The following is a 57,671-nucleotide window of genomic DNA, read 5'->3' on the forward strand; positions in this document are numbered from 1 at the left end:
GTAGTGGTAATCAACGTCGCTTTAGGACATTCAATGTCATCGATGACTTTAATCGTGAGGCGCTAGGCATTGATATTGCGGTAAGCTTACCGGCAGGGAGAGTTACCCGTTACTTAGATAAACTGGCTGAATATCATGGGTATCCATTAAAAATACGGGTCGATAATGGACCAGAATTTACAGGAAAAACCTTTATAAACTGGGCAAAGTTACATGGTATAAACATTGATTATATCCAGCCCGGTAGTCCTTATCAAAATGGTTATATTGAACGATTTAATCGTACCTATCGTACTGAAGTACTCGATTTATATCTTTTTAACAACTTAGCACAAGCAAGGAGAATAACCGAAGAATGGTTAACGATTTATAATACTGAAAGACCGCATGAGGCGTTAAATAACATGACACCGATTGAGTATAAAACACTAAAACAAGCAGCATGATTTTCTACGTGAGTTGTGTACTAGGTTTGGGGTATTTACAAATCCTGAATTATTTTTACAAAATAACCGCCCACAATTAACGTCGGAGGGGGCATTATTATCGGGTGAAAAGGTCACGGTGCTGGCGGAGAATGAGTTTGACGGTCGAAGAATAAAGATAGGTAATGCGCATTTGAATATTAATAATTAAAAATAAAAATAATATTAAAATCATTTGGTTACATTGATGATGATCCAACTATATATATTCCCGAAGAAAATGATAATTTTTGTATCACATTAAATCTATCTATAGGTTTAGCCGATAGTAATGAGGCTGATTATTTTGATGTAATGGTTTGTACACCAAAATGGTTATTAACAAAAATTTCGGAACCTGAACTCTTGCGCTATACATTATCAGCGGAAAATTGTAATTTTTTAGTATTTTTAAAATAAAGCTCATTAAGTTTCCAAGTTCACCGCTGTGTAGGTGATTTAGAAATTGCGATATTTGTCAATATATAGCATTTAACGCTTTATTGTTATTTATATAAGATAAAGCAAATCAAAGTTTTTTTTGACAGCGTTGGCTGTTTTGCTGTGGTTAGATTTGAGGCTGTTGGGGATATGATGACCAGCTCATAATATTCCATAACGATCAAAACCAACCACTCTAAAATTAATAATCTTTTAATAACCCCACAATATCTTCAATATCATTAGGTGTTGTTTGGCAGCAGCCACCAATTAATTTAGCGCCCAATTTAACCCAAGTTGGCAGTTGATTGCTGTAAGTGCAATTATGTTGATAATTTTTGTGCCACTGTTTGGTGGTTGGATCATATTGTTCACCTGAATTTGGATAAACAATTAGCGGTTTGGTGGTAAGTTTATTTAGTACCTGTAACGCTGGTGTTACGCTTTCTAATGCAATGCAGTTAACACCAATGCTCACAATTTGTTCGATATTATTTAAATAATCGATAACTTGTGATAATGCCGTGCCATCGCTAAGATGCTGGGCATCTTTTAACGTTAACGAAAACCAAGCGTTGATTATTGGAAACTGCTGTATCAATTTAACTAATGCTTTGATTTCGGAAAATGAAGGCAGGGTTTCGCAAGCAAGGATATCTACCTTAGCGTCAATCAAAGCTTCAATGCGATCACGATGAAAAGCAATAAATTCAGCTTCGGTAAGTTGATAGTTACCCGTATATTCTGAACCATTAGCAAGATATGCTCCATAAGGACCGACTGAACCAGCAATTAGTAATATTTTATTTGGGTTTGTTTCATTTAAATACTGCTGCTTAGCTTGCTTTGCAAGTTCAACACTAGTTTTAATTAATTTGATTGATTCATCAAATGTAATTCCTTTTTGTTCAAACCCTAATGGTGTGGCTTGATAACTAGCGGTAATCGCACAATCAGCACCAGCTTTAAAATAGTCATAATGGACTTGGCGGATCAGTTCTGGTCTTTCGATTAACACTTTTGCTGACCATAAACTGTCGTTAAGATCACAGCCACGACGTTGTAACTCGCTGGCTAGTGCGCCATCAATAATGATGTATTTTTTTTGCTTTAATAGTGTACTAATTGGATTATTATTTTTCATTTTTTGCCACTCGCTTTTGATGGGCTTGGGTAAAGTGGTGGGCAATAAAGCAGACAACCACAAAAGGAATGCCACAATAAAGTGCAATACGTTGTTCTGGATCGAATGCGAGTCCAATACAAGCAATTAAACATAAAATAAAGCCTAAAATAGGTACAAGTGGGTAAAATGGGGCTTTATATTTTAGATTGTTTTGCTCCTCACGAGTTAAACTTTTTCTAAAAAAGAAGTGTGAAGCGCAAATACTTAGCCAAACGGCCACCACGGCAAATCCTGAAATAGCTGTCAAGGCAACAAAAACCGTGTTAGGCGCAATAATGCTTGTGAGTAATGCCAATAAGCCACCTAACATACTGATGGAAATAGCAAAGGCTGGAACGCCTGTCTGATTAAGTTTACTGAAGCATTTTGGTAATGTACCTTGGTTGGAAAGCGACCACAACATGCGTCCAGAAGCATAAAGTCCCGAATTTGCAGCTGACAAAATGGCGGTTAAAATTACAAAATTAAGACAATCGGCAGCATAAGGTAAGCCGATATTTTCAAAAACGGTAACAAAGGGACTTTCGATAACGCCAGCTTGATCCATTGGCAATAAGGCTGCTAAGACAAAAACGGTGCCAATAAAGAAGATGATAAGTCTTAGAATTGTGGTTTTTATTGCTAACGGAATGGTCTTTTCTGGCTCTTTTGTTTCACCAGCGGCAATACCAATAAGTTCCGTGCCTGAAAAGGCAAAATTAACCGATACCATCGTCATAATAATCGGGGTAATGCCATTCGGGAACCAACCATTATCGGTAATATTGTGTAAAAAGGGCGCAGGGATGTCATTTTTCATAGGGACAAAGCCAAAAATAGCTGCTGCACCAGCAATAATAAAGATAATAATGGTGATCACTTTGATAATCGAAAACCAAAATTCACTCTCAGCGAAAAATTGTGCGGTAACGATGTTTAATGCCAAAATCACGGTGCAGAAAGTAGAACACCAGACCCAAATAGGTGTATTTGGAAACCAATGCTTCATACAAAATCCTGCTGCGGTAATGCTTGAGCCGAGTGCGACAGTCCAAGTTAACCAATATAACCAAGCAACAGTATAACCCGTTGCAGGGCTAATGAACCGCGAGGCATAAGTATGAAAGGCACCTGTTTCTGGTATGGCGACAGCGAGTTCTCCAAGGCATAACATGACTAGGTAGACCACTAATGCACCAATTAGATATGCGATAATTGTGCCAATTGCACCTGCGGTAGCAATAATGTAGCCAGTGTTAAAAAAGAGACCCGTACCAATAACGCCACCAAGTGATAGCATAATAAGATGCCGAGTTTTCATGGTGCGTTTGAATTGATTTTCGGTTATAGATGATGAATTTATATTCATAAGTATACTTTTTGTTTTAGTTATAAAATAAAATTCCGCCTGAATAATAGGCGGAATAGGTTAGTTTGATAAAGCAATTGGCTAGCTATAAGTGATCAAAGAATTCTTCTTTTGTCATTGTTTTGCCATTTACGCTAACTTCGTTACTATCTTTGGTTAGGCTAACATCAGAATAGATACCTTGAGTTTTGTCATTGCTTAAAGTTAAGAATTTAGCGTTACCGACTAAAAATGCCGACATAAATTGTAGATTTTGTTTTGCTTTAGCAACTTGTTCTGGCGTTACCTCGCTAGCGTTAGCGTTTTCAATTTGCGCTGACAAATGAGCTAACACATCAAATGGTGCTTCCAGCTTTAATTTAAGGGAGTTGATTTTTTCGTAATCAGCTTTATCAATGGCTGAGCTATCAACATCAGAAATATCAAACTTTAGGTTAGCATTAAGATCGCCAGCAGCATTATGCCAATTGAATTTATTCAACGAAAATTGGATATTGTGTTTTTTGTTAGTATCGCCTGAGTCAGGATAATCCATTCCCAATTGATTGCTAAATAGTTGTTTATCAAGGCCTTTAAAGTCAAAATCTAATGAACCATTACCCAAATTTTGTTGACCAAAAATAATTGAATCAACGCGGCTAAAAAACGAACCATCAACGGTGTTGGTGGCGTTATTTAAGACATTTTTTTGGTCCATAACAAATTTATTAATAACAATCGAAACAGGATTTGATCTTAATGATATAGGATAGGTTAATGAGATTTTATCGATTTCCACTTTAGTTGAAATATCAGAGCCCGAGGTATAGCTACTAATGGTGTAATTACCTTTTCCAATTTCAAATGCACCATCAATGACTGGGATTTCGTTTTGAGTGGTTTTAATCGCTTTGCTTGCTAATTTAACGGTGATATATTCACCATAACTTATACCCGCATGCCCAGTAATAAACGGCTGGTTACCCGCTAGTTTCCAAAGTGTTGGATTGGCTTGCTCGGCCATTTCGTATTCTAACCAAGCCATCTGTGGGGCAAAGGTTCCTTTGGCTAGGGCTGCAACAGGGAAGGGACCATGATGGATAGTGACATCATCATCAAATAGGGTTTCCGGTTGAGCATCTTCTCCTGTAGCATTTTGCAGTGATGCTGTAACGGTTAAATGTAATTTAGTTGAAAAGATATGCTTTTCATAATTACTTTTTATCACGGACACTACAAAATCGTCTTGACTCTGGTTAAATTTGTTTGTGATTTGTGCCAACTGGTTGTCGATATGATTTTCGATCATGTTTCCGGTGTACCATGCAGTGCCTACGTAAGCAATCCCTAATACAGCAATTATTCCTATAGCAAGTGTGGTTTTTTTCATTATAGTTCTCTTAGTTATTCATTATATTTTAAATTATCATTTTTGATGAGTTGCAAAATCAGCCAACAAATTTTTAATATATTCAATACGATCGATTTGAGGTGATTCTGATTTTTATAATTCTAATCGATTTGAGCTTTCTAGGCGATAGTTTTTTGACTTTTTGTAAAACGCATTTAACACAAGTTTAAATTGATACCTTACTGTATTATGATGAATACATTATTAACCATTAAGCTTGAGTTTAAAATAATCGCCAAGTTAACCAAAATAACTGAAACAATTTATAACTATATGAGTGTTACAAAAACAAATTATAAATTTTTAAAAAAATCTTTTTTATCTAGTAATTGCCCATTTACATTTACGTTTTGACTGCCTTTTGTGTACTGCACATCAGAATAGAAACCTTCTGTTTGATCTTTATTAAAGGTAAAAAATGGTGATTGACTAAAAAGCTTTTTTGAATTGGTTTTTATTACAAAGTTTTCTTTTGCAATTTGTTCTGCTGTAACATGGCTAGCGTTAGGGTTTTCGATTTGTGCTGATAAACGAGCTAACACGTCAAATGGTGCTTCGAGCTTGAATTTAAATGTGTTGATTTTGTCGTAATCTTTTTCATTAATACTTGCGTTATTAATATCTGATATATTAAACAAAAAGTTAACATTGATATCGCCGCCAGCATTGTGCCAATTGAATTTATTTAACGAAAATTCGATATTATGTTTGTCGTTCTCACTTATGTCAGGAGCATGTGTTTTAAATTGATAATTGAAAAATTGTTTATCAACCCCCTTGAAGTTAATATCAAGCGATCCATTGCCCAGATTTTGTTGACCATAAATAATCGAACCAATACTACTTACAAGCGAACCCTCAATCGTATTGTTGGTGTCATTTAAGACATTTTTTTGACTCATCACGATTTTATTAATAATCACCGACTCAATTTTTGGGGTGGATGATTTCATATTTAATGTAATTTTATCAATACTGCTTTGCTCATCAATATTTTGATTTTTGTAGTTAACCCGACCTTTGGATTTGAAATTGTTGACATCAAAATTTCCTTTTGAGATAAAACTATCAAAACTGTATTTAATATTGCCAATATTAAATTCATAATCGATGTCTTCAGTGGTACTGAGTGGCTTTAATGACAAATTAAAGTCATCAAAGTTAAAATGGGTATCGTCAGAAAGAAAAACTAATTTATCCAGTTTGATTTCAGTCTTGATGTCAGAACCATTGGTATAGCTACTAAAGGTATAACTGCCGTTACTGATATCTAAGATACCATCATGAATGGCCGGGATTTCGTTCTGTGAGGCTTTTATCGCTTTGCTTGCAAGTTTAACGGTGATATATTCGCCATAACTCATACCTGTATGCCCACTAATAAACGGCCGATTGCCGGCTAGTTTCCAAAGCGTTGGATTAGCTTGTTGGCTCATTTCATATTCTAACCAAGCCATTTGTGGGGCAAAAGTCCCTTTGGCAAGCGCAGCAATAGGGAAAGGGCCATGATGGATAGTGACATCGTCATCAAATAAGATTTTTGGAGTAGCATCTTGGATAATAGATTTATTTGGTGACGCTGTCACAGTTAGATGTACTTTAGTTGAAAAGATACCCTTTTCATAACGACTTTTCGTAACGGAAAATGTGAAAACGTTTTGAATCTGATTAACTTTGTTTGTGACTTGGGCTAATTGGTTGTCGATATGATTTTCAATCATGTTACCGGTGTACCATGATGTACCTACATAAGCCATACCCAATACAGCAATTATTCCTATAGCAAGTGTGTGTTTTTTCATTATAGTTCTCTTAATTATTCATGATATTTTAAATTATTATTCTTGATGTTCTGCAAAATCAATCAATAAATTTTTAATATATTCAATGCGATCGATGCGTTGTAATTCTGATTTTTGTAATTTCAATCTATTTGAACTTTCTAGGCGATAATTTTTTGGTTCTTTTTGAATTATTTCAATTAAATAATCGACTGATACCTTATTGTCACTCCCAAATTCAATATAACCGCCTTTTTCGCCAAATTCGATTTTGGTAATGCCTAATTGGATTGCCTGATAACGGATTTTGGTGGTTTCTAATAAAAACAGCACGGCATCGGGTAATTGACCAAAGCGATCTCGCATTTCGACTTGAATGTCAGTGAGTTCGGCAAGATCGGTGATGCTTGCAATGCGTTTATATAGCGATAAGCGTGTATTGACATCGGGAATAAAGTCATCAGGAATTAATGTTGGCAATCTTAACTCTACTTCGGTTTGTTGGCTATTAAGTAATGATTCCAGTGTGGGTTCTTTGCCTTCTTTTAGTGATTTGACTGCATCATCAAGCAGTTCAATATAAAGGTTAAAGCCAATGGTTTCAATTTGCCCACTTTGATCACTACCCAATAGCTCGCCTGCCCCCCGAATTTCAAGATCGTGCGTAGCTAAGGCAAAACCTGCACCTAAATCTTCTAGGGATGCGATCGCCTCTAAGCGCTTTTTAGCATCTTTAGTGAGCAATTTAGGGTGTGGCGTTAATAAATAAGCATAGGCTTGATGGTAAGAACGTCCAACTCGCCCCCTGAGTTGATGTAACTGAGCTAAACCAAATTTATCGGCACGATCAATAATAATAGTATTGGCGTTAGGAATGTCGATACCGGTTTCAACAATGGTAGTACAAACAAGTATGTTAAAGCGTTGATGATGAAAGTCATTCATCACACGTTCTAAATCGCGTTCATGCATTTGCCCATGTCCAATGGTGATGCGTGCTTCGGGCACTAGTTCTGCCAGTTTTTCGCTGACTTTTTCGATATCAGAGATGTCATTGTGTAAATAATAAATCTGACCACCACGTAAAATTTCACGTAAAATGGCTTCTCTAATCACAAGATCATCATATTCTCGAACAAAGGTTTTTACCGCCAGTCGTCGAGCAGGTGGTGTTGCGATAATCGAAAGATCTCGCATACCACTCATTGCCATGTTTAGCGTTCGTGGAATTGGGGTTGCTGTTAGCGTTAAAATATCGATATTTGCTCGCATTGCTTTAATGCGTTCTTTTTGACGAACGCCAAAGCGGTGTTCTTCATCAACAATTAGTAAACCTAAATCTTTCCATTTGATATCTTCTTGTAGCAATTTATGCGTACCAATCACAATATCAATTTTGCCTTCGCCAAGAGCTTCTATAATGGCTTTTTGTTGTTTGGCTGTTTTGAAGCGAGACAGACTCTCTATACGGATAGGCCAATTGGCGAAACGGTCGCAAAAGCTTTCGTAGTGTTGTTCTGCAAGCAGGGTTGTTGGCACTAAAACAGCTGTTTGTTTATGATTAATCACGGCTAAAAACGCAGCACGAATAGCAACTTCGGTTTTACCAAACCCCACATCACCACAGACTAATCGGTCCATGGCATAAGGCGAGCACATGTCGCTAATTACTGCACCAATAGCATTTTGTTGATCATCAGTTTCTTGATAAGGGAATCCTTGGCAAAATAGTTCATATTGCTCACGGTCTTGTTGGAATTGAAACCCAGGTTTGCTTTCACGTTCAGCATAGATATCGAGTAACTCCGCTGCGACATCACGCACTTTTTCGGCCGCTTTTTGCCGAGCCTTACTCCAAGCATCAGTGCCTAATTTATTCAGTGGGGCGTTTTCTTCATCGCCACCTGAGTAACGACTTATTAAGTTTAATGACGAAACTGGCACATAAAGTTTGGTTTCATTAGCATATAACAAAATGAGATATTCTGCTGTAATACCGCCCGTTTCTAATGTGGTGAGCCCCGCATAGCGGCCAACGCCATGTTCTAAATGAACAACGGGTTTACCTGGTGTGAGTTCAGCTAAACTTCGAATAAGTGAATCGGTATTGATGGCTTGTTTACTTTCTTTTTTACGACGAATAACACGTCGACCTAGTAACTCATTTTCGGTAATAAACGCAAAATTATCTTGCTGATTAATAAAACCTTGCTCGCTAGCACCAACGATTAAATAAAATCGGCTATTCGCATTGTTGGGTTCATCGAGCTGCTTGATGGTAGTTGGATGAATACGAATTCTGCCAAGAATTTCTTGTAAAGCTTCTTTGCGTCCTTCTGATTCAACCGAAAAGATGATTTTTCCTGAAAAATCATCAACAAATTTTTGAAATTGCAAATAAGGATCTTTTTGTTGGATCTCAATAGCAATGTTAGGCAATGTTGCATAAGGTAAATTAATATTTTTACTTGATTCAGTTGTTGCCACATGCGATACAATCATTCTTGGATAGTTTTTAAAATTGGCAAAAATTTCGTCAGTTTTAGACCAAATAACACTTGGTGCAAGTAATGGTCGCATAGGATCGACTTTGCGACTTTCATAACGCTGAGTAATGTCTTGCCAATACTTATTAGCATATTGCTCAATATTAACAGTATTGATAATTAAGGTATTAGCTAAAAAATAAGAAAATAGTGGTGTTAACGGTTCGTTAAAAAACAGTGCTTGCCAATATTCAATACCCGTTGGCAAAATATTTTTGCTCACTTGTTGATAGATACTTTCTGCATCTAATCTGACTTCAAATTGTTCTCGCCATTGACTACGAAACAGTTCGATAGCTGTTTTATCAAAAGGAAATTCGTGCGCTGGTAGCAATTGTATTTCAGCGATTTCATCAAAGGTGCGCTGCGTTTCAACATCAAAAGTGCGAATGCTGTCGATCTCATCATCAAAAAAATCGATACGATAGGGTTTATCACTACCCATAGGGTAAATATCAAACAAAGCACCACGAGTGGCATATTCGCCATGCTCCATTACTTGGCTGACTGAGCGATAGCCAGCATTTTCAAGTTGAAGACGTAAATGTTCACGGCTAATTTGTAAGCCTTTTTTCATCATAAACACATGTCCACCCAAATAGCTTTGTGGGCAAACTTTTTGCATTAGGGTATTAATGGGCAAAATTAATGCCCCTTTGGTTAAATGTCCAAGATGATAAAGGCAAGACAGACGTTCTGATACGATATCTTGATGGGGAGAGAAGCTATCATAAGGCAATGTTTCCCAGTCAGGAAAGATAATAGAAGGAAATGGTGAAAATTGTTTAAGTTCTTCGTGAATACGCGAGGTTTGTTGCATATCATCAGTCACAATCACAACTAAACCTTCATGTGCGTCTATTGCTTTTGCACAAAATTGTGATAAGGATGAGCCAACAAGCTGCCCAATTTGCTTTACTTCACCTGATTTTTGGGGAATTATGTTTGAAATATTAACTGTTTTAGGCATGATGAATTTGTTGATATCGTTGAAAAATTATCACCAGATTATAACGTAATTACGTGGTTGTTTTCTATAACTGTTTAATCCTGTATGATAAGCACCTTGCATTTAACTAGCAAAACTTTGTCAAAAAGTTTCAGGTAATATATACGTTTATGTCAAAAATATTTCGTCCATTAGTATTTTATATTGGTTTGCGTTATGTCTATGGTCAAAAAACGGATGGCTTTGGTCGCTTTGTATCATGGCTGTCGATGATTGGCATTATGTTGGGTTCTATTGGTCTAATTGTTGTGTTATCTGTAATGAATGGATTAGAAGACCAGATGCAAAACAGTATTCTAAGATTCTTTCCTCAGGCGCAAATCACTTCTATTAAAGGTAGACTTGATCCAAGTGCTAACCCTAGTTCATCATTTGAAAAGATTAAGGGCGTTAATCGTATCACGCCTTTAGTCACTAGCGATGTGGTATTGCAAAGTGAACAAAGTATCACTGTGAGTACGTTGATGGGAATTACACCAGAAGATAATGATCCTATCAATGATTATATCTATAGCGGATCGGTATTTGATCTACAAGCGGGGCAGTATAATGTCATTATTGGGCAAACATTAGCCAATCAATTAGGCGTAACCGTTGGCGACAAAATTCGCTTAATGGTAACAGATGCTAGTCAAATCACCCCAGTTGGTCGCATACCGTCGCAGCGTTTATTTAACATTGTAGGGTTGTTTTCTGTTAACCATGACATCAATCAAGCGCTTATTTATGTCAATCAATCTGACGCTAAAAATCTATTACGTTATCCAGCCAATATGATTAGCAGTTGGCGTCTGTTTCTAGATAAACCGCTTGATATTGCATTAGTAACGAATACTCAATTACCTGAAGGCTTAGTGTTTAACGATTGGCGAGCAAAACGTGGTGAATTATTCCAAGCCATTAAAATGGAAAAAAACGTCATGGGGTTACTTATTAGCCTGATTGTAATTGTAGCCGCTTTTAATATTATTACTTCGTTAAGCTTACTGGTGATGGAAAAGCAAGGTGAAGTGGCTATTTTAAAAACTCAAGGGCTATCGCGATTTAAAATTATGTTAATTTTTATTATTCAAGGCGCAAGTTCGGGTGTAATCGGTACACTATTAGGTAGTGCCGTAGGATTGCTACTTGCTGTTAACTTAAATGAAATCATGCAAGTGTTAGGTTTATCTTTAGCTGGGATTTTGCTACCTTCACTGGTTGAACCAACGCAAATTATTTTTATTATTATCGGATTGCTTATGTTATCGTTAATTTCAACTCTTTATCCTGCATATCGCGCCGCCAATATCCAACCTGCCGAGGCTTTACGTTATGAATAATACAGAAAAATTGCTTTCAGCTAAAAATCTTTATAAAACTTATAAAGAAGGCAAAATGGTGACCGAGGTATTAAAAAATGTCTCGTTTGATATTTATCCAAAATCATTACTCGCCATTATTGGGAGTTCCGGTTCAGGTAAAAGTACCTTATTGCATTTACTCGGTGGACTTGATAAACCAACTTCAGGCGAAATTATTTTTAATTCTCATCAGCTAAGTCAATTATCTGAACAAGAAAAGGCACGTCTACGCAATCAAGAAATCGGTTTCGTCTATCAATTTCACCATTTATTGCCTGATTTTACGGCACTTGAAAATGTGACAATGCCATTGTTAATTGGTGGTATGTCGCCAAATGAAGCTAAAAAACGGGCTATGGCAATGCTAGAGTCAGTTAACTTAGTCAAACGAGCTCATCATCGACCTTCTGAACTTTCTGGAGGGGAACGTCAACGCGTGGCAATAGGGCGTGCATTAATTAATAACCCAGCTTTAGTGATGGCTGATGAGCCAACGGGTAACCTTGACAAATCAACGGCAGATTCTATTTTTGAACTGTTGATTAAATTAAACCGTGAACACGGTACTGCGTTTTTGGTTGTTACACATGATCTTGAATTAGCCAATAAACTTGATAAACAATGGGTAATGAGAGACGGGCAACTTTCTGATAGCACATTATCAGATAATCAATTAATGGATAATTAATATGAATTTATCTTTAATTACCGCTCTCAAATTTCGGAAAGGACGTCGCAAAAGTGGTATGGTGTCGTTAATTTCGATTATTTCAACACTTAGTATTGCTATTGGTATTGCTGCATTAATTATTGGGTTAAGTGCTATGAATGGCTTTGAGCGGGAGCTACATAATCGAGTTTTATCGGTCGTACCACATGGTCAATTATATCCAGAATATGGCAATTTAGATAATTGGCGTCATGTGCAAAAAGAGCTTACAAACAGTAACAATATTGTATCGGCAGCACCCTTTGTAAGTTTTACTGGGCTTATTGAAAATGGTAGTAAACTCGGTGCTGTTGAAGTACAAGGGATTGATCCTGAACAAGAAAAGCAAATCAGTGCACTGCCTAATTATGTGCTGAATAATAAATGGCAAGATTTCAAACCTGATAGCCAACGCATCATTATTGGTGCGGGAATTGCTAAAAGCTTGTCGGTGAGTGAAGGGGGATGGGTTTCTTTATTAATTCCTGCTTCGAGCACTCCAAACCAACTTAAGCCACCGAAAAGGGTTCGTTTGCAGGTGGTAGGTATATTAGAGTTAAGCGGTAGTTTAAGCAATAATGTTGTCTTACTACCCTTAACCGATGCGCAAAAGTTACTTAATATAGGTGACAGTGTCACAGGTATCATGATTAATGTAAATAATGTTTACCAAGCTAATCAGATTATTGGACAAGCTTCGTTAAATCTAGAAGAAAACCTATCATTTACTAGTTGGGAAAACTCATTTGGCTTTATGTATCGTGATATTCAAATGATCAGGCAAATCATGTATCTGGCCATGATTGTGGTTATTGGCGTTGCTTGTTTTAATATTGTGTCAACTTTAGTGATTGCCGTAAAAGATAAACAGCGCGATATTGCTATATTAAAAACGCTAGGTGCAACCAACCAACTAATTAAACATATTTTTATTTGGTATGGGGTGATTTCTGGATTAATTGGTAGCTTAATCGGGGTAATTTGGGGCGTGGTATTGTCTTGGCAACTGTCGAATATTATGGGAGTTGTTGAGTCATTAATGGGGCATAAAATCTTGAATAGTAATATCTATTTTATCGATTTTTTACCCTCGGAAATTCATCTATTTGATGTGTTGGTAGTGTTTATAACTTCCATGTTACTTAGCTTAATTGCTAGCTATTATCCCGCTAGGCGTGCTTGTAAAGTCGAACCAGCTCGAATCTTAAATAGTTTCTAGAATTGAGCTACATAAAAAGGCGCTGTTTGATTGTTTATCATCAGTGCCTTTTTGTTTTTAATTGTAAATATAATAATCACTGGGTAAAGCATAGTGCATATAGACTATATATAACCCTAATGCCGTAACAGTAAATAGTAAACTAATAATAAGTAAGGTTAACTTGCTTGGATATTTGAACGTTTTAATACATAACGAAATCAGCCCACCAAGCACAAACCCAGCGCAAGCGCCACCGATATGTGCCATATTATCGATCGAAGGTAATAAGCCTAATCCTGCCGTCAAAATTAAACTGATCAGCATCGCTTTGACTGGCATTTCTTGTATATTAGCCTTACACACTAAGCAATAAGCTAATAAGGCGGTAATAATGCCTAAAATAGCACCCGAAGCACCACAGCTGATTATATTTTGATTAATGGTGGCTATATCACTTGATAAGCTTCCCACTAGACCTGAAAAAAGATAAATACCCAAAAAAGCTATGGCGGGAATGCGCTTTTCTAAAATTGGTCCAATGCTCCATAATGCCAGCATATTCATAGCTAAATGGGTAAAACCGACATGCATAAATAAATTGGTGAACATACGCCAATATTGGCCAGAAAAGGTCAATCCTGCAACATCGGCACCCCAATCAATCAGAAAGTGATTTTCATAAAGTGTCGAAAAACCACGACTATCAAGTAACCGGAAGACAAAAAAGCAAAGGATATTTATTACCACTAAAGTCGAGGTGATTTTAGATTGACTAGCGTAATATTTAATATCATTTAAGGTACTCATTAAAAAACCTTTTGAATAGTTGAATTTTATTGATAATAGGTGGGTTAATCTAACCGTTTACCCCATATCATTAAATCACGCTGAATATTATCCAATTCTGCAATTTTTGGAAGAAGCCCCCATTGTTGATATTGCATTTTTTTTAAATAAATTAACACTAGGTAAATTATGCCGAAACACATAGCTAAAAATTGCCTCAATTCCTACTTGTTTAGCGAATTGTTCAATTTTATCCACCATAAATTGACCAATTTTTTTACCCCGAAAATTTTGATGAAGATATAAGCTAATCTCAACCGTTTTATAAAAAGCAGGGCGACCATAAAACGAAGACAAGCTAATCCAACCACAAGGCTGGTCTTGATATTTTATTAACCAAAGCGGACGATTTTGAGGGTTATGTTGGTAAAACCATTCTAATCGACTTTCAACAGAAACAGGCACCGTATCAGCAGTCACTTGGCGACCAGCAATTGTTGAATTATAAACATCGACAATAAATGGTAAATCTTCTAATGTAGCATCGTGGTAAGTGATCATGTTTTTTTGCTGTAAGTGGTTTAAAGAAAAATTATTGTAATTTTATTATTGATTATAGGCAATAAGGGATATTTTTATCTTGAGGGAAATACAACGTATCAATAGTTTATGGGAAAATAAAAAACAAATAAAATCAAATTTCTATCTAACTGTTAGTTTTATAATAATATTTGCTCATTGTCAAAAAATGAAAACTTTATCTAACCCTTTTTTTTATCAATAAATAAAAGCAAATAAAAACAAATAATTAAATATTGCTGATAAAAAAGGGTTTTTAAAAATAAAAATCTTATTTGCCTTTTGCCAAACAAGCTTTATAGTATATTGGCTTCTAGTTCACCGCCGTATAGGCGGTTTAGAAATGATAATCGTTGATGTTCAACAACACCGCTTGGTTCACCGCCGTATAGGCGGTTTAGAAAAACCGTGTAATCTTTTAGCGCCAGTTGCGTTAGTTCACCGCCGTATAGGCGGTTTAGAAAATTGTTCTATTTAGCATTTTACCGGTCAGTCCGTTCACCGCCGTATAGGCGGTTTAGAAAAAATAATTTATATACTATGTGTAGGAATTATTCGCATTGTTTACAGTAATTAGAAAAACTACGGTATAGTACTAACAAAAAATAACTTTCATCTTATCTCACTCATACTTCGTATCTTTAAATAATACACTAAATCGACCACTTCCCAACAACGCCAAACTAAAGGCGCTTAGTGCCATAAAAGCAGGATACTCCCAACCGCCACCGGCATTACTAAATGACCAGCCATTTACTGAATGAATGAAACTAATGACAATCATTTGAATAACAGCGAGTGAGCTGATCATACGAGTTAGCACCCCTAACAGTAATAACACGCCACCACCAATTTCAAAAGCAATTGTTAAATAACCGACAAATCCTGGCAAGCCCAGTGATTCAAAATATTGAGCTGTGCCATTAGGGGTAAAAACAAGGAGTTTAGTTAATCCATGCGCCAAAAACATAGCGCCTAACGCTATACGTAATAAAAGTGATGCAATATCAGTTTGATATGGTTTGATATTATTGTTCCTATAAGTAAATAAATTAACATTGTTCGATAGTTATGTATTTATATTAATGGTTATTTATTTATGTATAAATAGGGTAATATGTGACTTATTGTCTCATAAAATGGAATAATAGGGTGGAGTTAGATGAATAGGTCAAATAAATTATTAGAAATGACAGTATTTGTAACCGTTGTTGATTGTAATAGCTTTGTTGAGGCTGCAAATAAATTGAATATGTCTAAGCAGGCTGTGTCGCGTTATATTCAATCGTTAGAAGATCGTTTGCAAGTGCGATTGTTGCAACGAACTACCCGGAAAATGGTCATTACTTACGAAGGACAAACGTTTTACTTGCAAGCAAAAGCTATTATTAATGCAACCATAGAGGCAGAAAACGCAATAAGCATGAATAAAGTAAGTCCCCAAGGTATGCTTCGCATTAATGTACCTGTTAGTTTTGGTATTTTATATTTAGCGCCTTTATGGCAAAAATTTATCGATAAATACCCCAATATAGAGTTGGATATTACACTGTCTGATCGTGTGGTTGACTTACTTGAAGAGGAGTATGACCTTGCTGTTCGAATTAGTCGATTAGAAAACTCATCACTAATTAGTCGAAAACTGGCAACCACACAAATTATCGCAGCAGCTTCACCAGATTATGTTGCCAAATATGGCATGCCCAATCATCCTGATGAATTATTAAATCATAAAATTATTATGTATAGCCAATGGGCTAAAAAAGAACAATGGCATTTTTACAAAGATAATACTTATGACTCAGTTAATTTAAAAGCGAATATTTATTGTAATAATGGCGATACTTGTCGCCAAATTATGTTACAAAATGGCGGTATTTCACTACAACCCGATTTTATTATTGGTCAAGATATTAAAATGAAGAGGTTGGTTCGTGTTTTGCTAGATTATAATGTCGAGGATTTGAATATTTATGCTATTTACCCAAGCCGTAAATTGTTACCACTTAGAACACGTTGTTTAATCGATTTTTTAATCGGTGAACTTAAAGATTACCGAAGGTTAGTTTGTTGAGAAATGGATTACGTATTGTTTGAAATACTTTGTAATATACATATAATGTATCAAAAACTGCATTAAATAGCCTTTTATTATTTTGGTAATAAATTGGGATAATAAATTTAAAAAAATAAATTTAATAAGGAATATAAAATGAGTCTATTTTCCCGTCTATTTAGTCGTTGGGATAATAAAATTCGGCAATCGGATGACATTTTAGTTGCAAATTCTTCTATTGAAAATCCTCTATCTTTGGTAGTGCTATTCAATGACAATCTCTCTTTTAATCGACATAAATTATTAAAAACATTACGCAAAGTCGATTCGTCAATGAAAAACATCCGATTACCATCATCCATTGAACAAATAACTGATGGCGCTGATACCCTTGTGGCATGGGGGCAGCATATTATCAAAATTGTTGGTTTTAATGCCCCTTGTCCTTCCGAAATTTTACAGCCGTGTATTGAAAATAGTCAAAACACGCGAGAGCTTAAGCAACAAGTTTCTCATCACCAAAGCCATGTAATTTTATACTATGTTGGATTTGAAGAGGATTTAGTTGAGCAATATGTTGCTTTAACACAGTTTGCTGTTGGATTTGAATATTGCGATATGAGCGCGCTTATTAATGCAAAGGCTCATCAAATTTTAGCAACACATGTTGCTAGCGCACTGGCAAATGAACAACAAGGTGTCTATTTGTTACGTAATTGTTTACCACTATTTTTTATTGGATTTGTGGAATTTAATGTTGGCCATTTTGATGGCGTATGGATGCGTACTTATGGTGCAGACGCTTTTGGTTTGCCCGATTTGGCTATATTAGCCAATAGTTATGAAGATAGCGAGAAGTATATGAACATGTTCAATAATTTATTGCTTTATTTGCGGGATAGTGGGGCAGCGATACAAGCAGGTCATACTACAGAAGATACCGAAGGCAAAAAAATGTTATTACGTAGCCCATCAGCACAAGAATCTTTTTTACAAATTGGTGGAATGGTGTTGGTGATGGAATACCTTGTTGAGTAATCTTCAGCAATAAATCAGATTTATTTATATAACGATTAACATCCTCTTGATAATCATCGATTTTAGAAAAATTTAATATTAAGGAAGAATAAATGAATATTTTTTCACGTCTATTTGGTAAAAAGTCACAGCCACAACAAGCTAGCGGGGCACTAGTTGAAAACCCAGATATTAAGGAAGCATTAGCATTAGGTGTTGTGTTTAAAGGGCAATTTTGTTTTGAGGAAGATAATTTATTAAATAAATTACGCAATATAGATTCATCAATGAAAGACATTCAATGTCAACAGCCATTTGGACAGTTAGATGATGGATGTTATATCTTAGTTGGTTGGGGAAAACATGTGATTAAGCTATTTGGAATCAATGCCCCATATCCTGCTGAGGTTTTAGAAACTTGTGTAGCATCTGCACATTATAATCAGGATATCAAAGCGCAAATTCGCAATAATGATAGCCATTTAATTTTATATTATGTTGGGTATGAGCAAGATGTGCTTGAGCAATACCTAGCTTTAACCCGTTTAGCTGCTGGTTTGGAGGAGTTTAACGCTTTGGCTGTGATTAACGGAAATGGGCATTCTTCGCTACCAATAAATACTATTCGTGGATTGGTTACAGATAAAGGTGGAATTGATAGTTTATGCCATTGCTTACCCTCGTTCTTTTGCGGATTTGTGAAATATGAAGTTGAAGGTGTTAAAGGGGTATGGATGCGTACTTATGGTGCGGATGTTTTTGGCTTACCTGATTTTGCTGTATTAGCCAATAACCATGATGAGGGGGAATATTATTTTGAAATGTTTGGTAATATCCTAGAGTATCTACGTGATAGTGGTGCAACAATGAGTCCAGGCGATACCATGGATGTGGGCGATAATAAAATGATGTCATTACGCGCTCCACAAGATGATGAATACTTTTTGAAAGATCAAGGTCATGTTTTGGTAGTTGAAATAAATAGCAATAATGCAACTGCATAAATACTTAACTTGCCAGCAAAATTAATCTAATAAAATAAACGTCTATTTTTAAATAGTGCGTTTATTTTTTTATATTCATTTTATCACTTAATTTATTGCTTAATTTACTTATCGATAGTGCTAACCCATTATCAAAAATTTATTTTTTCATTGTGAGTACAATATCGCCAGAATTCAGCCTTACCTTTTCGCCATTATATTGGTACTCAGACCACAGGGAAGGGTTATCCGATTCACAGTCATTAATGATTCGATATTCACTATAACCTGTATTACTGCCCAAGATAGGTATAATTTCACCAACAGATCTTTCAATATCATGTTCAGACAAGTAGATAATTAATTTTTTGACTAATGCTAGTTTGTGTTTTAACTCTGGATTATCTTTATATGATGATTCAATAAAATCAATAATATCTAACATTTATAACCTTTATAAAAATGTAAAACCAAAAAAATGATTTGGGTCAAAAAGTAAATTACCACAGTCTTGACCATTGAAGTAAGTTATACTCATTGAGGAAAAGGGTATTGATGAGTATGTTATATCGGTGATACTTACGGCCTGCTCGGTTTTGAATAATTGTGAATAAATTGACATTAATGAAAAATGGTCATCATCATCTAAAGAAAACCATGCTTTAATTTCTGTTAATTCATTATATTGTATAATACCTGCTTCATTTAAATATAACTCAAAAATAACTTTATCAATAATAAAATATAATCTATCATAAAGCGGGTGAAAAATCGGTTGAGTAGCATAATCAATATAGCCAGCGATCATTACATCCTTTAGTTCACCAAGCATTAATCTATCAAAAAATCCCTGCATGATTAATCCTTTTTTACTTTGTACAATTAACTCAAAAAACGAGTCTGTTGTAATCAGTATATCAAGAAAGTTTTTCATATTAAAATCAACATTTACGCCATTCATTTTTTCACCTATACTTATTTAAGCATGTATGGGTAGCTTCTGCCAAAGCCTCAAACCCCACGTACAGCGCCCCCTCAATCTTGGCGGTGATTGGGTTTTGTTTTCCTATATCTTATCGTTTAAATACTTGAACACTAACATGCAGTTGCTCTAAATAATCAAAGTTATCGTATGCAAATGTTGTCACGCTCAACTTGCATCATTAACTACTTCAAACATCATCTAAAAGACATCTATTATTTGATAAATAGAATTCACCGATTTCTTGCACATCTTTATCGTCACTTTGTAAAGCTAAAATCGCCAATTTTTTTGATAACTTCTGGCTAAATGAATTGAATAAATACATCAATATACCAAATGTTTGATAATCCTGTTGCCCTAAAATAGGTATAATATAATCCCAAATATGTTTTTCTAGCCACTGTGTATTGATACTTAAAATAATCTCTTGGCATAATTTTGTATTGCCATCTAAATATTGCATAATGTTGATAATTTCAGGTAATAAGCTTATTTTGATTGCTTCTGGAAATTGTTTGATCAAGTGTAATAACAAGGGATCAAACTTTTGGGTTAAATGTGTTTTAATTAATTCAACGGCATTAGGCTGATTAGCTAATAAATAGAGTTTATTTAATAAATTATCCTGTAGATTAATGCAGTCGGTTAAAAACTGATTTATATCATTAAATGAGTGCATATTTCGGGTTACCTGTTTTATCTATGATGTTGCTCAAGGTTTTATCTGGCAAAACCATATCCAATTATCATGATGAAAATAGAATGCAATATTGTTATCAGGGCAGATAAGTAGGCTATCATCATGAATATTATCTAGACAATGGGTTGATATTTCTATCCCATTGGTATAGGCATCATAATAATATCCTGATTTAATGGTATAGTGCTTTATAATTTGAGTAAATTTTTCAAAAGCATTGTTATCAATTCTTACACAATGGTGATTCAAATGTTTATCAAGATGTTTGATGTTATTGGCAAATTTCTGCCACTTTCCATTAATTAGAAAGTGATATCGTTGTTTTTTATCTTTCTTTATAAAGTTGTTTATAAAAAAATTTAGATGATTCATAGTATATTGAATATCAAGTTATGATTTGACGTTTATATATTGCCATTTTATCTTAAAAAACACCTTTTAATTGTTTTTTTGATATTTTGATCTGTTTAGCGATGACTTCTACGTAGAATGAATCACTTTGAATAATGTAATGCCAATAGTCACCGAGATCATATTGTTGCCAATTAGGGAAATGAGATTGTCGTTCATTGACTAATTGCTCAAGCCATGATGATTCAGGGATAACCCAATAACAAGAATTAACATCATCGCTATCACAATGGCTGTAGTAAGTGCACTGTTTGTTTCGCTCAAAGCGCATTGCCCAAACATTAGAAAACTGGAATATACCCGTAAATTTAGAATACTTTGCAGGTTTATACCATATTTTACAATAGGCGGTTAACGTATCGCCTTTGGAATTTATGACAATGTCATCGTTGGGGGCTTGCCAAAAAGGAAGTTCAATGGGATAGGCATGATCTTTGGCTTGTGAGCATTGATAAGTGATACCATGATTGGTTAAGGTGGTTTGAATATACTCATCGTGGCTATTAAGATATTCATCTTCCGTTATCATAAAGGTAAGAATATAAGATGGACTAAGAACAATATCAAAAATGCGATCGATTTTGTCATAAACCACTATAGTAAAATCATTTAACTTAGCTTTAGCGATACTACTATCATTTTTGTAGGTGAATGTACTGTTAAAGGCTTGCGCAAGCTTGGCTAATAGTTGCTCAAATGAGCAATCCTCATTAATTAACAATCTTAACCATTTTTGGGGCGTATTCATCTGTTCCTGCTTAGCACTATTACTCTGCGATTAATTTAAGGCTGAACCGGTAAAAATATTCGCCAGTTTGCCAATAATATTTATCAATTTTAATCTTTTTGGGGATGAATTGTTAGGCTAATCTTATTTTTTATTATTTGAATAATTTTATTAAACGATTATTTTAAATTGAAGATAGCACTGAAAGTTGATTGATAGTTTTGCTATTTACTAATTTGTTAACGCTATCTATGCATATGATTGTCATGGTTAGGATTTTTGTTTCTGTTAAATCTAAACAAATATGCGTGGATATTGATATTATAACGTTTTCTCAAATTAGCATTTAATTAATCGCGCAACTATTTAAAAAATAGCAGTGCGACGCGTAAGTCGCACCGTTATTGCTTATATTATTGTTAGTGTCGTTGAATCGATTTAAATTTTTCTGTCGTTTGCTTTAATGCAATTTCTGTTGGTAAACGCTCCATCGAGCTTGCGCCATAAAATCCATTACAATCAGGACAATTTTTTAAGATATATTCAGCATCTTCTGGAGTAGCAATAGGGCCACCATGACATAAAATAATAATGTCTGGACGAATAGCTTTAGCCGCTTTTGCCCATTGATTGATTAACGGCACACAGTCAGCTAGTTTCAGTGCCGTTTCTGCACCAATACTTCCACCTGTTGTTAGTCCCATATGGGGTACTAAAATATCTGCACCCGCTTTAGCCATATCGATCGCATTTTGTTCGCTAAATACATAAGGTGTTGTAAGCAGATCTTTTGCATGTGCTTTGCGAATCATTTCAACTTCTAAAGCGTATCCCATTCCTGTTTCTTCTAAGTTTGCTCTGAAGTTACCATCAATAAGCCCAACAGTTGGAAAGTTCTGTACGCCAGCAAATCCCGTTTCCTTTAATTGATCTAAAAATTGGTCAAATTGACAAAAAGGATCTGTGCCATTTACACCCGCTAGCACCGGCGTATTTTTAACTACCGGCAATACTTCTTTAGCCATATCCATTACAATTTCGTTAGCATTGCCATAAGCAAGTAATCCAGCTAATGAACCTCTACCAGCCATACGGTAACGTCCAGAATTATAAATAACAATAAGATCGATACCACCAGCTTCTTCACATTTTGCTGATAATCCTGTACCTGCACCACCACCGATAATTGGGTGACCTTTAGCAATCATATCGTGGAATTTTTTTAACAATTGAGTTCGTTGACTACTCATTATATTCTCCAAATATTTATTTCATTATCTTTGTAAATTCGTTGATGATCAGATCACAAAACTGCGGTGAGTTTATATGATAGGAGGTTTTTATTAACTTTCTTTTTTCAGTTTGGATAAAGGTTTTTTCAAATTCATCAATAAATGCTTGATTAGCTTTTGGTGACCAAAAAGCACCATCTTCAATATCTAAAGCCGAAAATCCACCTTCAGGAATAATAAAAGTGACATAACCTTGGCATTGATTAAGTTTATTTGCGATCCAATGAGCCATTTTTTTGTTTTCTTCTGGCGTTGTTCGCATTAAGGTCACTTGTGGATTATGTGGATAAAACAGACGATCTTTATATTTTTGTGGGATAGTATCAGGGCTAGCAAAATTTACCATATCAAGTGCGCCACACGATCCAATATAAGGTATTTGGCTTCTGGCAATGGCACCAAAACGGTCTTCATCACAAGCTAAAACGCCATCGAATAAATAATCACCTACTTCAGTTGTTGTGATATCAAGTACCCCATGCAATAAATGGCTATCAGCGAGTTTTTCCATCGCTTTGCCACCACTGCCTGTAGCATGAAAAACCAAGCAATCATATTGATCGTGTAATTTAGCTGATAAGGATTGAACACATGTCGTTGTGACACCAAACATAGTCAATCCAATTGCAGGCTTATCTTCAATCGTATTTTGGGCTTTAAATAGAACCGAGCCAGCAATAAAGTTAGCCGCATTGGTTAAAACTTTTCTTGATATAACATTAATTCCAGCAATATCAGTAACAGAATACATCATTGCAATATCACTTGCACCAATATAACCCGAAATATCGCCAGATGCCATTGTTGATACCATCAGTTTAGGAATTCCAACAGCGAGTGATTGCATAGCAGGAGTAATTAATGCTGTTCCACCTGAACCACCTAAACCCAGTATGGCTTCTACATCATTTTGAGCCATCAAAAATAATTTGAACGCATCAGCCATTGCAACAATTGCTTTGCCTCTATCGCCGCAAAAAACAGCTTGTTTACCATTTGGATGGTAACTAGCAACGGTTTCTGCGACGATAGCGGCTAAATGATTATATTGATGAGGTTGTGTAGAAATATCGACAATTTTACAGTTAAGTTTTTTCAAATCGAGAAGATTTTTGATATAAACGATTTCTTCCCTTTTTGTATCTAATGTTGTAACTAAATAAATTGTACGAGTTGATGCCATTTATTATTCCTAAATAAGTTAATTAGGTAGATACTTGTAACAAAAGGATGATGAATTGTCATACATTACATATCAAAAATAAGACTTAAGTCTCATTTTTTGTGGGGTGATAAATTTTAACTAATTTATTAAAATGCGGTATCATGTTTACGATTACTACAAATTAAAGATATATCAATGATTCAAAAGACTTTAGTACCTTCCTCAATATATACTGGCGTAAAAAAACGGACTTATGAACGTTTAATTAATACTGCATTAGAAGCATTAGAACAGGGCTGTGAACTCACTATAACCGAACTTGCTGATAAATCTGGTATATCCCGAGCAACCGCATACCGCTATTTTCCGACACAAAGTGCTTTAATTACAGCTGTGGTTGAAAGTTCATTAGAACCTATTTTTAGTTGGCGATCAAAAAAACAAAATGCAGAAGAACGTATTCATGATTTTTTAGCTTTTGCTTTTCCACAAATGTTAAAACATGAAGGGGCATTGCGTGCTGCGATAAAGGTCTCATTACAACAATGGGCAACAGAACGAGCCTCATTATCACCACAAACCGAAAACTTGGTGCGGGGTAATCGCAAAGAAATCCTTTCAACACTATTGTTACCTCTTAAAACTGAACTGCCTGAAGAACTTTATGATAAAGTAATTTATGCTATTTCAATCATTTATGGCTCTGAAATATTTATGATGCTTAAAGATATCTGGAAGCTTGATGATCAGTCTGTAATATCGCTATCGCAATGGATAGCTAAAGCAATCATTAATCAAGCCAAACAAGATGCGTCGAAAATTTGATTGGATATCGAAAATAACTCAGCGCCACAAGTTTGCTTAGTCATTATTCTATTATAAAAATCAAGAGATTTTATAAAAAAGCAGACAATATAAAATGATGATTCATCCCTATTTAGATATTTGAAGCAGGAAACTATAGTGAAAAAGTTTGTTTTTATTCTCATTTTTTGTCTTTATGGTTGTGCGTACAAGCAATTACAAAGCTTGCCAAGTCATGATACGATTATAAAATTAATTGTTGATGAAAGTGCTGGGGTTATTGCCGAATCAAAGGAATACTCTTACCAATTCACTAGCCATGATGCAATTAAAGAACTCAAAAGCTATCGTGAGTTTTTATCTGAAACCAAAGATGATATTGAAAGTGTATCAATTAGATTTTATCAAGAAAGTTTAAGTGATGAAATTATTGCTCGATATAGTAGTTTTATCTCAGAAGCAAAAATCTTAAACAATAAAAGCTTATTGGCAAAATATAAATCAAAATTAATTTTGAAAGATGGTTATTATCAAGTGCACTTTAAAACTAAAGGAAAAGTCTATAAACAAGCCAATACGATATCCGATCAATATTTATTGCCAAAACCAATTAAAGTATCAATTAGGACAAAGCATGAACTAGACTCAAATGATGATATAACTGGCGACGTAGCCGGGTTAATTATATTACCAATTGTTGTTCCACTGATGATGATTGGTTGTCTTATCGGTCCTTGTTAAATGCATGTAAAACTAAATTTGAATCATGATTTATTAACTCAATTAAAGCGAACCATTAAAATTTATTGCATTAACTTATTTAATATTAATTTTATACTGAAATTATTCAATAAATGGCTATTTTAAGTTAACATCATAAAAGCTGAACATTTAATAATGTTCAGCTTTTATTGACAATATTTATGATGATTTTAACAACGTTAATAATAGCGTATTCACGTTCAAATTTCACATTCTAAAATCGAAAAAATTTACATTTATCTTGCTAGTAATATTCTTGTATTTAGTGGTATTGAATGGATTGTTTACATTGTTCATCGTGCACCAAAAGTAAGCAGGTATTACTTGATAATACCGCTTGTTGTAAGCGCTGTTTGTCGTGTTCATTAAGATCGTTAATGCAAGCAACGATATAACTACAGGTTTTGCTTCGTAAAGCCTTTTCTATCGTCGATATTAAATTTTCATTCTTTAAATTACTTAAATGAATAACTTTTTGTTTGTCGAGTCCAGCAGTATTGATCCATGCACGTTTTAACATTGGCCGATTTGATAGCCATAATTGCCATTTTTTAGCTTTATTCAATGATTTTAATAAAGGTCGCTGTTGTTGTAACAGTTGTTGGAAAGGCGATTCAAAGTGAATAGCCATAAGTTGTTGTGATGAATGTTCAATTAACATAATAACCTCGACACTGTTTCTATATACAGTGTATATTAATACAGTGTTTTGGCGTTGTAAACTCTATTTATGAACATTTTTTGTATTATTTATAAATAGTACAACATCACGGACGCAACCATTGATATGACAAGATTCCTAAAAAAGTTGTTAAGACTGATCCAACAACATGTATAAATATTGTTGTTAATCCCCAAAATATTCGACCTCCTTGTAAAAAGTTAACAATTTCGGCTGAAAAAGTTGAAAAAGTTGACAGACCACCACAAAAACCCGTTATCACAAGTAATCGCCATTCGGCTGAAAGATTAGAGTGATTAAAGAAAGCAATAGCAAAGCCAATAATATAACCTGCAACTAAATTAGACAGTAGTGTGCCTAGCGGAATTGCAAAAGCAATAATATTCAATTTAAGCGATAAAAACCAACGCAATAAACCACCTGCCACAGAGCCAACTGAAATGGCTAAAATAAGTTTCAACATAGATAATCCTTAATTAGCAAAAGCGAAATCTAACCGCATTAAGATAAAATGCAGCCTTTTACTTACAATAATTAACACGTTAAGGTAAACATCACATTAATTAACAAAAAATTTAGTTATGATTATAACGATAGAAGATAGAAACGAATATCGTTTTATCCAAGTTTTATTTTTGTGTTTATTGAATAATAATAAATAAAGTCAGGACTTAATATGATTTGCCTATACAATTAATTTAATCATTAGGAAATTATGATTTGATTAGGCTAAAATAGCCATTAAAAATTGATATAGCAAAGGGGGAAATATTGTGTTTACAGGAATTGTACAAGGAGTGGGTCAAATTATTGATATTAAAGATCAAGATAAATTAAGAACATATAAAGTCAAATTACCGCATCAATTAACCGATAAAATTGAAATTGGTGCTTCAATAGCCAATGATGGCTGTTGTTTAACTGTGACAGGCTTTGATAAAGATGTCGTATCTTTTGATATTATGGAAGAAACCATTGCATTGACCACATTAGGTGATAAAAAAATCAATGATTACGTCAATATCGAGCGTAGCGCCAAATATGGTGACGAAATTGGTGGACATGTGATGTCTGGGCATATCTCTTGCACCGCAACCATTATTGATATTCAAAAAACCGCAACAAACTGCCATATGGCGTTAAAGTTGCCACCACAATTTAGCAAATATGTATTATATAAAGGCTTTATTGGAATCGACGGCGCTAGTTTGACCGTTGGCGAAATTAACGATAATTGCTTCCATATCCATTTAATTCCTGAAACACTTACAATTACCACATTAGACGCTAAAAAAGTCGGAGATAAAGTCAACATTGAAATTGACTCACAAACTCAAGCCATTGTTGATACTGTTGAACGAGTATTAGCCGCAAGAGAATGATAATATTAATCGAATTTGTGTCAGATTTAAGCTAATTTGTGCTGATTATAGATTGAAAATTCCTTATGATGGCTTTTATTTAATAGTCAAAAGAGGCTAACATGCGTATTTTGTACAAAGCGAAAGCCATTATTTATAGTACATTATTATTGAGCACAAGTTGCAGTTATGCGGCACAATTACAATTAACTAGCACTGATCTTATCGATAAAGGGTTTACTGCTCGGTTTATATCCAATCAATTTGGTTGCCAAGGCGAAAATATATCTCCGCAAATTTCATGGCAAAATCTACCCAAAGCGACAAAAAGTTTAGTATTAACTATGTATGATCCTGATGCACCAACGGGTTCTGGTTGGTGGCATTGGGTGATTGTTAATATTCCTGTACAAACGCCGTTTATTAAACAATCAGCAGGAAATAATCCCAATTTATTACCTAAAGGAAGTAGGTTAGTACGTAATGATTTTGGCGTGATAAATTACGGTGGTCCATGTCCTCCGCTAAATTCGACTCATCGATATCAATTTACACTTTATGCACTAGACATTGATCACATTGAGGTTGATGAACAAACCACACCAGCTCTAATTGGTTTTATTGCTAATTCGCATCAAATAGCGAAGGCAGATATGATTTACTCCTACTCACGTTGATATTGGTTAATAGGCTATTAGGATTATGGATTTTGCTTCAATTGGTCGAGTGACTTATATAACACAACGTTGCAATCAAACCCTAAAGCAGATTCAAAGCAATGATCCTATGATTGTCTATGTCATAAATGGCGAAAAACAGATTGAATGTGAGGGCGAATATTTTAAGGTAAAAACAGGTCAATTAGTCCTGATTCCAGCAGGTAATCTAATGAATATAAATAATTTTTATATTGATGATAAGGATTATCAAGCCATCTGTTATTCTTGGCATGCACAGTTAATAGACCAATTTGCTTTATCTCATCTTTATCAGAGTAGTCAAATTCTTAAAAAAATTAAAGTTGAAACAATATTACCTGAAATTTTTATTACTCGATTGATACAGATTAAAACAGAATTATTGACACATAACCAATGCAATTCTAATCTTGTTAAACATTTATTTATTGAATTATTAATTAGATTATCTGCATTTGGTGTGTATTTTCCCCTGAATAATAACCCAAAAATTAGCCAAAAAATTCGCGAAATTATTAACCAGCAGCCAGACAAAAAGTGGCAGGCAGCAGAAATTGCTAAACAATTTGCTATGAGCGAATCAACTTTAAGGCGACATCTTGCTTTAGAAGGATATAATTTATCTAAAATTATCTTAGATATAAGAATGAATTTTGGTTTAATGCTGTTGCAAACTACCCAAAAAACGATCCTACAAATTGCCCAAGAAGTGGGATATGAATCAGGCTCTCGTTTTGCTTTTTACTTTAAACAACGTTTTGGATTTTCACCAAAGAGGCTACGTTAGTCAATTTTTTATTACTAACATTTAATTTTATTTATTAAATTGTTTTGTATTTTTCAATTTTCATTGAATCAATAATTAGCTTTATTATTTTCATAATACTCATTGTTTGTTAATATTTATATATATAAAGACATTGAACTGTTTGCACTTCTTGATTAAATCAATCCGCTAAAAATGCATAAGGCGTTTTTCCCGAAATCGCTTTATGCGGTTTAACTGTATTATAATAGTTAATAAATCGCTTAAGTTTTTGTTGCCTGTCTTTTGAATCTTCGAATATTTGCTGATTATGCCGCATACTCATTAAAGTGCGTATCACGTTTTCTGCTTTCCCGTTCGTTTTTTGGAGGGATTGAGTGAATTTTTGATTGGTATCGTTTTAATAAATAGGTATTCACAAGCCTCTTGATATTCATGTCAATTGTTTGAATAAATACATTTCTAATGTTTTATAGCGTTTGCCCTTACTGAACAATGGAACAGACAGCTACAATACAGCTTTGTTATCACGTTATAAATGGTTGAATAACGGACCATAAAACATTCAGCAAAACCGTGAAGGTTATTTTTTATGATACAGTTGCTCAATATTTTGTCGTTAATAAGGATATAGTTTTGTTTTTAAGTATATTCATGACAGCATTTTTTTATATTACAGTAAACAGCGCGAATAATTCCTACAAGTCAGTTGATATAATTACTTATCCTTATAATTTAAATTGAAATTTTTGATAAAAAAAGTAAAAAATAGTTGCAAAAATGAGTAAAAAAACGTAATTTGTCTGCTTAAATTGATTATCGTTATTAATTACAAAACAAACATTCATAAATTTTAAGTTGGTTTAAATAGTTAGGAGCTGGGTATCATGGGGTCGTCTGTTGGTAATATTTTGCTATCTAGCATTGCATCATTTAGCTAGTTTAATTTTTCCAATTGATTGAATTAAGTATCTACATATTATGATGTATCTATTGCCAAAAAAGTGACAATCATTTTTACATTGCCATAATCCTATTGTTTAAACTATTGATATAATTAAATTAAATATATCAAGTTTGAAAATAACTAAAGTATCGAATAAAAACCATATTAAATTTAAATAATAACAAGTATCCACTGTATCAAAGTCGCAAATGCCAGGATAGAGCAATATGCAAAACAAAATGGTAAGGATAGAAATAGTATGAAATACCACTTAGATAATTTTGTTAAATTAATGAATGAATCCAAAAAGAATCGTTATTTGCTAGTTGATAAATTAAGACCATTACCGGATTATAATTTAATATCTGTTGACAATATTCTTGAATTCTTTTTCGATAAACAAGCCGATAAAAATGCCAAAAAGGAGCGGATTGTTCCCATTTTAAGGCCAGATTTGAGTCATGATACCGATCATTGTCCGCATCTGATATTAATTGCAGATCAAAACGAATCGATAAACCCTGAACTATTGGCACTTTCTCTTAAAGAGGCTAGTAGTGAATTATTTATGGATAAGCGCTATATATGCGCTTGGCTTATAAGTGATTTACCGCTAACACAATTAGCTGAAGAATTAGTCACCATAGGAGAAAATTTGGCTAAAGAAGCACTGACAATAAATAGTCGATTTTTTCCTTATTACGAACCTTTTCGTATGCAATTATTACATGAAAGTAACCTGATTTATCAACAATGGTTACCTAGGCAGTTAAAAGGTATTGCACAATATTGTTATCTTAATTTAAGCCGTAAAATTAAAATTATCCAAAAACCCGAACCAAACGAAATCTTAGGTTTTTCACAAATAAGTGACCGTACGGTTTCGTATCAACAATATGCTAAACAAATTTTTCTTTGCTTTAAAACTTTAATCGAAAATAAACAGATCAAAACACCTGACGATAGACAACTTATTATGGTGGCTGATAAATGGTTAGATAGCATAAGAACAGGTCTAGCCGATTTAGAAGATCAGTTTGCATTTGTCATCAACAGCTTGTTTTATAATATTGATTTAATGAATCAAGCACAAACGCAACAGGCTGTACTTAATGCAATTGAAAATCCAGGCACATTAAAACAAAACTTATCGGTACTGAGAAAATCGCAATGGGGGCAAGTAAAATAATGGAAGAACAATCAAAACAACAAGAAGAACAAGTTTTACATAATCACGAAACCGATATAATTAAAGACGCCGAGGATGTTAACGAAAAAATAGCAGAACTTGTTTCGCTTAGTAAAGAAAACTGCCGGCTTTGCGGGCGTGATGGCTATCCCATTTATCTACTCAGAAAGGCAGTAATTAGAAAAAAAGCATGGGGCGTAGATTGGTCTAAAAATGTGCCTAAGGGCGTAGCAAAACAACCATCTCAAGCATTACAAAAATATGAATATGTACTGCGTAATGTAAGGCAAGGTTACATCTATGTATTAGTTGAAAGCATAGAAGGCAAAAAAGAGTTTATTGGTTATGAAGTTACTCCTGAAGGCGTGTTTAGACATAGACCAGTTGAAAATATGGTAGTCAATAAATGTGATTCTATGGCGCAATCTTGTACTAAAAAAAATCACCATATACCAGCTTCGTTTATTACCATTAATAATTATTTATACAAAAAGGCGTGGATTGCCTATAGTAAGCAGCCTTGGTCAAAAAAAGTTCGAGAACAATATCGCACAGGTAAAGCCGATTTAAGTCGTTTTACCTTTGTTGATCTGAGTGTCGAAGCAACTCGAACGTTATCTAAAGATCAAATAAGTGCGGAAAATTTATTTAAAACGGCTGTTGATTATAATCGTAGAAAAGATAACTATACAGAGCTTCCCCCAGATTCGGCACCGTTACAACCAGAATTGGTATTTGAAGATCTGACAATAACGGGGTATTACAGTTTACATCATTTTCAAAGCCGTAAAGATTCTGATTGGGGTTACTATCAATATGTATCTGCAATGGAATCCCAACTTCTTTGCAAAATTCCTGTGGTAGTGGTTGAGGATAATTTTGGTATTGTTGAAGAGCTTAACTATCAACGTGAAGTCAACAATAATTTTACGGGTGATAGAAATTTAATCCATAAAAAAGACAAAAACACAGGGATCCCCTATGTGTTTAGCTTAATTCATACTGATGAATTTGAATATAAAAATGCAATACTTAACACCATCGACGCTTACGAAAAATCAATAGATAAATTTTATAAAGAGCGTTCATCGGGATATATTCGCCATACAATCGATGAGTCAGGAAGCACAGTTAACCATTTGACTCGTAGCGAAATTGATATCTGTAGTAATCACCCTTTAACTAATTATGGTACCTGTGAATTTATTCCTGAAAATAAATCCGCCGAGGAAAATTTTGCAAAAAATTGGAACAAATTAAAAAAACAGCTTGATACTAATAAAATTGAAACTTTTCGAAAAGATAGGCGAGACTACCAAAGTATGGTCAAAAGCCGTTTATTAGACTATTCCAAAGATTATGCCTATTATGCACGTTGGCTATTTGGTAAAGCAGGCAAAAACTCCAAGTTATCACAAACCGTTATTAGTGAACGTAATAAAAACCGTTTTTGGGAAGTGGAATTTGATTATCAACTTAAAGCGTTTCATAAGTTATACCTTGATGATGCACATATTATGTTATCCAGTCATATTCCACCAACTGACGATGTCAAAGCCTTATATGACGAACTGTGCTCAGACGAAAACAGCTATTACTATCGAGTAATAGCGGGTGATAATAAGCAATTGTTTCTAGAAACCGACAGTGATACATCAGCAAGTAGTGATCCTTCATCAACAACCGAACCCCCAAAAACAGATGGTTCCACGTCAGAAGATGATTCGTCAGATGATGAGTTTAACAAAGCGATGGTTGATAGTGTCAATGCAATATTTGGTGCAGAAGTCAGTACGTCAGATGGGGATATTCTTCTTGGTTATTTAATCCGTAATCATATTTTATCGTTGGCAACTGATATTAGCAAAGGTATAGCAACCGAATACCGTAATGGCAAAGTTCTACTTAACCAAACGTTAATATCAGAGCGTTTAAAACTTTTAGCCGAAAAAATAGCAAACGGTAAAGTGACACAAACAACCTTAAATATTCGCATGACCGATATTGCCGAAGTATTTAACCGAATTGGCGAAATTTCGGCAACTGGTGGCGTCAATTTCAAAACTAATTTAAAAAACGCACAAGGTGATAACTTATATTTTAACAAAGCAGATTCTAAATTTTACATTATGGATGTAAACGGTAAATCCCGAAGCTTTACCCGTGAAGAATACGAAACAATAAGACAAAAAACCGTGTCACTTGAAATAGCCATGGTGACCGAAAATCCTCGAGTAACCCCAAAATTATTGGAAGAATTTGAAAAGTTAGCCAATGAAGAGGTTTTATCAATTAAGAAATTTCGACAATTTGCCAATCGCGTGCCCAAAGAAGTTGAAATTTCGGTAATGGCAAATGGCGACGACTTACAACAATCGCTATTAAAAGAATTAGAAGAATCGAAAAAAATATATCATGTTCAAACTGAAAACCAAAAAATTGTTGTCAGCGGTTTAACAAAATGCTTTTTAAATGTGGTAATGATTCATTTTACGCTAAATGCATTTAAAAATAATCTGGAAAAAATCAAAACCGAGACCGATCCAATACAAAAAGCCTTTCTGCTTTATGATTTAACCTCGAGTTTAATCGCTATCGCAGGTATGGCGGCCGAAGTTGGCGGGCATATTATCAAAATGGCAACAGGTATGACCGCACTTAAGATGACTAACTTTTTAACACGTCATCCTTATGGCGAAAGCCGACTAACACCACCAAAATTGAAACTCGCTTATGGCATGAAGCAAGTTTTTAATGTCACAAACAAATTTCTCAATTTTGTCGATAAAGGGCTTGGTATATTAGCAATAGCAGACGGCGTGATAGAGATTTTAAAAGGTGGTAATTTAATTCTTAATGAAAAAGAAATTGTAGCAGGGATACTAAAATTAACAGGTGGTTTTGTTATAATGGTTGGTGCAGCAGTGACATTAAAAATGGTTGCTTTAGGGCTTGCGGCTGAGATGGTACCAGTAGTGGGAGCTGTTGTTACTATTGCTGGTATCATTATTCTTTATATTTCCACACTATTTGAGCGTAGCAAGCTAGAGCGTTGGTTTGCTCGTTGTGGTTTTGGTATTGATAATGGGCGTTATCCAATGACAATTGCCGGATGCAAACAAGCGCTAAATGATTTTTCGGCGTTGGTATCAGGCCTCTCACCACAATTGCGTTTTGCACAGCCCGATAAAAATCAAGAAATTTTACTAGCTGAATTTATATATCGCTCGCTTTATCTTGATATGACCATTCATGACTTCGATATGGAAAACGATAAATTAGCATTTATTGTCACTATTATGGATAAAAGAAACCCAGACTTAAAGGTGAAAATACAACTTAACCATAATAATATAAGTAAAATGCTGGAACCGAAACTCCTTGAAGATAGTTTGAATAAACAATTATATGGTCGTCCCTATATTATATTCACCCACGATAAAGGTAGAATGTTTAAATATCAATCAGAAGAGGTTGAAAATGATAATAGTGATTACACATTAAAACCAGTAACAGGCACTAAAACCAATCTGGTTATTCGCTTTAAGCTGGCCGAGGTAAATCATAAAGCCATTACATCATTACTCTATACCGTTGAACTTAACTATAAAAAACCCGATATCATAAATGGCGACCAAATAGAAGAGTCACAACCGCTTCATCAATTTTATGAATTTGACGGTTATGGGATCATGGTTTTAAACCATAAATAGATTATAAAGGAACAAAAATATGCCATCACGCTATCAACCGCAAATAGTAAACTGGAATCAAGACCTTAGTAAAACCAGTGGTTTGGGAATTATCAGCGAAGCAAACTATATAGCTTGTGCCAATGATAATTATCTTGAAATTTATCGTTATAGAAAAATTTTTGCATTAACCATAGCAATTATTTTTTTATTTTTTATGGATATCTTTGTTATTTTTTTATTGTTTTATCTTTTGTTTTCCAAAAATATTGTATGGAGTGCTGTTTTTATATGTTTTTTACTGATAATAGTAGTGAATATTATTACTTATCACATTTTATTTAATTTCCTTTTTGCCTATTTTGCCCCCTTTAGCAATCCTATTCGCTTTAATCGTAAAACAGGTAAAGTGTATCTTTACGAAGCAGTGGCAATGAAATGGATGTTTAAACTCTGGACACCACTTAACGCATTCAAGGATTTAAAACAATACCAAATCAAAGTTTATGATTGGGCAGACTTTCATGCGGTATTGCAACGTTCATCAGGAGCCTTTGCTAGTGGCGGTACAATTGAACACCATACATTACTTGGTGTAGCTTGTAAGCCAAACAGTCATGAACTGATTGAGTATATCTATATTGGTGAAACCAACCAATTTGCTTATGCTTGGAACTGGATCAGCCATTTTATGGAGTATGGAACGGATAGGCCATTAAATAAAGCGGGTTTAAGATATATAGATTACAGTCGAGACGATGCCAAAAGTTTTATGGATGTTGAACCGCGCATTAAAGTCACCTCAAGGCAAATTGAAGGGTTAGACAGAGCCTCGAAAGCGGGGTCAAAAGAAGAGCTAGCCCAAATTGAACAAGAATACCAACTGAGTGGTACTGTCTATCCTGTTTATTAATAAAGTAAATAATAATAAAAATAAGCAAATAAGGAACAAAATATGTCATCACGCTATCAACCACAAATAGCAAATTGGAATCAAGACCTTAGTAAAACAAGTGGATTGGGCATTATCAGCGAAGCAAACTATATAGCTTGTGCTAATGATAACTATCTTGAAATTTATCGATATCGTCCATTGTTAAGATTTAGTATTGGATTTTTTTTAGTTGCCGTATTGGAAATTATTACTGTTTTTTTCTTGTTTTATTCTTTATGTGGAAAAAACATTAACTGGCTTATAGTTATCTTATATCTATTTATATCAATTGCATTAGGAACTGGTAGTTATAGTGCTCTATTCAATTTTCTTTTTGCCTATTTTGCCCCCTTTAGCAATCCTATTCGCTTTAATCGCAAAACAGGTAAAGTCTATCTTTACGAAGCAGTGGTAATGAAATGGATGTTTAAGAACTTGATACCTTTTAGTGCATTTAAGGATTTAAAAAAATACCAAATCAAAGTTTATGATTGGGCCGACTTTCATGCGGTATTGCAACGTTCATCAGGAGCCTTTGCTAGTGGCGGTACAATTGAACACCATACATTGTATGGTGTAGCTTGTAAGCCAAACAGTCACGAACTGATTGAGTATATCTATATTGGTGAAACCAACCAATTTGCTTATGCTTGGAACTGGATCAGCCATTTTATGGAGTATGGAACGGACAGGCCATTAAATAAAGCGGGTTTAAGATATATAGATTACAGTCGAGACGATGCCAAAAGTTTTATGGATGTTGAACCGCGCATTAAAGTCACCTCAAGGCAAATTGAAGGGTTAGACAGAGCCTCGAAAGCGGGTTCAAAAGAAGAGCTAGCCCTAATTGAACAAGAATACCAACTGAGTGGTACGATTTATCAAGTTTGCTAATAGGGATGATTAACTAAAAAACTTTAATCATGTTATAAGTTACAGGTTGTTATGTAGCAATAGGAATTTAACTGACAATAGGGTTGATTTTATATAATAAATGAAATTGATAAAAATATATTCATACAAAATTTAATCCAATAATTTATATAAGGTTATTCTTATATAGGGGGGAGGAATGGGGGGAACAGCTGGTTACTATATGCTAATACTGGATAAAACTAAGTTAGTCATTTTTATATTGATCATGGACTAGCACTGATTTCTATGTTTGATAAAGGCAAAAAGCTTGTTTTTGACAATAAATCCACGGGCGATGAGCAATTACCAATTGTAAATGCCGTTATGGTTCAATGGGATGAAATCTACATCAATCCGAAGGCTTTTATTTCAATTTATAATAAAAAATAATAACTTTTTATTTAAAATAAGTAGAAACTACACTACATCTATCACGATACGTTCATAACAGATGAAAACAAATATTTATATATAGAAAAAACAATTAATCAATAAGTAAATGTTTTCATTTATCATTATTTTAACAGTTGTAATCAATTCATATATCATAAGGTTTACAAGTGTTATATGAATTGATACGATCAGACTATCTATCATTCTTTATATTAATCAATAATGTTTTACCTTATTTTTGTAACAATTATTTGGTCATTCTCATTTAGTTTTATTGCGGTTTATTTAAGTGGACAAGTGGATTCTTGGTTTGCTGTTGTGATGCGAGTGCTACTTGCCTTTATGACTTTTATTCCATTTTTACGTTTTAAAAATATTTCTTTTAAGCAGATGTTGCTTTTAATGGGAGTGGGGGCATGTCAATTAGGGATTATGTACTTTTTTTATTATAATTCTTTTCAATATATTTCGGTGCCTGAAGTCCTGTTATTTACTATTTTTACACCAATTTATGTCACAGTTATTTATGATTTATTGCAGCATCATTCATTAAGACTTAGCTATCTTTTAATGGCAATTATTGCGGTAGTTGGCGCGGCTATTATTCGCTATGATCATATTAGTGCTAATTTTATTATTGGTTTTTTATTGATCCAGGGCGCTAATATCGTTTTTGCATTAGGTCAAGTAGGATATAAAAGGATTATGGAAGTTTATCCAATGCCCCAACATCAAGCTTTTGCGTGGGTTTATTTAGGGGCTGTGGTTGTTGCTATTTTAGGCTGGCTGTTGTTTGGTGATGCATCAAAATTACCAACAATTAGTTTGCAATGGGGAATTATTATTTGGCTTGGCGTAGTTGCTTCTGGTGTGTGTTATTTTTTGTGGAATTATGGTGCAACTAAAGTGGATTCGGGCACTTTGGCTATTATGAATAATATGGTTATTCCAACAGGGATTTTGGTGAATGTGGTGATTTGGCACCAATCACTAGACTGGGTACGCTTTATATTAGGTAGTGTAGTCATTATGTTGGCACTACTGCTACACTACAAAGTTAAAAATCGCTCATTAAGTTAAAAACAATAATCTGTAGGAATTACTCGCGTTATTGACAGTAATTTGAGAAACGACCGTCATAAATAGACATAAAAACAGAACTAACACCAAATCAAAGATTGGCGATATGGGCTTATATTATAAAGAAAAATAACCGCCACTGATTTGGCTAAACGTTTTGGTGAGTCGTCCGACCATTTGTAACCTGCTAAAAAAACCTGATTGAAGCTATTTGTCTTCTTAACCGGTAACAACAAGTGTTATAAAAACATCAATTATGTCGTTAACTATCTGATTAAAATTGAAAAATAGATTAAAGAGCTATTAAGACGGCAAGCCAAACATTCATTTTTCAGGTGATATGTTTTGTAAAAAATATTCAGGATTCTATACCGTTTGGTGATTAATTAAGACTCTGCAGTATCTTATTTATTAGGTTCAAAAGATAGAAAGTGATTTATTCACTTTTATAATATGGTTAAACCAAATAAGTTGATTTTAAGTAAAACGCATTATGCATTGTTAGCGGATGATTTGAATCATGAAGTGTAAGCAATCTGGTGTTTTGCTACAAATAAGCGTTTAAGGTAAATGTGTCATAATTGATAAAATTAACGGTGTTGTAATAGAAGATAGCGTCGTTGATATTAATAAGCTTGAAGCAATAGGACCTTGCAACACTTCAAACTGCCTTGCCATCATATAACAATTTATCGCAATTGAAACCGAACTGAGTAATACCACCACTTGCAATTCTAAACTTGGTAGTCCGATGAGCTTACCTACAATATAAGTAACAATAGGTAACACAGTCAATTTTAATGTGCAGATAGCTGTTGTAATTAAAAGTTTATCGCGAATTTTATATTCAGCCAGTCCCATTCCTAAAACAATTAATGAAAGAGGTGCTGTCATCTCACTCACCATTTTGGTTGATTTATCGATAAAGTTAGGTAACGGTAAACCAATAAAATTCACTACAATGCCTGTAAAAATTCCAATAATAATGGGATTTTTTGAAACATTTTTAAAGGCTTTAACAAGCCCTTCAGTTGAACATTTTCCCATTTGCACAAATTCAATAGAAACCGTCGCAAGCGTCCATAAAATTAACGCATTAAAGATAACGATAATGGCAACAATGGGGATAGCATTATCGCCTAATAACATTTTAATAATAGGAATACCAACAAACACGGTATTGGTGTAAATACTACCCATAGCAAACATTGTACTTTCTGAACCATTTAACTTAAATAATTTAGATGCAATTAGGCAACCAATCGCAAAGACAATAAAGGATCCTCCAAAAAAGACGAATAACAGTTTTATATCGATTTGCGAATGTTCAGAAAAATGGCTCATGATCTGAAATAGCATGATGGGAAATGCAATATAAAAGGTAAATTTGGTTAAACTATCGGTGACTGTTTTTTGCCAACGACCTAGTTTAACTGCTAAAAAACCTAATAAAATTAGCATAAAAAGGGGCAGGGTAGATAAAAACTGCGCCCATAATGTAGTCAGAAATTCCATAGTTATTATTTTATTGATGATTGCGTATGAAGTACCATTCTAAGTCAGTTGAGCGTTTTGAATCAAATTGATAGCCCTCTAGATTAAAACTTTTAATATCGTCACTCTTTTCAATGCAATTTTTTATAATGTATCGACTCATCAGTCCGCGTGCTTTTTTAGCATAAAAACTGATAACTTTATAGGTATCTTTGCTTTGATCTAAAAAGATAGGCTGAATAATAGTTGCGTTTAATTGTTTTGGTTTGATCGCTTTGAAATATTCGTTTGAGGCTAAATTGATTAATGTGCGATGTGATGATTTGGCTAGTTCGCTATTAAGGTGTTGAGTTAATTTATCGCTCCAAAATTGATAAAGATTAGTGTTATCGCCATTTTTTAAGCGGATCCCCATTTCTAAACGATAAGGTTGAATTAGGTCAAGTGGTCTTAAAATACCATAAAGACCCGATAATATTCTTAAATGAGATTGTGCAAACTTTAGATCTTTATCAGTAAAATCTTCAACATGTAATCCTTCGTAAACATCACCTTTAAAAGCAAGTATGGCTTGTCTTGCATTTTCAAGATTAAAATCACTATGCCAATTTTTGAATCGTTCATAATTGAGTTCGGCTAATTTTTGGCTAATAGACATTAAATTAGCCAAATTCTCAACACTTAATTTTTGGCAATCTTCAATGAGTATTTTAGTTGATTTAATAAATTGAGGTAATGTATGATCTTGGGTTAATAATGGTGATTGGTAATCCAAAGTTTTTGCTGGAGAAATAATTGTTATCATAACGTATATAGCCTATTGTATTTTGCAATAAATAGGTTTATTTTACATCTAATTCAATCCAAAGGAGTAGCAAAATGAACATCGATAAAAAAGAAATACATGATATTAAATCTTGGGCTTCTGTTCGTGAAACCTCGATTGAAATTGCAGAGGCGATTTTTGAGCTAGCTAACCATGATGAAAAACTTGCCGAACAAATTTGGTCGGAAGGTAATGATGAAGTATTGAAAATTGCGTTTTCTAAAACCAAAGCCGATAAGTTGTTCTGGGGTGAGCAAACTATTGAGCGTAAAAATGTTTAAATCTTTATGAATTTAACTTTCTTAGGGACAAGTGCTGGTTCCCCAACAGCAGAGCGCAATGTAAGTAGTATGGTGCTTGATCTTAGACAAAAGAGGGGGAAGTTATGGCTTTTTGATTGTGGCGAGACAACTCAGATGCAAATGCAAAAAGCCAAATTTAGCCTTGCTAAACTTGAGATCATTTTTTTAACGCATTTACATGGTGATCATGTATTTGGGCTACCGGGCGTTTTAACATCCCGTTCTTTGATGCAAAATCAATCACCTTTAACATTGATTGCTCCGAAAGGAATTAAGCAGCTTGTCGAAACAGTTATTGAAATTAGCTATTCTTGGTTAACCTATCCGCTCAATATTATTGAACTTGAAGAAAACGGTATTGTTTTTGAAGATAATCAGTTTCAAGTTGAAGCAAAGTTATTACAACATCGTGTGCCGTGTTTTGGTTATCGTATTATTGAAAAAGATCTACCAGCTCAGCTTGATATCGATAAATTAAAGCAAGCTAATATTCAGGCTGGTTCTTATTATAGTGATCTAAAAAAAGGTAAAACGGTAACTTTAGATGATGGGCGCATTATTCGTGGAGTTGATTATCAAAGTAAAGTAAAAAAAGGCAAAAAGTTGGCTATTTTAGGTGATACCATACCTTGCCAAGCATCGATTGAGCTTGCTAATAATGTGGATTTGCTTGTTCATGAAGCAACACAAGAAAACGCACTAAAAGATAAAGCACTCGAACGTGGGCATTCTACAACCACTCATGCCGCAACCATTGCCAAACAAGCCAATGCCAAGCGGCTTATTATGACTCATATAAGCCCTAGATATAGTTTGAATGATAATAAAAAGCTAGTTAATGAAGCAAAAAGTGTCTTTGTTAATACTGAAATTGCTACCGATTTTGCAACCTTTCACGTTTAATTAATCAACTTTCTTTTATTGAACTTCGCCGAGGTTATCGGCGAATTGAGATAATTAACTAAAGACAAAAATCCTTAATTAGCCTTTCTATAGTTACTTTGGTTGGTTTTAAAAAGTCCATTGAAATAAACTCATCCGGTTGATGTGCTTGTTCGATTGACCCCGGTCCTAATACAATTGTTGGCGAGATTTGATTTAAGTATGGTGCTTCAGTGCTATAGTTAACCGTTTCAGCACTATGGCCGACTAATTTTTCAATATGCTGTAATGCCGGATGATCTTTTTTACATTCGTACCCCGGAATTGGTGCAACTTCATACTGTATCTCGATTCGATTTGGGTATTTATCCATAACAGGTTGTAGTGCATCGCAAAGAGCATGATAAAGTGAATCAACATCGTTATTGGGCAATGCACGAATATCAATCACAAGCTCACAACAACCACAAATACGGTTGGCCGCATCACCGCCATGAATAACACCTAAATTTAGGGTAGGGTAAGGAACGCTGAACCCGTCATTATGATATTGTTCTTTAAATTTTTGTTTTAGCACTAACAAGCGTTCAATGACTAAATTCATCACTTCGATAGCATTAATGCCTTTATCGGGATCGCTTGAATGTCCTGATTTACCAATCACTTTAATAGAATTAGAGATAAACCCTTTATGTGCGCGAATTGGGATTAACGATGTTGGTTCACCAATGATAGTGCAGTCAGGTTGTAGTTTGGTATTCTTGGCAAAAAATGCCGCACCAGCCATTGATGTTTCTTCATCGGCAGTGGCAAGGATATAAATGGGTTTAGTTAACTTTTTAAGAGCAATATCACGCAGAGCATCTAAAATAAAGGCAAAAAAGCCTTTCATATCGGCGGTACCAAGCCCATATAGCTTATTATTTTCTTCGGTTAGTTTAAAAGGATCTTTAGTCCACTGCCCATCGTCAAACGGAACAGTGTCACTGTGTCCACTTAACAATAACCCGCCTTGTGTTTTATTTTCGCTGTTTGAATAAATAGCTAACATATTATATTTATGGCGAGTATTAGGAACGGGTTGGATATCAATAACAAAACCTAAATCTTCAAACCAACTTGCTAACTTATCGATAAGTGGTTTATTAGAATAATCTAATTGCTCGTTAGTAACGTTACTAATTGTTGGTGTTGAAATTAGCTCGTTATACAGTGTTAAAAAAGATGGTAGTGTCATAAAATTACCTTATAAGAAATCAATCAAGATATATCGATTAAGAATTTTATAAGCATAGCATTTACTTTATCATTTGCATATAAATAACCCTGTTGTCCCAATTGATGTTTTACGTTTTGATGGTATTCAATATGCACATTAACTAATGCATAGTTAGCTGATTATGACTTAAATTCAATATTAAATTTGTTGATTACATCACCACATTGTTAATAAATTATTTGAAAATATAAAATAATAAGTCTTTTATTATAGGTAACTTATCAATTAGCAACAGGTATATCATACATTAGTGTGTCATGTAGTGATGTTATTAATTCCAGAACTATTAATAATATATAAAACCGCCCTGCTTAAATTAGAGTTTTTAGCTTTTATTGCGATTGTTTTATGAACAGATATTATTTGCCATAAACATTTGATACTATTTAAACAATGCAATTAATTAGACTATAACGATTTGTTATCTCGTTAAAATTTATTATGAATCGTTTTAAAAATAAGGTGTTATATGAAAAATATAAGCAGGAAGTGGATTGTTATTGCAGTTGTCATTGTTGCTGTTATTTTTATTTTATGGCAACAATTGAAAACCGATGGATATGGTTCAGATTTTATTAGTGGCAATGGACGTATTGAAGCGACTGAAATCAATATTTCAGCTAAATTAGCTGGTAGAATAGAAAAAATTAATGTTGATGAGGGCGATTTTGTTAAAGCCGGTCAAGCTTTAGTTGTCATGCAAACGGATACCTTACAAGCACAACTTAACGAAGCCCAAGCACAACATCGACAAGCGGTCAGTAATGAGGCAAGTGCTAAAGCGCAAGTAGCATTAAAAATGAGTGATAAAGTTGCGGCACAAGCAGGTGTAAGCCAAAAAGAAAGTGACTTAGATATCGCCTCAAAACATCTACAACGAACTACCGCCCTATATCAAAAAGGCGCAATATCAATTCAACAATTTGATGATGATACTGCTAAAGTAAACAACGCTAAAGCAGCATTAGATTCTGCAAAATCACAAGTTACTGCTGCTGATGCGGCAATTGCTGTAGCCGAAGCGGGTGTTGATAGCGCCACATCGGCAATCAATGTTGCCAGCGCTAATATTAGAAGAATTCAAGCTGATATCGATGATAGTACTTTAATAGCGCCTGTTGATGGTCGTATTCAATATCGTATTGCTCAGTTAGGTGAAGTTTTACCGTCGGGCGGTAAAGTATTAAATTTAGTTAATTTGTATGATGTTTATTTAACTTTCTTTTTACCTGAAACTGTCGCGGGTAAGGTGGCTATTGGTGATGAAGTCAGACTTATTTTAGATGCGTTACCAGATAAAGCGATTTCAGCTAAAATTTCGTTTGTTTCAAGCGTTGCCCAATTTACGCCAAAAACCGTTGAAACAAAAGATGAACGTCAAAAATTGATGTTTAGAGTTAAAGCACAATTAAGCCCTGAATTATTAAAATGTTATATTACTCAAGTTAAAACAGGCTTACCTGGTGTCGCTTGGGTTAAGCTTGATCCTAAAACGCCATGGCCAGCTGGCTTATCTGATATTGCAAAATGTCCAACCAAATAATTGGAGATAGCAGATGTCAGATTCAGACAATAAGAATTTAGTTTTATTAAACGAAGCTAAATCCATTGATGATGCAGTGGCAAAAGTAAGCAATGTCACACTACATTACAAAAAAAACTGTGCGCTCAATAATATTAATTTGACCATTCCACCGCGATGCATGGTGGGTTTTATTGGGCCTGATGGCGTGGGTAAATCGAGTTTATTATCGCTGATCGCTGGTGCGCATGTTATTCAAGAAGGCTTAGTGTATGTTTTAGATGGTGATATGAAAGATAAGTCGCACCGTAAAAATGTTTGTACACGTATTGCCTATATGCCGCAAGGATTGGGCAAAAACCTTTATCCTACTTTATCGGTTGAAGAAAATTTGCAATTTTTTGCTCGTTTGTTTGGTAATGATGCGGCTGAGCGTCGTCGCCGTATTGATGAATTAACGCGTAGTACTGGATTATACCCATTTTTATCAAGACCAGCAGGGCGACTGTCCGGTGGTATGAAACAAAAAGTTAGCTTATGTTCGGCGTTAATCCACGATCCTGATTTGTTAATTCTTGATGAACCCACAACGGGGGTCGATCCACTCTCAAGAGCCCAATTTTGGCAGTTAATTAACAAAATTCGTAAACAAAGACCGCAAATGAGTGTGATTGTGGCAACCGCCTATATGGATGAAGCCCAAAACTTTGATTGGTTAGTTGCGATGTATGGCGGTAAAATTCTTGAAACTGGCACACCAAAATCCTTACTAGCTAAGACAGCAAAAGATAATTTAGATGATGCATTTATTCAGCTCATGCCAGAAAGCGCTAGACAAGGTTATCAAACTGTCGAAATTCCACCTTTAGATCTTAATAAAGATTTACAAATTGCTATAGAAGCAAAAGATTTAACGAAACAATTCGGTAATTTTATTGCAGTTGATCATGTTAATTTTTCAATTAAACAAGGTGAAATATTTGGCTTTTTAGGCTCAAATGGCTGTGGTAAATCAACCACCATGAAAATGTTAACGGGTTTATTACCGATTTCATCAGGTGAGGCATGGTTATTTGGTAAACCGGTTGATGCAAGTGATATTAATGTTAGGCGTCATTTAGGATATATGTCTCAAGCATTTTCTTTATATAGTGAGTTAACGGTCAAACAAAATTTAGTTCTACATGCACGTCTGTTTGGTATTGAAGAAAGTAAAATTTCCACTCGTGTTGAAGAATTACTGAAACGTTTTGGTTTAGAACAGGACGCAGAAAATCTGCCCGATAGTTTGCCTTTAGGGGTAAAGCAACGGCTTTCATTGTCAGTTGCCGTTGTGCATAATCCGCAAATTCTTATCCTTGATGAACCAACATCAGGTGTTGACCCCATTGCTCGTGATGATTTTTGGCGTTTGATTATCGAACTTTCTAGAAAAGATAAAGTAACGGTGTTCATCACAACTCACTTTATGAATGAGGCCGCAAGATGCGATAGAATTTCATTAATGCATGCGGGTAAAGTATTAGCAAGCGATACGCCAGATAACATTATCAGCTCCAAAAATGCTAAAACACTAGAAGAGGCCTTTATTAACTATCTTGTTGATGCAGGGGCTGATGATAGTAATGCAGAAGAACACGCTGTTGAACCACCAAAAGAAATACTCAATCAAGCAACAAAAACATTACCAAACAATCACCTTCAAGGATTTAGCCTTACCCGTATGATAGGTTGTCTATGGCGTGAGACTCTTGAATTATCTCGCGATCCTTTGCGAGCATTATTAGCGTTATTAGGCTCAGCAATTTTAATGTTGGTTATGGGATATGGCATTACGATGGATGTTGAGGATCTGCGTTTTGCTGTGCTTGATCGCGATCAAAGTGTAATCAGCCAAAATTATACTCTAAATTTGTCGGGCTCTAAACGTTATTTTATTGAAAGGGCACCTATCACTGATTATAACGATATGGATGCGCGGTTACGCAGTAATGACATTGCTTTAGCGATTGAAATTCCACCAAATTTTGGTCGTGACATACAACGAGGCGATCCCGTTGATATTGCCATTTGGATTGATGGGGCAATGCCACTACGTGCCGAAACAATCAAAGGCTATGTGCAAGGCATGCATCTTGCTTGGTTAAGTGAAAAAGTAAAAGAAGTAACAGGAAAATCCTCAACTAGCTTGGCAAATATAGAAACAAGATACCGTTATAATCCTGATATCAAAAGCTTACCTTCCATGGTACCGGCGGTAATACCTATTTTATTATTAATGATTCCATCAATGCTGGCAGCTTTATCGGTCGTACGTGAAAAAGAGATGGGTTCGATTATCAATTTATATGTAACACCAGTAACTAAAGCTGAATTTTTGCTAGGCAAACAAGTGCCTTATATCATTATTTCTATGTTTAGCTTTTTATTATTGTTATTTATGGCAATCACCATTTTTGGTGTGCCTGTAAAAGGAAGCTTGTTTACTTTGTGCCTAGCTGCATTTGCTTACTGTATTATTTCAACTGGTTTTGGTTTGTTGGCTTCGACTGTCACCCGTAGCCAAATTGCCGTTATCTTTTTAACTTGCGTAGGGACAATGTTACCAGCAATTCAATTTTCAGGATTGCTCAACCCTGTCGCATCTCTAGAAGGCGGTGGCCGTTATATTGGCGAGGTGTATCCAACAACGCATATGCTAATTATTGCTCGTGGTGTGTTTAATAAAGCGCTTGATTTTATCGATCTGCATAATTCAATATTTGCTTTATTGGTCACAATCCCTATTGTGTTGGGTGCCAGTATTTTTCTTCTTAAAAAGCAAGAAGGATAGATATTATGCAAAGTTTAATTAATATTTATCGCTTAGGGATTAAAGAGTTATGGGGGTTATTGCGTGATCCTATCATGTTGCTATTAATTGCCTATTGCTTTACCTTTGATATTTATATTGCTGCAACGGCCACTTCTGACTCGTTACATCATGCCTCGATTGCAGTTGTTGACGAAGATAACTCCCCCTTATCAAGACAAATTATTACGGCCTTTTATCCGCCAATGTTTAATACTCCTGTTAAATTATATTCAATGAATGATGTCGATCATGGTATGGATACGGATAATTATACGTTTGCTTTAAATATTCCGCCTAATTTTCAGCGTGATGTGCTAAATAATCAAAGTCCAGAAATTCAACTCAATATTGATGCAACCAGAATGGGGCAAGCGTTTGTCGGAAATGGCTACATAACGCAAATTATTACTGGTGAAGTGACTGAATATGTCAACCGTTACAGTAAGGTAACAAATTTGCCTGTTAATATACAAGTGCATACTGCTTTTAACCCTAATTTAACGCGATCTTGGTTTGGTTCGGTCATGGAAATTATCAATATTGTGACAACATTATCTATTATATTAACGGGTGCTGCCTTAATGAAAGAGCGCGAACATGGTACGATTGACCATCTTCTTGCCATGCCTGTTACCCCTTTGGAAATTATGATATCCAAAGTATGGTCAATGGGGCTTGTGGTATTAATATCAACTTGGGTAGCGTTGTTACTTGTTGTTCATAGTTGGCTAAATGTCCCAATTGCAGGTTCGGTAACTTTATTTTTAATTGGTGCAGCGCTACATCTTTTTGTGACAACGTCACTTGGCATCTTTATGGCAACAGTAGCAAAATCTACTGCGCAATTCGCAATGTTACTTATTTTAATTTTGTTACCGTTACAAATGCTATCTGGGGGAAGTACTCCGCGCGAAAGCATGCCAGAAATTGTGCAAAATATTATGATGTTTGCTCCAACAACCCATTTTGTTGAATTAGGGCAGGCAATATTGTATCGAGGTGCTGGCTTAAGTATGGTTTGGACTTCGTTCGCATGGTTATTGGCAATTGGTACCGTGTTCTTTTTAATTGCTTTAAGGCGGTTTCGTAGTTCAATTGTGAATATGGGATCATAATATCCCATATTTTATTGCAAAATTAGTACTATTATATTTTTAGTCACAGTTACTATTTATTGTACTTTTAAATATATACAATATTTTTTGCTCAAGCTGATAATTTTGTTGAACTGGATTTAGTTTTTATAATCGGTAAAGTAAATCAGCTATTTAACCAATGGCAATTCATCCCAACGAGTGGTATATCGCTGGCTTAGTAACTCTCGCTTTATTTGCCATGGTGCTGATTTTTGGATTCCTCCTAACTGAATTGTGTTTTTTCCCATTTTTTGATTAATTGAATCAATTGTCTTCATCAACATGTCACTTTTACGCTGCAATAAATGTGCTGGTTCAGTAATGAAAAAGTCAGGTTGGGAATAACTATTTTTAGCTTTTAAATCCAGTAACATAACGCCTGATTTTATAAATGAAAAATCTTGCCGATAAATTACCTGTAAACCCTTTTGCGCAGCTTGAATAATTAATCGCGAATCGTTTGTTGGAAAAGCAAGGGGTATCACAATGGAGGGATGATATTGTGATGTGTTTGTACAAAATTGATTTGTTTTTAAAAAAACAAGAACAGCATTAGTTACTGATTGTTGTTGCCTTAGTTTTTCGGCTGCACGACTTGCATTTATGCGGATTGCTTCTTGCAAATCAAATAATTCACTGGTTAGTTTGCCAAAACTACGCGAGATCATAATGTTCTTTTTAGGGAAAGATAGATCATCTAATTCAATACAGCTAGTGCCTTGTAATTCCAACACGGTTCGTTCTAATACTACCGAAAATTTTTGTTTAATCTGTGTTAGATTTGCTTGTTTTAAATCCCAGGCTGTATAAATTCCTAAATTTTGTAATTTTTTAGCAGTATGTCGACCTATGCCCCAAATATCATGGATAGCAAATGTTTTTAATATTTTTGTGAGCGATTTTTGCTCTGTGGGTAAACAATAAACATTTTGATAAATAGCTTGCTTTTTGGCTATGTGATTAGCTAACTTTGCTAAAGTTCGAGTCGGTGCGATGCCAATACTGACAGGTATCCCTGTATCACGCTTTATGATCTCTTTTAATTTTAGGCAATGAGATATTACATCGGTAAATTCATTTAATTGAATAAATGCTTCATCAATAGAATAGAGTTCAATATTTGACGTATAATTTCGTACAGTATCAAAGACACGCTGGCTCATATCGCCATAAAGTTCGTAATTGGAGCTTAGTAAAGTAATTTGCTGACGAATTTTAGAGGGAATTTGATAAGCAGGCATTCCCATAGGAACAAGTTGCTTTAATTCATGGGAACGAGCAATAACACAACCATCATTATTTGATAAGATACCGATTGGTTTTCCTTCTAATTTAGGATTAAACACGCGTTCGCATGAAACATAAAAATTATTACAATCAATCAACCCAATCATACATGCGCTCGTTTTCGTAATGAATGAATGGTGTGTATTACAATACCCCAAATGTGTACCTCTTTTCCAGTCAAAGATATAGGCTGAAAAAGCTCATTACCCGACAATAAATAAGGTTGATCTTCAATTGTTCCCAAACATTTACAAGTAAGTTCACCATCAACAGCTGCGATCACAATATCATCAATTTTCGGTTCTAAAGCTCGGTCAACAATTAACAGATCACCATTAAAAATACCATAGCCAATCATAGAGTCGCCTGCCACTTTAATATAATATGTTGCGCTAGGGTGTTTTACTAAATGTTCGGTTAAATCAAGTTTCGTTTCTAAATAATCATCGGCTGGTGAGGGGAATCCTGCTCTGACTGGGATATCAACCAAAGATAAGTGATTTTTGATAGTAGCATCAGCGGTACCAATTACAAGACAATATTTACTCAAGAAAATTCTCCTAAAAATCAACGTGCAAATTTACACCACGTTACAAGATTCGTGATAAAACACGGAATATGTATAAATATACAGTGTAGAGTTTTTGATTCAATAAAAATCAGTGTAAAAAAATAGAAATAGAGTAAAAATCATTGCGTCCCTTTGCTGTAATTATTAGATATGCAATCATTATTGATATATTTAGACTGATAGTTGAGTGGCATATTTTATATTGTGGTAATTGATAAAATAGTCTCTCCTAATTAAATTGATACAATTTGTATTACCGATTTTACAATGCTACATAAATGATTTACATTTTATTAAAATTTTATTAATTAATTTAAAACATATTTCACAGTATCTTGAATTATTTATTCACTGCTATATATATAGTTTCTAGTAACATGATTTTTAAGTAGTAAATTAAATATATAGATTAGTCAATTTATTATCTATATTGATGATGTTTTTATGACCGAAAAGATCGCATAAAAAAATTACTATTTAGGTTAATTCGATCGCATATTGATTTTTACCATAATTTGACAATTGCTTTATTAGTTTAAATTATATTTGTTTTTTATAGGTAAAATTTATGTTTATTGATTTTTATCAAAAAAAATTTTAATGTTTTTGGTGTTTTTAAGTTAGTTGGCCTTTCTTGATTTACACAAGGTTGAGAAGAATAAGTATAATACTTTCCAAGTTACGATATTTGACGTTTAAATATACCAAGAGTTGTTATATTAATAATGTCTTTATTTTAATACGCTAAAAACAAAATAGCGTTAAGTTATATCAAGTTTTAAACAAGGTGGAATGTAGTTTTGCAAATATAGTTTTGTAGTTAATAGTGTATATTCGATTTTGTTATCCCTTATTTTTGCTCGGTCATAAATAAAAAATCTAGTCCAAAGTTACCGACCCATTACCGAATTTGTATTTCAAGTAATATTATTTTAGGAGTTTTAAAAAATGAATTTAATCTGGTCAGCAGTTGGGCAAGTTGTTAGTTCTTGTCTTCCGGTCTTTTTGTTAATTTTTCTTGGTTGGTTATGTGTACAACAAGGAATTTTTTCAAAAGATTCTAAAAAATTATTATCAGGACTTGTATCAAACTTTGTTTTTCCTGCATTGCTTTTTGTGCATACGTCTCATGCCAAACCATCACAAATATTTAATGGTATTTGGATGATTGCCTTTTTCTGCACTATGTCATTTTTATGGATAATTTGCTTTTTAACCAATAAATACATTTTGCATAAAGAGTTAAAATCAACAGCAATGAATGCAATGCTTTGCTGTTTTCCAAATATGGGCGGAATGGGGGTGCCTTTTTTAACGTTGATGCTTGGGGCAGCTTCTACCATTTCGGTCGCGATTGCTAATTTTGTTGTCGCATTATCATTGATCCCAATGACAATCTTTTTATTAGAACTTTGTGATACTAAATTATCTGGCGGTAAAGTCACCGGCGATATGATTTTTAGTGCGGTAAAAAATTCGCTCATGAAACCGATGTTTTTAGCCGTGATTTTAGGGCTAATTGTTAGTGTCACCGATGGAACCCAATGGTTACCTCATTTTGTATTTAACACTTTTGATATTATGTCAAATGCCTGTAACTTTATTTCGCTTATTGCGGTAGGTGTTGGTATTCATGGCGTTAAATTGAAATTATCTAAACCATTATTGATCAATATTGTATTGAAAAGTTTTATTACACCAATTGTTGCACTTATTGCCGTATATCTATTTGGTATCACAGGGATGGAAGCAGAAGAGCTAGTATTCCTATTGGCAATGCCAACGGCATCAACAGCAGTTATTTTGGCTTATAATTGGAATGTTGAGCAAGAACAAGCATCAAGCATTTTCTTTGCATCAACGGTTCTATCTATCTTTATTTTACCAACTTTATTACTTATTATGGATTTCACCATTCCTGGTGTTGCTTAATAAATAAAAACTAGGTATTGATGCCCTCGTTTAGTTTTAAATGAGGGCATTTTTATTACCCATTATACGCTGCTTGCAAGCGACTTTTCTTTAATTACCAATGCAACCACAGAACAAACACACCCACCAATAGATTTAATTAATAAAATCCCAAATAAATCTGAAAATTTACAAAAAATAAGAAGTATTGATTTATCTGGTAATGTTACAGAGGTTAGATCATTTATTATCAATAATTTAAAATTAAATTCCTTTATTTTTAAATGTGTGGAAGTCGTAGAATATAACAGTTGGGGATTAAGTTTTTCTAGCGATAACTCTAATAATAACGAGAATGAAAATATGGAACACCTAGTAATTGGACTAGGTTTGTTTGATGGTTATGTGTTAACTATTAATTATCCTGAAAGTAAAATAATAGTATCGGATAAAACGGATATTTCTGCTGACTTAGATAAAAAATGGATTCCAATTCCCTTTCATCTCAATGATGAAGGTTTAGTTATTGAGATGTCCGATGGTATAAAAGGTTATAAAATGATTTTAGATAGTGGAGCCACTATGTCAGTCATAAAAGAGCAATCCCTGTCACCTAAAACGATTAAAATAAATGATGATGAAAGTGATTATAAATTTGTCAATAATGTTGCTAATGATAATATCAAAGCTGTTATATTGGACTCCCTTCCTGCTGAGTTCCAGTCTGATGAATTGATCGGATTTGATTTTCTAAGTAAAAATATAGTTAAAATTGATTTCAAAAATAAGAAACTCTGGATTCAAGCAGTAGCAAAAAAATAATTTTATAGCGAACTTTAACATATTTAATTGAGTTTTCGCATTTGATACTCACTAATAAATAGTTTCATGAATATACAAAATTAAAGTAAAGATATTTAAGCATTAATATGTTTACTCTTAATATATTTTCTTTATCCCATTTAGCTTTTAAATCATCCTCGATAAGATCATCATAACAGCATTTTTCAACAATGAGAAATGTCCACATGGTAATCAAAAAAACACCCAAAATTTGCATTATGGCTAGTGCTAGTTAGTGGCACTTGCACAGTGAGAACAAACTGAGTAATGATATTACAAGGCAGTTAACGATAATTGAAAATCGTATTAACGTGCAAGTGAGTAAACCTCTCACCGAACGCCATCGTTATTATTTTGATTATAAAAAATTAATGTAAGACATAAATACGATAAAGCAAGGCATTAATCGCTATCAAAATCCTATTCGGGCACAACCGCATGCTCCAGTCATTTTTACAGTTGAATATCATGCAGAGGATAAACCATGAGTTGGTTTGGCTTACGAACGGCTAATTCAGCTAAAGCCATAATAAAACTCTCCTTTAGAAATCAAACTAAAAGGCAGAATTATTATATAAAATAAGATGTTCGTTTAAAACGATAAAAGTGTACTAGCTCGAACTCAAAGTGTACTAAAAATTGTATTAAATTTAAGTCCTGTGGGTATGTTTGGATACACTTCAGTATATGAAAAACAGCTAATGAATTGGAGCGGGAAACGAGGTTCGAACTCGCGACCCCGACCTTGGCAAGGTCGTGCTCTACCAACTGAGCTATTCCCGCGTAAGAGGTGGTGCCCGGGGCGAGACTTGAACTCGCACGGCCAAAAAGGCCGAGGGATTTTAAATCCCTTGTGTCTACCGATTTCACCACCCGGGCTCAAAGCTGATTACTAAGAAGTAATTCGTTTTGAATGCAGTGCATTTTACCGATCTTATGATTTCAGTCAATAAAAATTTTAAATTAATCGTTTAACTGTTCAATGTTTGACTGATTGACGGTTTAAATAAAGTTATTTTTAATTTGAAAGGGGATGAGTAATTTTGTTTATACGAACTTTTTGAACAAAACTACTCATATAAAAAGATGTTTAGATGGAAATATTAACCAAAAGTTATTCTTCTTCTAATAAATCGCTATGTGCTATCCATAAATATTGTAACATTGATAATAGCGTTAATACTGTTGCAATAAATAATGCTGCAAGACCTGCGTAAATAACAATGTCACAAGGACGCCAAAGTAGCCAAGTTAGCGCTGTCATTTGTGCTATCGTTTTGATTTTACCAATTGACGAAACGGCTACATTGTTGCGTTTGCCGATTTCAGCCATCCATTCGCGTAAGGCCGATACTATAATTTCGCGCGAAACGATAATAATTGTAGGTACAGAGATCCACCATGCTTGGTAATATTGGGTAATTAAAACTAGTGCAATTGTTACCATGATTTTGTCGGCGACTGGATCTAAAAATGCGCCAAATTTAGTTGTTTGACCTAAGCGACGGGCAAGATAACCATCTAATACATCAGTCACGGCCGCAATTAAAAAAATCAATGCAGAAAAAAAACCAGACCATTTATAGGGAAACAAATAAAATGCCAACACAAAAAAAGGGATTAAAATAACTCGAAATAGTGTTAAGGCTGTTGGAAAATTAATTTTCATGTGACATAAACTCTTTTTTTTATTTTATTAATCAATGCATTAGAGATTGATAAAAAACAGTCTTTTCTTAATGGTTATGTTGCCTGAAATATGTTATTTTTTCAATGTGTTATTGTTGTAAATTTAGATAAATTTTTTCAGCTAATGATTTTGATATACCTTGCACTTGAGCTATTTCGTCAATACTGGCACTTTTTAACTCTCTTAATCCGCCAAAATGTTTGAGTAGCGCTTGACGTCTTTTGGCACCAATGCCTTCAATATGCTCTAATGCACTGTCAGTAAGTTGCTTTGTCCCTTTTTTACGCTGACCTACGATAGCATGATCATGTGATGCATTTCTAATTTGTTGAATAAGCAATAGTGCAGGGGAATGGTCATCAAGGTAATATCCCGTGCCATGAGCTTCAAAAAATAGTGTTTCTAATCCTTCTTTACGCTCAGCGCCTTTAGCTACACCAATTAAAATAGGGTGATTTTTGTTCCAATTGACATCCAATTGTTCAAATACTTGTAGAGCTTGGTTAAGTTGTCCTTTACCGCCATCTATAAAAATAATATCAGGCACTTTTTCAGTTGGTAGCTCTTTTTTACTGTAACGGCGAGTTAATACTTGTTCCATTGCTGCATAATCGTCACCAGGTGTAATACCGGTAATATTGTAGCGTCGAAACTCAGATTTAACCGGTCCCTTATCATCAAAAACGACACAAGATGCAATGGTATTTTTACCCATAAAATGGCTGATATCAAAACATTCCATTCGATTAATTTTGTCAATCCCCAAAAAGGCTTTCAATGCATCGTAACGTTGTTTAATAGTTGAGTTTGCTAGTAGTTTATTTTTAACCCCAGTTTGAGCATTCACGGTTGCAATATTGAGTAATTTAAGATTATCACCTTTGGGTTCATCAACCAGTTTAACTTGATGATCAGCAATAAGTGACAGTGTCTCTTCCATTGGTTGTTTATCAGACAACGAAAAATTAAGTAAAATCTTTTTAGGGATATTTCTATTTTGATTGCCTTGCAAATAAAATTGTCCCAAGAAGGTTTCAATAACTTCTTCTAGTTCGGTATTTGATGGTACTTTAGGAAAATAAGAGCGATGTCCAAAGGTTTGGCCATTTCGAATAAATAAGACATATATACAAGCCAAGCCTGATTCATAATGGAAACCAATGACATCAAGATTATCATTATTATTATATATAGCTTGCTTTTCATTAATATGTTTTATTGCTTGTAGTTGATCACGCAAAACCGCAGCCTTTTCAAAATTGAGCTCTTTACTGGCTTTTTGCATATCTTCGGTTATTTTTTGTAGTATTTGATCTGATTGACCGGATAAAAATAACCTAACATAGTTAACTTGCTCTAGATAGTCTTCATCACTGACTAAACCTGGCACACAAGGACCTAAGCAACGTTTAATTTGATATTGCAGACAGGGACGAGTTCGATTTCGATAGGTTGTATTTAAACACTGTCTTATTGGAAACGTTTTTTGCAATAGTGTTAATATCTGTTTAACTGCATAACCACTAGGGTAGGGACCAAAAAATTCATCTTTTTTACGATTAATTGCTCCACGATAAAGGGATAGTTGAGGATGCCTTTCTTTGCTTAGTTTTATAAACGGATAGCTTTTATCATCCTTTAAAAGCACATTATATCGTGGCTGATGTTTTTTGATGTATGTTTGCTCAAGTAGTAGGGCTTCAGTTTCAGTATTGGTAATTGTAAATTCAACACGATGGATATGGCTAACAAGCATATCTGTTTTTAGTGTTTTTTTACTGCTATTAAAATAGCTTTTTAAGCGATTATTGAGATCTTTGGCTTTGCCCACATAAATAATCGTCTCTTTATCATTAAACATCTGATAAATTCCCGGTTTATGTGGGACTGTTTTCAAAAAGGATGTTGAATCAAATTGGTTCATATTAGTTTTCGAATGTGAGGGCTTTTTTCTCTATAACTCTCATAATGGTGCTCAGTAAGCCATTTATCAAGAGGTATATTAGCCCTGCAACCACAAAAATAGAAAAATCATAGTAATCACCATTTAATTGATTGCTATATCCCATAATATCCATCACTTGAATCATTGATACTAAGGCCGTACCTTTAATCACGAAAACGACTTCATTTGAATAAGTTGAAAGAGCTCGCTTTAATGCATATGGCACGACAACTTTTAATGTTTGTTTTTTATTCATACCAAGCGCTTGACAAGCTTGCCATTGTCCTTGAGGTAAAGATTTTAGTGCACCATAAAAAATTTGTGTTGTATAAGCTGCACTATTGAGTGTTAAGGCTAAGTATGCACAAAACCAAGATGATGAAATAAGTTCATAAAGGACAGGCATTTTACTTAACGTATCACTAAATTGCGAAGGTCCGTAATAAATTAAAAATAGTTGGACAAGCAGTGGTGAACCCGTAAATAGAATAATATAAGTACGAATAACTTTAGTTAATACATTTGAATTTAATGATAATAAACATGCTAAGACGATTGCCAGTAATCCAGCCGATAGCATTCCCAAAATACCTAAGCTTAAAGTATTAGGTAGACCTTGTAGTATGATTTTAAGGTAATAAACAAAATTATCAGACATAATACGACCTTATTAACTTTTTGCTGATGTTGGTTGTTCAAAATAAGTTGAACGTTTTTCAATTCGTGATATTACTTTTTTGCTTAAAATAGAGATGATGAGATAAATAATCATTGCGATGATATACCAT

General features: G+C 34.3%; 53 protein-coding genes, 2 tRNA genes and 1 pseudogene (1 of these 56 running past the window's edge). 27 read left to right on the top strand and 29 right to left on the bottom strand.

The window, feature by feature from the left end:
- Both ACYIAL_RS09140 and ACYIAL_RS09145 read left to right on the top strand, forming a co-directional pair.
- Positions 1-446 (top strand): integrase core domain-containing protein (locus tag ACYIAL_RS09140; protein ID WP_483751271.1); only part of this gene is annotated, 446 nt, incomplete at its 5' end.
- Between the two features lie 201 nt (positions 447-647).
- Positions 648-884: an Imm8 family immunity protein gene (locus tag ACYIAL_RS09145; protein WP_483751528.1), complete on the top strand. Its 237-nt coding sequence runs from the start codon at positions 648-650 to the stop codon at positions 882-884.
- 223 nt (positions 885-1,107) lie between these two features.
- Here the strand turns inward: ACYIAL_RS09145 and mmuM are convergent, their stop codons facing one another.
- The 5 genes from mmuM to mfd form a co-directional block, all read right to left on the bottom strand.
- The gene (gene mmuM, locus ACYIAL_RS09150) at positions 1,108-2,049 is read right to left on the bottom strand and encodes a homocysteine S-methyltransferase (RefSeq protein ID WP_483751486.1); all 942 of its coding nucleotides are present in this window, start codon (positions 2,047-2,049) and stop codon (positions 1,108-1,110) included.
- Positions 2,039-3,439, bottom strand: a complete 1,401-nt coding sequence (gene mmuP / locus ACYIAL_RS09155) for an S-methylmethionine permease (RefSeq protein ID WP_174797461.1) — start codon at positions 3,437-3,439, stop codon at positions 2,039-2,041. The genes mmuM and mmuP overlap by 11 nt, the downstream gene beginning before the upstream one ends.
- Positions 3,440-3,524: 85 nt before the next feature.
- On the bottom strand, positions 3,525-4,808 hold the full coding sequence (locus ACYIAL_RS09160) for a YdgA family protein (RefSeq protein WP_483751487.1): 1,284 nt from the start codon (positions 4,806-4,808) through the stop codon (positions 3,525-3,527).
- A gap of 314 nt (positions 4,809-5,122) precedes the next feature.
- Entirely contained in the window at positions 5,123-6,631 is a 1,509-nt protein-coding gene (locus ACYIAL_RS09165) for a YdgA family protein (protein WP_483751488.1), read from the bottom strand.
- A 36-nt stretch (positions 6,632-6,667) separates the two neighbouring features.
- Entirely contained in the window at positions 6,668-10,126 is a 3,459-nt protein-coding gene (gene mfd, locus ACYIAL_RS09170; protein WP_483751489.1) for a transcription-repair coupling factor, read from the bottom strand.
- Between the two features lie 158 nt (positions 10,127-10,284).
- On the opposite strand from mfd, the gene lolC reads away from it, so the two are divergent.
- The 3 genes from lolC to lolE are packed head-to-tail and all read left to right on the top strand — an operon-like array spanning position 10,285 to position 13,436.
- Complete coding sequence (gene lolC, locus ACYIAL_RS09175) at positions 10,285-11,487, top strand: lipoprotein-releasing ABC transporter permease subunit LolC (RefSeq protein ID WP_174797478.1); 1,203 nt, start codon at positions 10,285-10,287, stop codon at positions 11,485-11,487.
- Positions 11,480-12,196 (top strand): lipoprotein-releasing ABC transporter ATP-binding protein LolD, encoded by a 717-nt coding sequence (lolD, locus tag ACYIAL_RS09180; RefSeq protein WP_483748055.1) that lies wholly within the window; start codon positions 11,480-11,482, stop codon positions 12,194-12,196. The genes lolC and lolD overlap by 8 nt, the downstream gene beginning before the upstream one ends.
- 1 nt (position 12,197) lies before the next feature.
- Entirely contained in the window at positions 12,198-13,436 is a 1,239-nt protein-coding gene (lolE, locus tag ACYIAL_RS09185; RefSeq protein ID WP_483751490.1) for a lipoprotein-releasing ABC transporter permease subunit LolE, read from the top strand.
- Positions 13,437-13,493: 57 nt separating this feature from the next.
- Here lolE and ACYIAL_RS09190 read toward each other — a convergent pair whose 3' ends face one another.
- The 3 genes from ACYIAL_RS09190 to ACYIAL_RS09200 all read right to left on the bottom strand — a co-directional run bounded on the left by ACYIAL_RS09190 (position 13,494) and on the right by ACYIAL_RS09200 (position 15,810).
- Positions 13,494-14,225 carry a rhomboid family intramembrane serine protease gene (locus ACYIAL_RS09190; RefSeq protein ID WP_483751491.1) on the bottom strand — a complete coding sequence of 244 codons (732 nt, stop codon included), beginning with the start codon at positions 14,223-14,225 and terminating at the stop codon, positions 13,494-13,496.
- 87 nt (positions 14,226-14,312) lie between these two features.
- Positions 14,313-14,765: an N-acetyltransferase family protein gene (locus tag ACYIAL_RS09195; RefSeq protein WP_483751492.1), complete on the bottom strand. Its 453-nt coding sequence runs from the start codon at positions 14,763-14,765 to the stop codon at positions 14,313-14,315.
- Positions 14,766-15,405: 640 nt separating this feature from the next.
- Positions 15,406-15,810: a DoxX family protein gene (locus ACYIAL_RS09200; RefSeq protein WP_174797454.1), complete on the bottom strand. Its 405-nt coding sequence runs from the start codon at positions 15,808-15,810 to the stop codon at positions 15,406-15,408.
- A 135-nt stretch (positions 15,811-15,945) separates the two neighbouring features.
- On the opposite strand from ACYIAL_RS09200, the gene ACYIAL_RS09205 reads away from it, so the two are divergent.
- The 3 genes from ACYIAL_RS09205 (at position 15,946) to ACYIAL_RS09215 (ending at position 18,860) form a co-directional block, all read left to right on the top strand.
- A complete protein-coding gene (locus ACYIAL_RS09205) occupies positions 15,946-16,857 on the top strand; it encodes a LysR family transcriptional regulator (protein ID WP_483751493.1) in 912 nt (303 codons plus the stop codon).
- A gap of 138 nt (positions 16,858-16,995) precedes the next feature.
- Complete coding sequence (locus ACYIAL_RS09210; RefSeq protein ID WP_483751494.1) at positions 16,996-17,877, top strand: DUF4261 domain-containing protein; 882 nt, start codon at positions 16,996-16,998, stop codon at positions 17,875-17,877.
- A gap of 92 nt (positions 17,878-17,969) precedes the next feature.
- Positions 17,970-18,860, top strand: a complete 891-nt coding sequence (locus tag ACYIAL_RS09215; RefSeq protein WP_483751495.1) for a DUF4261 domain-containing protein — start codon at positions 17,970-17,972, stop codon at positions 18,858-18,860.
- 139 nt (positions 18,861-18,999) lie between these two features.
- Here the strand turns inward: ACYIAL_RS09215 and ACYIAL_RS09220 are convergent, their stop codons facing one another.
- The 7 genes from ACYIAL_RS09220 to ACYIAL_RS09250 form a co-directional block, all read right to left on the bottom strand.
- Positions 19,000-19,284 carry a hypothetical protein gene (locus ACYIAL_RS09220; protein ID WP_174797450.1) on the bottom strand — a complete coding sequence of 95 codons (285 nt, stop codon included), beginning with the start codon at positions 19,282-19,284 and terminating at the stop codon, positions 19,000-19,002.
- Between the two features lie 9 nt (positions 19,285-19,293).
- On the bottom strand, positions 19,294-19,800 hold the full coding sequence (locus ACYIAL_RS09225) for a hypothetical protein (RefSeq protein ID WP_483751496.1): 507 nt from the start codon (positions 19,798-19,800) through the stop codon (positions 19,294-19,296).
- Positions 19,801-20,011: 211 nt separating this feature from the next.
- A complete protein-coding gene (locus ACYIAL_RS09230; RefSeq protein ID WP_483751497.1) occupies positions 20,012-20,503 on the bottom strand; it encodes a hypothetical protein in 492 nt (163 codons plus the stop codon).
- A gap of 33 nt (positions 20,504-20,536) precedes the next feature.
- Positions 20,537-20,896, bottom strand: a complete 360-nt coding sequence (locus tag ACYIAL_RS09235) for a hypothetical protein (RefSeq protein ID WP_483751498.1) — start codon at positions 20,894-20,896, stop codon at positions 20,537-20,539.
- 52 nt (positions 20,897-20,948) lie between these two features.
- Complete coding sequence (locus tag ACYIAL_RS09240; protein ID WP_483751499.1) at positions 20,949-21,683, bottom strand: hypothetical protein; 735 nt, start codon at positions 21,681-21,683, stop codon at positions 20,949-20,951.
- A gap of 398 nt (positions 21,684-22,081) precedes the next feature.
- Complete coding sequence (locus ACYIAL_RS09245; RefSeq protein WP_174797447.1) at positions 22,082-22,912, bottom strand: phosphoenolpyruvate hydrolase family protein; 831 nt, start codon at positions 22,910-22,912, stop codon at positions 22,082-22,084.
- Between the two features lie 16 nt (positions 22,913-22,928).
- Positions 22,929-24,137 (bottom strand): Tm-1-like ATP-binding domain-containing protein, encoded by a 1,209-nt coding sequence (locus tag ACYIAL_RS09250; RefSeq protein WP_483751500.1) that lies wholly within the window; start codon positions 24,135-24,137, stop codon positions 22,929-22,931.
- A 177-nt stretch (positions 24,138-24,314) separates the two neighbouring features.
- Here ACYIAL_RS09250 and ACYIAL_RS09255 point away from each other — a divergent pair, with 177 nt between their 5' ends.
- Both ACYIAL_RS09255 and ACYIAL_RS09260 read left to right on the top strand, forming a co-directional pair.
- Complete coding sequence (locus ACYIAL_RS09255) at positions 24,315-24,944, top strand: TetR/AcrR family transcriptional regulator (protein ID WP_483751501.1); 630 nt, start codon at positions 24,315-24,317, stop codon at positions 24,942-24,944.
- 138 nt (positions 24,945-25,082) lie between these two features.
- The gene (locus ACYIAL_RS09260; RefSeq protein ID WP_483751502.1) at positions 25,083-25,664 is read left to right on the top strand and encodes a hypothetical protein; all 582 of its coding nucleotides are present in this window, start codon (positions 25,083-25,085) and stop codon (positions 25,662-25,664) included.
- A gap of 283 nt (positions 25,665-25,947) precedes the next feature.
- Here the strand turns inward: ACYIAL_RS09260 and ACYIAL_RS09265 are convergent, their stop codons facing one another.
- Both ACYIAL_RS09265 and crcB read right to left on the bottom strand, forming a co-directional pair.
- Positions 25,948-26,346 (bottom strand): SulA-like leucine-rich domain-containing protein, encoded by a 399-nt coding sequence (locus ACYIAL_RS09265; RefSeq protein ID WP_483751503.1) that lies wholly within the window; start codon positions 26,344-26,346, stop codon positions 25,948-25,950.
- 106 nt (positions 26,347-26,452) lie between these two features.
- The gene (crcB, locus tag ACYIAL_RS09270) at positions 26,453-26,830 is read right to left on the bottom strand and encodes a fluoride efflux transporter CrcB (protein WP_174797442.1); all 378 of its coding nucleotides are present in this window, start codon (positions 26,828-26,830) and stop codon (positions 26,453-26,455) included.
- Positions 26,831-27,140: 310 nt separating this feature from the next.
- Between crcB and ACYIAL_RS09275 the strand changes: the two genes are divergently transcribed.
- The 3 genes from ACYIAL_RS09275 to ACYIAL_RS09285 all read left to right on the top strand — a co-directional run bounded on the left by ACYIAL_RS09275 (position 27,141) and on the right by ACYIAL_RS09285 (position 29,213).
- Complete coding sequence (locus ACYIAL_RS09275; RefSeq protein ID WP_483751504.1) at positions 27,141-27,749, top strand: riboflavin synthase subunit alpha; 609 nt, start codon at positions 27,141-27,143, stop codon at positions 27,747-27,749.
- Between the two features lie 101 nt (positions 27,750-27,850).
- Positions 27,851-28,405, top strand: coding sequence for a YbhB/YbcL family Raf kinase inhibitor-like protein (locus tag ACYIAL_RS09280; RefSeq protein ID WP_483751505.1), 555 nt, complete (start codon positions 27,851-27,853; stop codon positions 28,403-28,405).
- A gap of 25 nt (positions 28,406-28,430) precedes the next feature.
- A complete protein-coding gene (locus ACYIAL_RS09285) occupies positions 28,431-29,213 on the top strand; it encodes a helix-turn-helix transcriptional regulator (protein WP_483751506.1) in 783 nt (260 codons plus the stop codon).
- Between the two features lie 160 nt (positions 29,214-29,373).
- On the opposite strand, the pseudogene ACYIAL_RS09290 reads toward ACYIAL_RS09285, so the two are convergent.
- Positions 29,374-29,544, bottom strand: a pseudogene (locus tag ACYIAL_RS09290) (integrase core domain-containing protein); the annotation flags it as partial.
- 853 nt (positions 29,545-30,397) lie between these two features.
- On the opposite strand from ACYIAL_RS09290, the gene ACYIAL_RS09295 reads away from it, so the two are divergent.
- The 6 genes from ACYIAL_RS09295 (at position 30,398) to ACYIAL_RS09320 (ending at position 38,341) form a co-directional block, all read left to right on the top strand.
- A complete protein-coding gene (locus ACYIAL_RS09295; RefSeq protein ID WP_483751507.1) occupies positions 30,398-31,327 on the top strand; it encodes a hypothetical protein in 930 nt (309 codons plus the stop codon).
- Entirely contained in the window at positions 31,309-35,040 is a 3,732-nt protein-coding gene (locus ACYIAL_RS09300) for a toxin VasX (protein ID WP_483751508.1), read from the top strand. The genes ACYIAL_RS09295 and ACYIAL_RS09300 overlap by 19 nt, the downstream gene beginning before the upstream one ends.
- Positions 35,041-35,059: 19 nt before the next feature.
- Positions 35,060-35,932, top strand: a complete 873-nt coding sequence (locus ACYIAL_RS09305) for a DUF6708 domain-containing protein (protein ID WP_483751509.1) — start codon at positions 35,060-35,062, stop codon at positions 35,930-35,932.
- Between the two features lie 42 nt (positions 35,933-35,974).
- Complete coding sequence (locus ACYIAL_RS09310; RefSeq protein ID WP_483751510.1) at positions 35,975-36,847, top strand: DUF6708 domain-containing protein; 873 nt, start codon at positions 35,975-35,977, stop codon at positions 36,845-36,847.
- Positions 36,848-37,114: 267 nt separating this feature from the next.
- On the top strand, positions 37,115-37,258 hold the full coding sequence (locus ACYIAL_RS09315) for a hypothetical protein (RefSeq protein WP_174797435.1): 144 nt from the start codon (positions 37,115-37,117) through the stop codon (positions 37,256-37,258).
- A gap of 225 nt (positions 37,259-37,483) precedes the next feature.
- Positions 37,484-38,341, top strand: a complete 858-nt coding sequence (locus ACYIAL_RS09320) for a carboxylate/amino acid/amine transporter (protein ID WP_483751511.1) — start codon at positions 37,484-37,486, stop codon at positions 38,339-38,341.
- A gap of 561 nt (positions 38,342-38,902) precedes the next feature.
- Here the strand turns inward: ACYIAL_RS09320 and ACYIAL_RS09325 are convergent.
- Entirely contained in the window at positions 38,903-39,856 is a 954-nt protein-coding gene (locus ACYIAL_RS09325) for an AEC family transporter (protein WP_483751512.1), read from the bottom strand.
- A gap of 10 nt (positions 39,857-39,866) precedes the next feature.
- A complete protein-coding gene (yaaA, locus tag ACYIAL_RS09330; protein WP_483751513.1) occupies positions 39,867-40,640 on the bottom strand; it encodes a peroxide stress protein YaaA in 774 nt (257 codons plus the stop codon).
- Between the two features lie 74 nt (positions 40,641-40,714).
- Here yaaA and ACYIAL_RS09335 point away from each other — a divergent pair, with 74 nt between their 5' ends.
- Positions 40,715-40,942 carry a YccJ family protein gene (locus ACYIAL_RS09335; RefSeq protein WP_483751514.1) on the top strand — a complete coding sequence of 76 codons (228 nt, stop codon included), beginning with the start codon at positions 40,715-40,717 and terminating at the stop codon, positions 40,940-40,942.
- A 6-nt stretch (positions 40,943-40,948) separates the two neighbouring features.
- Positions 40,949-41,866: a ribonuclease Z gene (rnz, locus tag ACYIAL_RS09340; protein ID WP_483751515.1), complete on the top strand. Its 918-nt coding sequence runs from the start codon at positions 40,949-40,951 to the stop codon at positions 41,864-41,866.
- A gap of 58 nt (positions 41,867-41,924) precedes the next feature.
- Here rnz and argE read toward each other — a convergent pair whose 3' ends face one another.
- Positions 41,925-43,082 (bottom strand): acetylornithine deacetylase, encoded by a 1,158-nt coding sequence (gene argE / locus ACYIAL_RS09345; RefSeq protein WP_483751516.1) that lies wholly within the window; start codon positions 43,080-43,082, stop codon positions 41,925-41,927.
- Between the two features lie 511 nt (positions 43,083-43,593).
- Between argE and ACYIAL_RS09350 the strand changes: the two genes are divergently transcribed.
- Genes ACYIAL_RS09350 through ACYIAL_RS09360 form a run of 3 tightly spaced genes read left to right on the top strand, consistent with a single transcriptional unit; the run spans position 43,594 to position 48,615 of the window.
- Positions 43,594-44,667 (top strand): HlyD family secretion protein, encoded by a 1,074-nt coding sequence (locus ACYIAL_RS09350; RefSeq protein ID WP_174797428.1) that lies wholly within the window; start codon positions 43,594-43,596, stop codon positions 44,665-44,667.
- Between the two features lie 13 nt (positions 44,668-44,680).
- Positions 44,681-47,479, top strand: coding sequence for a ribosome-associated ATPase/putative transporter RbbA (gene rbbA / locus ACYIAL_RS09355; protein ID WP_483751517.1), 2,799 nt, complete (start codon positions 44,681-44,683; stop codon positions 47,477-47,479).
- A gap of 5 nt (positions 47,480-47,484) precedes the next feature.
- A complete protein-coding gene (locus tag ACYIAL_RS09360) occupies positions 47,485-48,615 on the top strand; it encodes an ABC transporter permease (protein ID WP_483564158.1) in 1,131 nt (376 codons plus the stop codon).
- A gap of 149 nt (positions 48,616-48,764) precedes the next feature.
- Here ACYIAL_RS09360 and ACYIAL_RS09365 read toward each other — a convergent pair whose 3' ends face one another.
- Positions 48,765-50,030: a Y-family DNA polymerase gene (locus ACYIAL_RS09365; protein WP_483751518.1), complete on the bottom strand. Its 1,266-nt coding sequence runs from the start codon at positions 50,028-50,030 to the stop codon at positions 48,765-48,767.
- Positions 50,027-50,473 (bottom strand): LexA family protein, encoded by a 447-nt coding sequence (locus tag ACYIAL_RS09370; RefSeq protein WP_202984988.1) that lies wholly within the window; start codon positions 50,471-50,473, stop codon positions 50,027-50,029. The genes ACYIAL_RS09365 and ACYIAL_RS09370 overlap by 4 nt, the downstream gene beginning before the upstream one ends.
- A gap of 969 nt (positions 50,474-51,442) precedes the next feature.
- Here ACYIAL_RS09370 and ACYIAL_RS09375 point away from each other — a divergent pair.
- From ACYIAL_RS09375 to ACYIAL_RS09385, 3 genes are all read left to right on the top strand, one after another.
- On the top strand, positions 51,443-52,426 hold the full coding sequence (locus ACYIAL_RS09375) for an AEC family transporter (protein WP_065637570.1): 984 nt from the start codon (positions 51,443-51,445) through the stop codon (positions 52,424-52,426).
- Between the two features lie 267 nt (positions 52,427-52,693).
- Complete coding sequence (locus tag ACYIAL_RS09380; protein WP_483751519.1) at positions 52,694-53,227, top strand: hypothetical protein; 534 nt, start codon at positions 52,694-52,696, stop codon at positions 53,225-53,227.
- Between the two features lie 410 nt (positions 53,228-53,637).
- On the top strand, positions 53,638-53,736 hold the full coding sequence (locus ACYIAL_RS09385; RefSeq protein ID WP_483751529.1) for a hypothetical protein: 99 nt from the start codon (positions 53,638-53,640) through the stop codon (positions 53,734-53,736).
- A 219-nt stretch (positions 53,737-53,955) separates the two neighbouring features.
- Here ACYIAL_RS09385 and ACYIAL_RS09390 read toward each other — a convergent pair.
- The 6 genes from ACYIAL_RS09390 to artQ all read right to left on the bottom strand — a co-directional run.
- A tRNA-Gly gene (locus ACYIAL_RS09390) sits at positions 53,956-54,031 on the bottom strand.
- An 8-nt stretch (positions 54,032-54,039) separates the two neighbouring features.
- Positions 54,040-54,127: transfer RNA gene (locus tag ACYIAL_RS09395), tRNA-Leu, on the bottom strand.
- Positions 54,128-54,362: 235 nt separating this feature from the next.
- The gene (pgsA, locus tag ACYIAL_RS09400; RefSeq protein WP_483751520.1) at positions 54,363-54,917 is read right to left on the bottom strand and encodes a CDP-diacylglycerol--glycerol-3-phosphate 3-phosphatidyltransferase; all 555 of its coding nucleotides are present in this window, start codon (positions 54,915-54,917) and stop codon (positions 54,363-54,365) included.
- Between the two features lie 109 nt (positions 54,918-55,026).
- Positions 55,027-56,862, bottom strand: a complete 1,836-nt coding sequence (gene uvrC / locus ACYIAL_RS09405) for an excinuclease ABC subunit UvrC (RefSeq protein ID WP_174797423.1) — start codon at positions 56,860-56,862, stop codon at positions 55,027-55,029.
- 1 nt (position 56,863) lies between these two features.
- A complete protein-coding gene (artM, locus tag ACYIAL_RS09410) occupies positions 56,864-57,541 on the bottom strand; it encodes an arginine ABC transporter permease ArtM (protein WP_483751521.1) in 678 nt (225 codons plus the stop codon).
- Between the two features lie 12 nt (positions 57,542-57,553).
- On the bottom strand, positions 57,554-57,671 hold the 3' portion of the coding sequence (artQ, locus tag ACYIAL_RS09415) for an arginine ABC transporter permease ArtQ (RefSeq protein ID WP_483751530.1). 611 nt of this gene lie beyond the right edge of the window; 118 of the gene's 729 nt are visible here — the last part of the coding sequence; its start codon lies off the right edge, out of view; its stop codon occupies positions 57,554-57,556.

The sequence above is a fragment of the Gilliamella sp. X-57 genome (genome assembly GCF_057063565.1).

Excerpts from the sequence above, each read along its gene's own strand:
- ACYIAL_RS09280 (WP_483751505.1), top strand. The coding sequence starts at position 27,851 with ATGCGTATTTTGTACAAAGCGAAAGCCATTATTTATAGTACATTATTA.
- ACYIAL_RS09255 (WP_483751501.1), top strand. The coding sequence starts at position 24,315 with ATGATTCAAAAGACTTTAGTACCTTCCTCAATATATACTGGCGTAAAA.
- mmuM (WP_483751486.1), bottom strand. The coding sequence starts at position 2,049 with ATGAAAAATAATAATCCAATTAGTACACTATTAAAGCAAAAAAAATAC.
- ACYIAL_RS09205 (WP_483751493.1), top strand. The coding sequence starts at position 15,946 with ATGAATAGGTCAAATAAATTATTAGAAATGACAGTATTTGTAACCGTT.
- ACYIAL_RS09225 (WP_483751496.1), bottom strand. The coding sequence starts at position 19,800 with ATGAATGGCGTAAATGTTGATTTTAATATGAAAAACTTTCTTGATATA.
- argE (WP_483751516.1), bottom strand. The coding sequence starts at position 43,082 with ATGACACTACCATCTTTTTTAACACTGTATAACGAGCTAATTTCAACA.
- ACYIAL_RS09230 (WP_483751497.1), bottom strand. The coding sequence starts at position 20,503 with ATGCACTCATTTAATGATATAAATCAGTTTTTAACCGACTGCATTAAT.
- ACYIAL_RS09215 (WP_483751495.1), top strand. The coding sequence starts at position 17,970 with ATGAATATTTTTTCACGTCTATTTGGTAAAAAGTCACAGCCACAACAA.
- ACYIAL_RS09350 (WP_174797428.1), top strand. The coding sequence starts at position 43,594 with ATGAAAAATATAAGCAGGAAGTGGATTGTTATTGCAGTTGTCATTGTT.
- ACYIAL_RS09235 (WP_483751498.1), bottom strand. The coding sequence starts at position 20,896 with ATGAATCATCTAAATTTTTTTATAAACAACTTTATAAAGAAAGATAAA.
- ACYIAL_RS09240 (WP_483751499.1), bottom strand. The coding sequence starts at position 21,683 with ATGAATACGCCCCAAAAATGGTTAAGATTGTTAATTAATGAGGATTGC.
- ACYIAL_RS09360 (WP_483564158.1), top strand. The coding sequence starts at position 47,485 with ATGCAAAGTTTAATTAATATTTATCGCTTAGGGATTAAAGAGTTATGG.
- mfd (WP_483751489.1), bottom strand. The coding sequence starts at position 10,126 with ATGCCTAAAACAGTTAATATTTCAAACATAATTCCCCAAAAATCAGGT.
- ACYIAL_RS09315 (WP_174797435.1), top strand. The coding sequence starts at position 37,115 with ATGTTTGATAAAGGCAAAAAGCTTGTTTTTGACAATAAATCCACGGGC.
- ACYIAL_RS09160 (WP_483751487.1), bottom strand. The coding sequence starts at position 4,808 with ATGAAAAAAACCACACTTGCTATAGGAATAATTGCTGTATTAGGGATT.
- ACYIAL_RS09250 (WP_483751500.1), bottom strand. The coding sequence starts at position 24,137 with ATGGCATCAACTCGTACAATTTATTTAGTTACAACATTAGATACAAAA.
- ACYIAL_RS09245 (WP_174797447.1), bottom strand. The coding sequence starts at position 22,912 with ATGAGTAGTCAACGAACTCAATTGTTAAAAAAATTCCACGATATGATT.
- crcB (WP_174797442.1), bottom strand. The coding sequence starts at position 26,830 with ATGTTGAAACTTATTTTAGCCATTTCAGTTGGCTCTGTGGCAGGTGGT.
- mmuP (WP_174797461.1), bottom strand. The coding sequence starts at position 3,439 with ATGAATATAAATTCATCATCTATAACCGAAAATCAATTCAAACGCACC.
- artM (WP_483751521.1), bottom strand. The coding sequence starts at position 57,541 with ATGTCTGATAATTTTGTTTATTACCTTAAAATCATACTACAAGGTCTA.
- lolD (WP_483748055.1), top strand. The coding sequence starts at position 11,480 with ATGAATAATACAGAAAAATTGCTTTCAGCTAAAAATCTTTATAAAACT.
- ACYIAL_RS09305 (WP_483751509.1), top strand. The coding sequence starts at position 35,060 with ATGCCATCACGCTATCAACCGCAAATAGTAAACTGGAATCAAGACCTT.
- ACYIAL_RS09300 (WP_483751508.1), top strand. The coding sequence starts at position 31,309 with ATGGGGGCAAGTAAAATAATGGAAGAACAATCAAAACAACAAGAAGAA.
- rbbA (WP_483751517.1), top strand. The coding sequence starts at position 44,681 with ATGTCAGATTCAGACAATAAGAATTTAGTTTTATTAAACGAAGCTAAA.
- yaaA (WP_483751513.1), bottom strand. The coding sequence starts at position 40,640 with ATGATAACAATTATTTCTCCAGCAAAAACTTTGGATTACCAATCACCA.
- ACYIAL_RS09325 (WP_483751512.1), bottom strand. The coding sequence starts at position 39,856 with ATGGAATTTCTGACTACATTATGGGCGCAGTTTTTATCTACCCTGCCC.
- ACYIAL_RS09335 (WP_483751514.1), top strand. The coding sequence starts at position 40,715 with ATGAACATCGATAAAAAAGAAATACATGATATTAAATCTTGGGCTTCT.
- rnz (WP_483751515.1), top strand. The coding sequence starts at position 40,949 with ATGAATTTAACTTTCTTAGGGACAAGTGCTGGTTCCCCAACAGCAGAG.
- lolE (WP_483751490.1), top strand. The coding sequence starts at position 12,198 with ATGAATTTATCTTTAATTACCGCTCTCAAATTTCGGAAAGGACGTCGC.
- ACYIAL_RS09295 (WP_483751507.1), top strand. The coding sequence starts at position 30,398 with ATGAAATACCACTTAGATAATTTTGTTAAATTAATGAATGAATCCAAA.
- ACYIAL_RS09285 (WP_483751506.1), top strand. The coding sequence starts at position 28,431 with ATGGATTTTGCTTCAATTGGTCGAGTGACTTATATAACACAACGTTGC.
- ACYIAL_RS09195 (WP_483751492.1), bottom strand. The coding sequence starts at position 14,765 with ATGATCACTTACCACGATGCTACATTAGAAGATTTACCATTTATTGTC.
- ACYIAL_RS09310 (WP_483751510.1), top strand. The coding sequence starts at position 35,975 with ATGTCATCACGCTATCAACCACAAATAGCAAATTGGAATCAAGACCTT.
- pgsA (WP_483751520.1), bottom strand. The coding sequence starts at position 54,917 with ATGAAAATTAATTTTCCAACAGCCTTAACACTATTTCGAGTTATTTTA.
- ACYIAL_RS09365 (WP_483751518.1), bottom strand. The coding sequence starts at position 50,030 with ATGATTGGGTTGATTGATTGTAATAATTTTTATGTTTCATGCGAACGC.
- ACYIAL_RS09265 (WP_483751503.1), bottom strand. The coding sequence starts at position 26,346 with ATGTTAATTGAACATTCATCACAACAACTTATGGCTATTCACTTTGAA.
- uvrC (WP_174797423.1), bottom strand. The coding sequence starts at position 56,862 with ATGAACCAATTTGATTCAACATCCTTTTTGAAAACAGTCCCACATAAA.
- ACYIAL_RS09190 (WP_483751491.1), bottom strand. The coding sequence starts at position 14,225 with ATGAGTACCTTAAATGATATTAAATATTACGCTAGTCAATCTAAAATC.
- ACYIAL_RS09375 (WP_065637570.1), top strand. The coding sequence starts at position 51,443 with ATGAATTTAATCTGGTCAGCAGTTGGGCAAGTTGTTAGTTCTTGTCTT.
- ACYIAL_RS09220 (WP_174797450.1), bottom strand. The coding sequence starts at position 19,284 with ATGTTAGATATTATTGATTTTATTGAATCATCATATAAAGATAATCCA.
- ACYIAL_RS09210 (WP_483751494.1), top strand. The coding sequence starts at position 16,996 with ATGAGTCTATTTTCCCGTCTATTTAGTCGTTGGGATAATAAAATTCGG.
- ACYIAL_RS09320 (WP_483751511.1), top strand. The coding sequence starts at position 37,484 with ATGTTTTACCTTATTTTTGTAACAATTATTTGGTCATTCTCATTTAGT.
- ACYIAL_RS09165 (WP_483751488.1), bottom strand. The coding sequence starts at position 6,631 with ATGAAAAAACACACACTTGCTATAGGAATAATTGCTGTATTGGGTATG.